Origin of the sequence: Nostoc flagelliforme FACHB-838 (assembly GCF_014698065.1) — a bacterium.
In the GTDB taxonomy this organism is placed as follows: Bacteria; Cyanobacteriota; Cyanobacteriia; order Cyanobacteriales; family Nostocaceae; genus Nostoc; species Nostoc flagelliforme_B.
Genome location: NZ_JACJSI010000050.1, coordinates 1 through 50,495 on the forward strand (window position 1 = coordinate 1; position 50,495 = coordinate 50,495).

Annotated in this window: 41 protein-coding genes and 3 pseudogenes; 23 read left to right on the forward strand and 21 right to left on the reverse strand. The window is 41.3% G+C overall.

All coding sequences use genetic code 11. The annotated features are described in order from the left end of the window. Positions 1–202: 202 nt before the first annotated feature. The 4 genes and pseudogenes from H6G97_RS21905 to H6G97_RS21920 all read left to right on the forward strand — a co-directional run. Positions 203–1,123, forward strand: a pseudogene (locus tag H6G97_RS21905) (dynamin family protein); the annotation flags it as partial. 122 nt (positions 1,124–1,245) lie between these two features. Then, positions 1,246–3,462: pseudogene (locus tag H6G97_RS21910) on the forward strand (dynamin family protein). A gap of 118 nt (positions 3,463–3,580) precedes the next feature. After that, positions 3,581–4,276, forward strand: coding sequence for a DUF305 domain-containing protein (locus tag H6G97_RS21915; RefSeq protein WP_190942786.1), 696 nt, complete (start codon positions 3,581–3,583; stop codon positions 4,274–4,276). 530 nt (positions 4,277–4,806) lie between these two features. After that, positions 4,807–5,256: pseudogene (locus tag H6G97_RS21920) on the forward strand (rhodanese-like domain-containing protein); the annotation flags it as partial. 386 nt (positions 5,257–5,642) lie between these two features. Here H6G97_RS21920 and H6G97_RS21925 read toward each other — a convergent pair. From H6G97_RS21925 to trpB, 4 genes are all read right to left on the reverse strand, one after another. After that, positions 5,643–6,272, reverse strand: coding sequence for a ribonuclease H-like domain-containing protein (locus H6G97_RS21925; protein ID WP_190942787.1), 630 nt, complete (start codon positions 6,270–6,272; stop codon positions 5,643–5,645). 89 nt (positions 6,273–6,361) lie between these two features. Beyond that, on the reverse strand, positions 6,362–6,919 hold the full coding sequence (locus tag H6G97_RS21930; protein ID WP_190942788.1) for a CAP domain-containing protein: 558 nt from the start codon (positions 6,917–6,919) through the stop codon (positions 6,362–6,364). A gap of 303 nt (positions 6,920–7,222) precedes the next feature. Further along, positions 7,223–7,750 carry a CAP domain-containing protein gene (locus H6G97_RS21935; protein WP_190942789.1) on the reverse strand — a complete coding sequence of 176 codons (528 nt, stop codon included), beginning with the start codon at positions 7,748–7,750 and terminating at the stop codon, positions 7,223–7,225. An 815-nt stretch (positions 7,751–8,565) separates the two neighbouring features. Then, entirely contained in the window at positions 8,566–9,801 is a 1,236-nt protein-coding gene (trpB, locus tag H6G97_RS21940; RefSeq protein ID WP_190942790.1) for a tryptophan synthase subunit beta, read from the reverse strand. Positions 9,802–10,136: 335 nt separating this feature from the next. Here trpB and H6G97_RS21945 point away from each other — a divergent pair, with 335 nt between their 5' ends. Beyond that, positions 10,137–10,484: a translation initiation factor gene (locus H6G97_RS21945; protein WP_190942791.1), complete on the forward strand. Its 348-nt coding sequence runs from the start codon at positions 10,137–10,139 to the stop codon at positions 10,482–10,484. A gap of 141 nt (positions 10,485–10,625) precedes the next feature. Then, the gene (locus H6G97_RS21950; protein WP_190942792.1) at positions 10,626–10,784 is read left to right on the forward strand and encodes a YqaE/Pmp3 family membrane protein; all 159 of its coding nucleotides are present in this window, start codon (positions 10,626–10,628) and stop codon (positions 10,782–10,784) included. A 228-nt stretch (positions 10,785–11,012) separates the two neighbouring features. Here H6G97_RS21950 and H6G97_RS21955 read toward each other — a convergent pair whose 3' ends face one another. The 4 genes from H6G97_RS21955 to lpdA all read right to left on the reverse strand — a co-directional run bounded on the left by H6G97_RS21955 (position 11,013) and on the right by lpdA (position 15,184). Further along, positions 11,013–11,681 (reverse strand): carbonic anhydrase, encoded by a 669-nt coding sequence (locus H6G97_RS21955; protein ID WP_190942793.1) that lies wholly within the window; start codon positions 11,679–11,681, stop codon positions 11,013–11,015. 591 nt (positions 11,682–12,272) lie between these two features. After that, complete coding sequence (locus tag H6G97_RS21960) at positions 12,273–12,524, reverse strand: DUF5340 domain-containing protein (protein ID WP_104907996.1); 252 nt, start codon at positions 12,522–12,524, stop codon at positions 12,273–12,275. 244 nt (positions 12,525–12,768) lie between these two features. After that, positions 12,769–13,659 (reverse strand): indole-3-glycerol phosphate synthase TrpC, encoded by an 891-nt coding sequence (trpC, locus tag H6G97_RS21965; protein ID WP_190942794.1) that lies wholly within the window; start codon positions 13,657–13,659, stop codon positions 12,769–12,771. A 97-nt stretch (positions 13,660–13,756) separates the two neighbouring features. After that, complete coding sequence (gene lpdA / locus H6G97_RS21970; RefSeq protein ID WP_190942795.1) at positions 13,757–15,184, reverse strand: dihydrolipoyl dehydrogenase; 1,428 nt, start codon at positions 15,182–15,184, stop codon at positions 13,757–13,759. Positions 15,185–15,516: 332 nt separating this feature from the next. On the opposite strand from lpdA, the gene H6G97_RS21975 reads away from it, so the two are divergent. The 5 genes from H6G97_RS21975 (at position 15,517) to H6G97_RS21995 (ending at position 23,717) form a co-directional block, all read left to right on the forward strand. Next, positions 15,517–17,292, forward strand: coding sequence for an SWIM zinc finger family protein (locus tag H6G97_RS21975; RefSeq protein ID WP_190942796.1), 1,776 nt, complete (start codon positions 15,517–15,519; stop codon positions 17,290–17,292). A gap of 427 nt (positions 17,293–17,719) precedes the next feature. After that, positions 17,720–19,507, forward strand: coding sequence for a ShlB/FhaC/HecB family hemolysin secretion/activation protein (locus H6G97_RS21980; protein ID WP_190942797.1), 1,788 nt, complete (start codon positions 17,720–17,722; stop codon positions 19,505–19,507). A 229-nt stretch (positions 19,508–19,736) separates the two neighbouring features. Next, positions 19,737–19,895, forward strand: a complete 159-nt coding sequence (locus tag H6G97_RS21985) for a hypothetical protein (protein WP_190942798.1) — start codon at positions 19,737–19,739, stop codon at positions 19,893–19,895. A gap of 96 nt (positions 19,896–19,991) precedes the next feature. Then, entirely contained in the window at positions 19,992–22,628 is a 2,637-nt protein-coding gene (locus H6G97_RS21990) for an EAL domain-containing protein (RefSeq protein ID WP_190942799.1), read from the forward strand. Positions 22,629–22,796: 168 nt separating this feature from the next. Then, on the forward strand, positions 22,797–23,717 hold the full coding sequence (locus H6G97_RS21995; RefSeq protein ID WP_190942800.1) for a histone deacetylase family protein: 921 nt from the start codon (positions 22,797–22,799) through the stop codon (positions 23,715–23,717). A 113-nt stretch (positions 23,718–23,830) separates the two neighbouring features. Here H6G97_RS21995 and H6G97_RS22000 read toward each other — a convergent pair whose 3' ends face one another. Then, the gene (locus H6G97_RS22000; RefSeq protein ID WP_190942801.1) at positions 23,831–24,220 is read right to left on the reverse strand and encodes a hypothetical protein; all 390 of its coding nucleotides are present in this window, start codon (positions 24,218–24,220) and stop codon (positions 23,831–23,833) included. 648 nt (positions 24,221–24,868) lie between these two features. Between H6G97_RS22000 and H6G97_RS22005 the strand changes: the two genes are divergently transcribed. Then, a complete protein-coding gene (locus tag H6G97_RS22005) occupies positions 24,869–25,654 on the forward strand; it encodes a superoxide dismutase (protein ID WP_190942802.1) in 786 nt (261 codons plus the stop codon). Positions 25,655–25,887: 233 nt separating this feature from the next. Here H6G97_RS22005 and H6G97_RS22010 read toward each other — a convergent pair whose 3' ends face one another. Together H6G97_RS22010 and H6G97_RS22015 are read right to left on the reverse strand one after the other, a co-directional pair. Then, entirely contained in the window at positions 25,888–27,216 is a 1,329-nt protein-coding gene (locus tag H6G97_RS22010) for a hypothetical protein (protein ID WP_190942803.1), read from the reverse strand. A 443-nt stretch (positions 27,217–27,659) separates the two neighbouring features. Next, positions 27,660–28,301 (reverse strand): hypothetical protein, encoded by a 642-nt coding sequence (locus H6G97_RS22015; RefSeq protein WP_190942804.1) that lies wholly within the window; start codon positions 28,299–28,301, stop codon positions 27,660–27,662. Positions 28,302–29,278: 977 nt separating this feature from the next. On the opposite strand from H6G97_RS22015, the gene H6G97_RS22020 reads away from it, so the two are divergent. The 7 genes from H6G97_RS22020 (at position 29,279) to H6G97_RS22050 (ending at position 36,614) form a co-directional block, all read left to right on the forward strand. Continuing rightward, positions 29,279–29,707, forward strand: coding sequence for a hypothetical protein (locus H6G97_RS22020; RefSeq protein WP_190942805.1), 429 nt, complete (start codon positions 29,279–29,281; stop codon positions 29,705–29,707). Between the two features lie 515 nt (positions 29,708–30,222). Further along, the gene (locus H6G97_RS22025) at positions 30,223–31,581 is read left to right on the forward strand and encodes an amino acid permease (RefSeq protein WP_190942806.1); all 1,359 of its coding nucleotides are present in this window, start codon (positions 30,223–30,225) and stop codon (positions 31,579–31,581) included. 147 nt (positions 31,582–31,728) lie between these two features. Then, the gene (locus H6G97_RS22030; RefSeq protein ID WP_190942807.1) at positions 31,729–32,388 is read left to right on the forward strand and encodes a class I SAM-dependent methyltransferase; all 660 of its coding nucleotides are present in this window, start codon (positions 31,729–31,731) and stop codon (positions 32,386–32,388) included. A gap of 441 nt (positions 32,389–32,829) precedes the next feature. Continuing rightward, the gene (locus tag H6G97_RS22035) at positions 32,830–33,639 is read left to right on the forward strand and encodes a glucose 1-dehydrogenase (protein ID WP_190942808.1); all 810 of its coding nucleotides are present in this window, start codon (positions 32,830–32,832) and stop codon (positions 33,637–33,639) included. Positions 33,640–33,987: 348 nt separating this feature from the next. Continuing rightward, a complete protein-coding gene (locus H6G97_RS22040; RefSeq protein ID WP_190942809.1) occupies positions 33,988–35,391 on the forward strand; it encodes a glycoside hydrolase 100 family protein in 1,404 nt (467 codons plus the stop codon). Between the two features lie 349 nt (positions 35,392–35,740). After that, complete coding sequence (locus H6G97_RS22045; RefSeq protein ID WP_190942810.1) at positions 35,741–36,043, forward strand: hypothetical protein; 303 nt, start codon at positions 35,741–35,743, stop codon at positions 36,041–36,043. 103 nt (positions 36,044–36,146) lie between these two features. Then, the gene (locus tag H6G97_RS22050) at positions 36,147–36,614 is read left to right on the forward strand and encodes a hypothetical protein (RefSeq protein WP_190942811.1); all 468 of its coding nucleotides are present in this window, start codon (positions 36,147–36,149) and stop codon (positions 36,612–36,614) included. Between the two features lie 57 nt (positions 36,615–36,671). On the opposite strand, the gene H6G97_RS22055 is transcribed toward H6G97_RS22050, so the two are convergent. From H6G97_RS22055 to H6G97_RS22080, 6 genes are all read right to left on the reverse strand, one after another. Then, the gene (locus H6G97_RS22055; RefSeq protein ID WP_199349538.1) at positions 36,672–36,848 is read right to left on the reverse strand and encodes a hypothetical protein; all 177 of its coding nucleotides are present in this window, start codon (positions 36,846–36,848) and stop codon (positions 36,672–36,674) included. A 230-nt stretch (positions 36,849–37,078) separates the two neighbouring features. After that, entirely contained in the window at positions 37,079–40,087 is a 3,009-nt protein-coding gene (locus H6G97_RS22060; RefSeq protein WP_190942812.1) for a UPF0182 family protein, read from the reverse strand. A 331-nt stretch (positions 40,088–40,418) separates the two neighbouring features. Beyond that, positions 40,419–40,667 (reverse strand): DUF1902 domain-containing protein, encoded by a 249-nt coding sequence (locus tag H6G97_RS22065; RefSeq protein WP_338421819.1) that lies wholly within the window; start codon positions 40,665–40,667, stop codon positions 40,419–40,421. Between the two features lie 438 nt (positions 40,668–41,105). Beyond that, on the reverse strand, positions 41,106–41,255 hold the full coding sequence (locus H6G97_RS55445; protein ID WP_338421820.1) for a hypothetical protein: 150 nt from the start codon (positions 41,253–41,255) through the stop codon (positions 41,106–41,108). A gap of 463 nt (positions 41,256–41,718) precedes the next feature. Then, entirely contained in the window at positions 41,719–42,342 is a 624-nt protein-coding gene (locus tag H6G97_RS22075; RefSeq protein ID WP_190942813.1) for a WD40 repeat domain-containing protein, read from the reverse strand. Then, complete coding sequence (locus H6G97_RS22080) at positions 42,320–43,735, reverse strand: caspase family protein (protein WP_190942814.1); 1,416 nt, start codon at positions 43,733–43,735, stop codon at positions 42,320–42,322. Before H6G97_RS22080 ends, H6G97_RS22075 begins: the two co-directional genes overlap by 23 nt. A gap of 67 nt (positions 43,736–43,802) precedes the next feature. Between H6G97_RS22080 and H6G97_RS22085 the strand changes: the two genes are divergently transcribed. After that, a complete protein-coding gene (locus H6G97_RS22085; protein WP_094349282.1) occupies positions 43,803–44,180 on the forward strand; it encodes a CU044_2847 family protein in 378 nt (125 codons plus the stop codon). Positions 44,181–44,841: 661 nt separating this feature from the next. On the opposite strand, the gene H6G97_RS22090 is transcribed toward H6G97_RS22085, so the two are convergent. Together H6G97_RS22090 and H6G97_RS22095 are read right to left on the reverse strand one after the other, a co-directional pair. Then, a complete protein-coding gene (locus tag H6G97_RS22090; RefSeq protein ID WP_190942815.1) occupies positions 44,842–45,315 on the reverse strand; it encodes a hypothetical protein in 474 nt (157 codons plus the stop codon). Positions 45,316–45,869: 554 nt separating this feature from the next. Beyond that, a complete protein-coding gene (locus H6G97_RS22095; protein WP_190942816.1) occupies positions 45,870–46,862 on the reverse strand; it encodes a LysR substrate-binding domain-containing protein in 993 nt (330 codons plus the stop codon). 674 nt (positions 46,863–47,536) lie between these two features. Between H6G97_RS22095 and H6G97_RS22100 the strand changes: the two genes are divergently transcribed. After that, positions 47,537–47,965, forward strand: coding sequence for a YidH family protein (locus tag H6G97_RS22100; RefSeq protein ID WP_190942817.1), 429 nt, complete (start codon positions 47,537–47,539; stop codon positions 47,963–47,965). Positions 47,966–47,973: 8 nt separating this feature from the next. Here the strand turns inward: H6G97_RS22100 and H6G97_RS22105 are convergent, their stop codons facing one another. Then, on the reverse strand, positions 47,974–48,696 hold the full coding sequence (locus H6G97_RS22105; RefSeq protein WP_190942823.1) for a class I SAM-dependent methyltransferase: 723 nt from the start codon (positions 48,694–48,696) through the stop codon (positions 47,974–47,976). 86 nt (positions 48,697–48,782) lie between these two features. Then, on the reverse strand, positions 48,783–48,935 hold the full coding sequence (locus H6G97_RS22110) for a hypothetical protein (protein WP_190942818.1): 153 nt from the start codon (positions 48,933–48,935) through the stop codon (positions 48,783–48,785). Between the two features lie 294 nt (positions 48,936–49,229). Between H6G97_RS22110 and H6G97_RS22115 the strand changes: the two genes are divergently transcribed. Next, positions 49,230–49,802, forward strand: coding sequence for an ATP-dependent zinc protease family protein (locus H6G97_RS22115; protein ID WP_190942819.1), 573 nt, complete (start codon positions 49,230–49,232; stop codon positions 49,800–49,802). Continuing rightward, positions 49,802–50,431: a UUP1 family membrane protein gene (locus tag H6G97_RS22120; protein WP_190942820.1), complete on the forward strand. Its 630-nt coding sequence runs from the start codon at positions 49,802–49,804 to the stop codon at positions 50,429–50,431. Before H6G97_RS22115 ends, H6G97_RS22120 begins: the two co-directional genes overlap by 1 nt. Positions 50,432–50,495 lie beyond the last annotated feature (64 nt).

The window sequence follows — 50,495 nt, forward strand, 5'->3', positions numbered from 1 at the left end:
CGCTCTAGTCAACCAACTCCATCCTTACTCCCCAAAGTTCCTACTACTGATTAAGTAATAAATGCTTCCTATACATTATGTGTCTTCCGAGATGATTTAGTCTTAATTTTCATCGATGAGCTTGTGTGTTTAGTCGCTGTAGCTTCTTCAATCATTATATTTTGCTCGATTTCAGCAATAAATTACCCCCATGAACGATTACGAAATTATCAATACTAGAGACACTCAAGCAAGAACGATTTCCGAATCTTTTCGCGGCTACGTTTTAAATTTAGGTAATACTTTTGAAACCGATTTCTTGCGCTATCAACCGGAATTAAATTTGTTTGATTTTCTCAGTAGTGGTAAACGAGAAGCATTTAACACCGCACTGCAAAAAGCCTTTGAGCAATATATCACTGACAAATCTGCTGCTTGGACATTAACTGCTGAAAAAGATATCAATGCAGCTTTTAAAGAACTTTCTCGCAGTGCTGCACAATATGGTGCCTCTTACAGTCAAGTCACAGATCAAATCACAGAAAAGCTCACCGGACAAAATGTCAAAGTAAATACTAGTACTACACCTGAAGAAGATAACTCTCCCGGCTGGGCAAAATGGGCAATGGGATTGTTATAACTGTCTAAGGGAAATCTTGCTGGTTTTGCACTAGCAGGAGCCGGATTTGACTGGAAAAATATCTTGTTAAACTACTTTACTGTAATTGGTATTGGCGGGATAATTACAGCAGTAACAGGTATTTTTCTTGGCCCCATCGGGTTTGCACTGTTAGGTTTAGGAGTCGGATTTTTGCAAGCAGATCAAGCACGTAAAGAGCTAGTTAAAACAGCGAAGAAGGAGTTAGTTAAACATCTCCCACAAGTCGCACATGAACAATCTCAGGTTGTATACAATGCCGTCAAAGAGTGTTTTGACTCTTACGAAAGAGAAGTGGGTAAGCGGATTAACGATGATATAGTATCTCGGAAATCTGAATTAGATAATTTAGTCAAGCAGAAACAAACCCGTGAAATAAACCGTGAGGGTGAGTTCAATCGCTTAAAAAACTTACAGGAAGATGTAATAGCTCAGTTGCAAAAAATCGAGGCAGCGTATAGCAATTTATTAGCTTATTATAGTTGATAAATCTCATTACTCTCGTTCCCAGCTAGAAGCTGGGAATACCTACTGGGAGGCGGAGCCTCCCATAACTATAAGAATGTGAGGTAATTGCATTACCAGGCGGAGACTGGGAACGAGGAATTATGCAACAACAGTATGAAGGTTATAAAGATTTAGCAGATTCTCTCAAATCTGCATCTGCATTACTGAATTTAGAACACAAATCGCAATTGCATCAAGATATAATTACCATCTGCAATCATCTCGTTAATCCTAGCTTTCGGATTGCAGTCTTTGGCCCCTTTAATCATGGCAAATCTACCTTACTGAATGCCATGTTAGGGAATCGCACCTTACCAATTGATTTAATCCCCACTACAGGCGCAGCGATTACTGTCAAGTATGGTTCTGATGTGCGAACTCGCATCATGTTGGTAGATGCTACAGAAGTCTATCGTAGTGGCACAGAAGTTTTACAACAATTTGCAATTCTTGATGGCAATAGGCAGATGCGAAAAGATGTAGCATCTGTAGAAATTTTTTGTCCGCATCCCTTCTTAGAAACAGGTGTAGAATTTTTAGATTTACCGGGAACCAATGATAAAGATGAACAAGATAATTTAGTCAGAGAACAACTTTTAGGTGCAGATTTAGTTATACAATTATTAGATGCACGTAAGTTAATGACTTTAGGTGAGCGGGAAAACTTACGAGATTGGCTATTAGATCGCGGTATTAAAACTGTTATATTTGTTGCTAATTTTCTTAACTTACTCGAACCCGACGAGCAAAAACAAGTCCAAAATCGCTTGCTGTTTGTTGCAGAGAGCTTTCGAGCCGAATTACCTCCAGGTTTTAGTAATTTATATCGCGTTGATGCTTTACCTGCTTTAAGAGCTAGATTAAAAGGCGATGTTGCTGCTGCTAATAGTAGCGGGTTAGCGGCTTTTGAAACAGCTTTACAAAATATTGTGGGGATTTTGCAACCAGATCGTGGTAGTGTGCGTTTGCCAAGAGTGCAAGCGATCGCTTCTCAAATCCAATACTCATTAAAAGCTAAAATTGACCCGATTGCTCTTGAAATAAAATCCTTTGATGATAAAGAAAATAGCAAAATTGAAATTAAACGAAAAGCAGCTAACTTAATCTATAAAGGTTTTTCTACTAGCGTGGGAGAGTTACGTGATTGGCTAGCATTACCCAATCTACTCACAAAATATCAAGCTGATGCGGCAATTGCATTGGCAGAAAATAACTTTAAAGCTTGGCAAACAAATACTCTTAAAAAAGACCTGAACCAATTGCAATTAGCTGTGGTAAAATGGCTTTATCAAGCTTACGAATTTTTCCAAGAAGAACGACCGCAAGATTTAATAATTCCTTTTCCTAGCGAACCACAAATTATATTACCATCAAAGCCAAGCAATACTGATGATTTGAGTGAACCAGGTTCTATCGCTGTTGGTGGTGGTATTGGTTGGTTGTTAGGCGGCCCAGTGGGTGCTGCTGTCGTTGGGAGTATTTCTTATTTGCTAAACAAGAATATTCAAAAACAAGACGATCAATTAGCAAAGGAATCTTATCATCAGGAAGTTGCTAAACTTTGTATAACTGCAATTTAAGATTATTTATCTGGCTTCAGTAGTCAAGGGTTATCTATTTTAACTGAATATGAACAAAAAGCCGAAAAAATAATTTGTTTTGAAATTAGTCAAGAACCGCTAGAAATTACTAAAAAACGTGAAAGTTGGCAACAGTTACAAAACGGTTTTAATCAGTTATTGCAAGAGTTAGAGAAAGTAAAAATATCCTCAAATCATCAACCTTATAAAGAAATACCTAAGTACAGTAATACTAATAAAAAATATTCACCACAGCCAGAGAGAGTTCAAAGTTCTCCTAAAAAAGATCCTTGTGTTAAGCAACAACAGGAAAATACTGCTAAGAATACTCAGACAAAGGTAAAACCTGTTTCTCCACCGCCAAAAGCTTCTCCTTCTCCGCGTCCCGAAGAAGTGGAGGCGAAATTTCGTGATTGGGAACTCAATGAAGAAATAGCGCGAATGAAAGCAGAGATGCAATCGCCTGGTTCTCAAACTGGCAAACAGCAAAATACAACTCAAAGCAACAAAGCACCTAATCAACCAAAAACCCAGACGCAAAAAGATAAGATTACTCGCGCCTATAGTATTTTAGGATTGCAAACAAATGCTTCTCAAGCTGAGGTAAAGCAGGCTTATCGAACTTTAGTAAAAAAATGGCATCCAGATTTGTTTGTGAATCAACCACAACTGCAAAAACAAGCACAAGAGAAAATGCACTTAGTTAATGAAGCTTACACAACTTTGAGTGATAAATAAACAACAAGAACCCCTACTTATCAAGGAAGTTGGGGCTCTTTAGATTTCATCCTAATTTCATTTCTGGCTGCCAAGCTAATAAGTAAATATAGAATTAGGAAACTATGAGGTAAGGCTTATGCAACTGCTATCTTTGAGGAATGGGTTTTTGGCGTTAACTTTTACTGCGATCGCTTCTGCTGGTGGGTTAATCACAGGATGTACCAATACTGCTTCTCAGAACCAAAGCCAAACCCTAAAGGAAACCGCCACCAATGCTAATGACAAGCAGATGATGAATCACGGTGGTGGCATGAATCACAGTATGGGAATGGATTTAGGCCCAGCCGATGCTAATTTTGATTTACGATTTATCGACGCTATGGCACCGCACCATCAAGGGGCTGTGGAAATGGCTAAAGAAGCGGAGCAGAAATCAAAACGTCCTGAAATCAAAAAGCTAGCAGACAATATTATCAAATCGCAAAACCAAGAAATCACTCAGATGAAGCAGTGGCGACAAGCTTGGTATCCCAAGGCGGGAGATAAACCAATGGCTTATAACAGTCAAATGGGCCACATGATGGAAATGTCTTCTGATCAAATGAAAACTATGATGATGAGTCAGGATTTAGGTGCAGCTGATGCGGAATTTGATCTGCGGTTTATCAATGCGATGATTCCTCACCATGAAGGGGCTGTAACTATGGCAAAAGATGTATTGAATAAGTCTAAGCGCCCTGAAACCAAGCAATTAGCCCAAGAAATTATTAAAGCACAAAATACAGAGATTAAGCAAATGCAGGAGTGGCGAAAAACCTGGTATAACAAGTGATCGTCTTGCCAAAAATCTTTCACTAATATTCAATATTGAGGCTCAGAACTTCAACATCCGAGAGCCAAGGGTGAACTATGGTCAACTAAGCCACTAAGTTATCTGCAACCCTTTATATACAGTCTCCTTTACGAAAACAATCAAGAGATATTGCTTATGTAATTCTAAGAGTGCGACAGGAAATTGAGAATACATTATTATTAGCGCTCACAGATATTGAAAAGGTATCTAATTCTTGTACTAATAGCTTAAATCTTTTTAATTTTTATACTATCTTAAATAATAAATTTAATAACTTTAAATTTATTCACAATCCGTTAGAATAATTAAAGACTAAAAATATAAAATTAATAAAAAAATCCTTTCTATAGTCTAATTTGGCTATATTTGCAATGGATTAAATGGTAGAAGATATTTTAATTAGCTACTCTATCTCAGGAGATATTTTGAGTAAATTCAGCCCAGAGAAAGAGCAATTAAATATATTGAGTCCGTTAAATTGCTATTAATATCGTCAGTCAGGAACAATTATGGTTAACAATTTAGTAGGCGGCATCATTCCCCCAGAACCACCAATAGAACCACAATCTGATGTTCATGTGCTGAAGTCTCGTCTAGAATGGGGCGAACCAGCTTTTACAATACTGGATGTGCGCGATCGCAATGCCTTCAACGAAGGTCACATTATGGGATCAATGCCAATGCCAATAAATGAATTGGTAGAGCGTGCAGTACCTTCTTTGGATAAAAGCCGTGATATTTATGTTTACGGTGCTAACGAAGAAGAAAGCGCCCAAGCTGCACAACAACTGCGTTCTAATGGATTTGTGCATGTCTCTCAACTCAAAGGTGGCCTTGCCGCATGGAAGGCGATCGGTGGCCAAACAGAAGGTATTGTTGAATCCAAAACTCCACCAGGTGCAGATGAATACAATGTAGTAGATCGACTAAAAGCTCACCAAGAACATCAGCCAAAGGAAGGAACAGGCACTAGCGCGACGGAAGCCATTAAAAAAGGAGCTAGTAACCTTAAAGAAGGCATTCAAGAAGGAGCCAGTAATCTCAAAGAAGGCATTCAAGAGGGAGCCAGTAATCTCAAAGAAGGTATTCAAGAGGGAGCCAGCAACCTTAAAGAAGGTGTTAATGAATCTCAAACTCCTAGAAATACTGATGATTCCAATATTGGATCTTAGGCAAAAATAATTTACTATCAGAGATTGTAGTAAGGGCTTTAGTGCTTAGAAAATAAGGAAGAAAGTCCTCACTACAACTTGCTTTGCTATGAATTTCAACTTGACAGATCGCTAGGGTGGATCGAGCAGGAATGAAAATTTATTTTCCCTACTCTTTAAGGTTTACTGATTGATCAGTGTTCAAACAAATCTTTAAATTGCAACAAATCTAAGGAAACTATCGTTGGTAAGAATTCAAAACATTCTTGAGCAATTTGCCAACGTTCTTCGCGTTTGAGCATTTCTATGAGCTTTTGCTGCACACTAATTAAGTAGCGCACATCATTGGCAGCATAACTTAGTTGAGCTTCAGATAAACTAGCGGCATTACCCCAATCAGAACTTTGAGAACTTTTATCTAGTTCCACTTGCTCTAATTCTTGCACCACATCTTTGAGTCCGTGGCGATTTGTGTAAGTACGGGCTAATTTACTAGCAATTTTAGTACAAAAAACAGGCTTAACCTGAATCCCTAGATTGGCTCGCAAAGTGGCAAGGTCAAAGCGAGCAAAGTGAAACACTTTTACGACATTGGTCGCTTCTAAGAGTTTTTTTAAGTTTGGGGCATCAGCTTGTCCTTTAGCTATGCGGATTGCAGTCACTTTCCCTTCAAGGTTGCACAACTGGACGAGACACAAGCGATCGCGCAGTGGCAATAATCCCATCGTTTCTGTATCAACTGCGATCGCTGTAGATGCTAAATACTGGCTTAGGGCTGCGTCACTAAGGTCGCGATCACTCACCTGAAAATCTTGTAATGTCATCAATCCTTCAAAAATAATAGCAGTGTCCACCAAACAAAAGTATTGTCAGACACTACATTATTATTGTGCAAAATAATCAGAAATTAAATCTACCTAGTACGACTAGTGCGAAAAAAGATTTGTGTCAGGTAGACTTCGCCTTGATTATTAGTAGCAACGCCAATTCCAGTAAGGTTGTAATTTCCTTTAAGATTCTTTAGATGTCCCGGACTCTTGATCCAACCAGTAACAGCTTCCTCCACGGGGTTGCTATATCCGCGATTGAAAGCAACATTTTCCGCGGCACTGTTGTAGCGAATAGGGACAGCTTTGACTCGCCCTTCAAATCCCTGATGGCTAAATGGAGTTTTACCTTTAGCCATATTTTGACTATGAATTCTTGCCTGTCTAGTCATATTTGCATTTAGGGTCAACTTTGGTAGCCCTTTAGAAGCCCGATATCGATTAATTTGCTCAAATACTGATTTTTCTAACTCAGTAGTTTTAAAACTAGGAGTCGATATTGCAACCTGACTAGAAAAAAGCGACAACAGCTTATTACGGGTGGATGTATTCGTAGAAGTATGATTTGGTATCGGAACAGTCGTTAATCCACTAGCAAGGACAAGCGCACTTAAAGCGATGCCAAAAGCAGTTTGTCGGAACATGGAGAATTGCGTAATGTGTAGAGATATAAGACTTATACTCTACCTCATTGTTCCGAAAATATATACTACAATACTATTAAGTAATGATGAATTTCGGCAATTTGGCTATATCCTTTACAAAGAACACAAATAATCGTGACTTCAATAGGTCAGCTTCATAAAAATCACGGTTAATTTTGCTAAAAATTTAGGATTTTCGTGAATTCATAAAAAAATAATTTAGTAGGGGCGCATGGTTATACACCCTACTAATAAGCCACTAATAAGGAATTTGAGAAAAAAGCCTAAATTTCACTAAACCGATTATCGAAGAAAAATTTGTGTTAAGAAGACTTTGCCTGTACTAGTGGTAGCAACACCAATTCCTGTCTTCTCATAATTGCCTTTGATATTGGTAAGATGCCCTGGACTCTTGAGCCAGCCTTGAACATCTGTCGTCGCCGGATCAGTATATCCCTGGTTGTAAGCGACATTTTCGGCAGCTGCATTGTATGGAATACCGATTGCTTTAACACGTTCTGTAAATCCAGTATGTCCAAAGGCAACTGTACCATTAGCCATATTCTTACTGTGAATTCTGGCTTGAGTATCGATGTCAGAATTGCGAGTTAGCTTTGCTAGCCCTTGGGAAACTCTGTAGTTATTAATTTGCGTGAAAACCGATTGTTCTATAGCAGTACTGTCGATACTAGATGCTGCAATTTCAACAGTAGTATTTGATAGATGTGAAGATATTGGCGTAAAAGTCGAATTTGTTACAGGAGTAGCGATCGCACCGCTACTGAGAACAATGGTGCCTAAAGCAACACCAAAGACTGTTGTTTTTATCATCTTATTAACGTAATCTTTTTGACAATCTAACTATACTGATGTCAATGTGACAAATTGCTTGTAGGTCTATATATTTCTATTTATGCCGTTTTTTATGCAAAAACTACTAATAAGCTTTTAAATGCTCGATATTACGAAAAAATTCCCCCGTTGATAAAATATCGCCCTCTCAGTAAGTAGGCGTGAATAAATCAAAGCTTTGTAATAAGCGGTTCAGCCGTTAAAATAAGACTGAAACTGTTTACCAAAAGGTAGTTTAATTACCTTTACATTGCGTAACATAGTTTTATTTATTCTTGCGCACTTAATTAGAACTAGGATTATTATTTCCAGATAAATGGTATCAATTTCTTCAATAAAGCCTCTGAATGACTAGCTTTAGTTAAGGGTTTTTACTTACTCACACATCAATATTTAGACAAACTTTTGTAAAAAACTATACTATTATTAGCGATAAAAAGATAAAGCTTTTGCGTAATTCTACGTGATCTTTTTGGGGGATTTCATGCAGCAAAATGTGAAAAACTACTAAGTCAAATAGACATGGTAGTGAAAATGAATGTCGAGACGTAGTATTGCTACGTCTCTACAAGAGTTTCAGCTAACAAATAATTAATTTTGGAGATGTCTAATGATTTATCGGCAAAGTTAGTGTGTTCGGCATTTTGCTGAGGGAAGTATACCCCTTTTACCAAAATTTCGGCTCTTGCATGAGCCTAACGTAGCCAGCATAGATGTAGCTACATCTCTGACATGGACTTTTGCATTTGGGAAATCATTTATATATTACTTTTTCCCCAATATTTTACGTAGATTTATGCAGGATCTAATAACTTGGCTACCGTTTGTACATCCTTATCACCACGTCCAGAGCAGTTAATTACAATCCGAGGACTGTCGGTTAGTTGAGGACAGAGAGTTTCAAGGTAGGCGATCGCATGGGCTGTTTCCAATGCCGGGATAATTCCCTCCAACTTCGACAATCGCTGGAATGCAGCCATTGCCTCTGCATCGGTCACACTATAATATTCAGCGCGACCAGTATCTTTTAAATAGCTATGTTCTGGGCCTACACCAGGATAATCTAACCCGGCACTAATTGAGTGTGCCTCAATAATTTGCCCATCTTCATCTTGCAGGAGATAGCTCATTGCTCCGTGCAATACACCAATTCGTCCTTTTGTCAAGGTTGCTGCGTGTTTTTCGGTATTGACACCTTCTCCAGCTGCCTCAATCCCAATGAACCGTATAGAAGACTCATTTATAAACTCATAAAATAGTCCCATCGCATTGGAACCACCACCGACACAAGCCAAGAGGATATCAGGCAATACACCCCACTTTTCCATTGCTTGGGCACGAGTTTCTTGACCGATTACTGCATGAAAATCACGTACCATCATCGGGTAAGGATGGGGCCCTGCTACCGAACCTAGGATGTAGTGAGTCGTTTCCACATTTGTCACCCAATCCCGGATTGCTTCAGAAGTGGCATCCTTCAAAGTTCCCGTTCCCGCCTCTACCGGACGCACTTCTGCGCCCATCAGCCGCATTCTGAACACATTTAAAGATTGGCGCTCCATATCATGAACGCCCATGTAAATTACGCATTCCAACCCAAAACGAGCGCAAACTGTAGCTGTGGCAACTCCGTGTTGTCCAGCACCCGTTTCGGCAATAATCCGCTGTTTACCCATGCGTTTCGCTAGCAATACCTGACCAAGGGCATTATTGATTTTGTGAGCGCCAGTATGATTTAAATCCTCACGTTTTAAGTAAATTTGCGGCCCCGTGCGATCGGGTCGGGCATAATGAGCAGTCAGGCGTTCAGCGAAATACAATGGTGTAGCACGTCCCACATAATCCCGTAACAACTGCTGTAATTCTGCTTGAAAACCAGGGTCATTGCGGTATTGCTGATAAGCTGTTTCTAATTCAGCAAGGGCAGGCATGAGCGTTTCTGGTACATACTTACCGCCAAAGCGTCCAAAGCGACCTAGGGTATCTGGAACCTGAGCAGTTGAACTTGGAGAGAGGGGAGTGGTAGTCACAGGCTGTTTTCGATGAGGAGAAGGATTTAATTATTATAGAAAGTCTGGGGCATATCTGGGGACTGGGGAAGAAACAAGGGAGCAGGCAGTAAGGGAGAAAAGTTTTTCCCTCTGTACAGTCCCTCATTTCTAAAAATGGCGTGTTTCAGTCGGGGTCAAATTTCCTTTCTGTTAACGTGATAATTGTTCACTGTTCACTGAATTTAATGCCCAATCCCCAATAATTTTGAATCCCTTGTAATGGATTTGTGATGTTAGCCTAGAAATTGATATCCCAGCAGAATGGTTGCGTAGAAGTTTCCACTGCCTTTGAAATTTTTATTAACAGACATTTTATGCCTTCTTCCAATCCCAAATCTTCCGACAAAAGCTTTGTCTACCGCGAATTTGGCAACGACAACTCTGCTGCCATAGAAAGACCAGTTCCAGAACTGCCTCCACAACAACAAAATCTCAAAGTACAAGCTTCCCGTAAAGGACGCAAAGGCAAAACCGTCACTGTGATTAGCGGTTTTCAAGCCAAACCCGAAACCTTGGGAGATTTGGTAAAACAGTTAAAAAGTCAGTGCGGCACAGGCGGGACAATTAAAGATAACGAAATTGAAATTCAGGGCGAACACAAGCAGAAAATTGTTGATATTTTGACCAAGCTAGGTTACAAAGCTAAAATTAGCGGGGGCTAATGTTAAGTGCGGTTTACCGCATCTCAACTGTTATCTAGATTGAGCAAGAAAATGTTATCTTTGAGAAGTACAAATATGCTTGAACAGTGGTGAATAAATTCGCCAGCAAGCTGTATTTTGTGAGATGAACAGGAGGTTCAAATGGATTTAGTTCGGATTCTGTGTGCCGTTTTCGTGCCGCCTTTAGGAGTTTTTTTACAAGTAGGTTTTGGTATAGACTTTTGGATTAACATAGTTTTGACGCTTTTCGGTTATATTCCTGGGATTATTCATGCAGTGTGGATAATTGCTAAGAAGTAATTTTCGTAGGGGTAGGTTAGAGGCTCTGCATCCAGTAATAAATCGAGCCAGAGCCTCTATGAATGCCTTACGAAGAATTATTAAACCAAGCATATTGGTTGATAAGTTTGACTTAGGAATTACAATATTTTTGGGAAAATAACTAATTATTTTATTCTAAATAAAAATTGTCAAGACGAAATTTATAAAGTCTCTAATGCAGGCTTTTGTGTGGCGCTAAATACCCGATTAACTCTCATTTTTTAACATGGCATAGAGTCTAAACTCTAAAAGCAAGGGACAGATATGCAATTGCCATTGTACAGTTGATACCTTCAAATCTTTAATTAATCCAGTGCGTATATCTAGTACCCAGCCATGAACCATAGGTGCTTTTCGCTCATGGAGTACTTGACGCATGATAGAAGTTTGGTAAAGATTTTTCACTTGAGCCACAACATTGATTTCCGATAAACGATTCAAACGTTCTTCTCTTGTTGGTAAAACATCAATTTCTTCTTGTTTCTCCAGATACAGTTCCCGAATCGGATTTACCCAGTTATCAAGGATTCCGATAGTTCTCCCTTCTAAGGCGGCCTTAATTCCTCCGCAATCGTAGTGACCGCAAACAATAATATGTTCTACTTTTAGATGTAAAATTGCGTATTCTAAAACGGCTAAAAAGTTTATATCCGTTAAAGAAACTTGATTGGCAATATTACGATGTACAAATAACTCTCCTGGTTCTGTACGGGTAAAGCTTGTTAATGCTAAACGACTATCAGAACACCCAATATATAAGAAAGGTGGTGTTTGTCCGGCAGATAATTCTTCAAAGTAAGTTGGGTCTATAGCTAGTTTTTCGGCAACCCAAGCTTGATTATTTTTGAAGAGTTCATAAATGCTGTTATATTTCATCTTTCGTCAAATTGGAGAGGGAATATCGCAGTTACCGTTTAAATGCAACGCACTCTGACCTCTTTCCCTTGTAGAGAAGGAACTGGGTGTTAGGTCTGTATTCAGTTAAACTGAGAACCGCTATATCATCAATATTTTAGCTGATCTAAAATTTCCCCTCAATCAAGATGAACTTTTTCCCATCTAAATTTTTATAAAAATGACATTTTTTATACAACATTGATAAAATTTTTGTATAAGTTGTAAAAGACTAAGTTAGAAGTGAAATAAAAATAACTATATATACCTTGAGAAAACAAGTTAAATCAAGTAAAATGTTTATAAACTAAAATCTGAGCCTTAAAACTGCCGATTTTAAATCTTCATTTAGCATTTCATAGATATTTTTGCAAAACAGAGAAAGTTTTGTAACCATGATTTATGTAGATACTTGCAAATCACACCCCAAACCATGCATTGGAGTTAAGCAAAAGCAAGTGCGGCAGAACTTTTAAGTGCTGGGCGCTTAAATACAGCTAGGCACTTTCTGATGATGGTAAGCTAACTTAACAAAGATGCTAAATCTGAGGTTGAGATATTAAGTTATCAGCTTCAATCGGGGGCAACAACTTTGCTACCATTATGATGGTTGATTGACCAGCGGTGATCAATAGTCACAGAAGAAAACTCGCAAATTTCTTCTAGTCGCTTTTGCTGTACAGCAGCTTTACGGAGAGTAATAATTAGCTGATTCACCTGATGCCGTAAATCTGGATTATCATTTACTGCTAACATGGTTTGCCTCTCTAAAAGTTGAAGTATAAGTTCGTAGTGGATAGGTGAAGGTAGAGGAATTTGCTCCATGAAGTTAAGTTTTGATTTCATATTTGGGATTTTGTATTAGTCAAAGTTTTTCTCTTGTTAATGAATTGTTACATAAGAAATAACTAGTTGCTTATGGCTTTTATTTGATTAGCAATGAAGATTTGGCAAAGATATTGATGATATTTGACGGCAAAGTGCTGCGTATCTACGCATAGTGTGCCCGATTACCCAACTTATTGTGTGCAGTTGCCCTGCGCGAAGGGGCGCAGGGGAGGTGTTTCTTTCAGGAATCCTTCGGTAATAGATGGGCGATCGCAGCGCCGGGATCTGGTTGTTTTACCAAAGATTCTCCAATGAGTACAGCAGAAGCACCTGCTGTCAGCACCAAGCTCAAATCATCAGGGTTATGTAGTCCTGACTCGCTGACAACAAGGATGTTTTTCTCCTGCAATTGGCTACCCCTTGCAGCTAAAAGTTGGCAAGTAGTTTGCAGGTTAACCGAGAAATCTTCCAAATTGCGATTATTGATTCCGACTAAGCAGACCCCATCTAAGGCTAACACACGGTCAAGTTCTGCCAAGCTATGGACTTCAATCAAGACCGCCATTTTCAGGTTGTTAGCAATTTTGAGGAAGTATTGCAAATCTTGATCGCTCAAGATAGCTGCAATCAACAAAATAGCATCTGCACCCCGAACACGCGCCAAGTACATTTGGTAAGGGTAGATGATAAATTCTTTGCATAGTAGGGGCAAATCTACGGCAACCCGAACTTTGGCTAAGTTGTCAAAACTACCTTGAAAGAACTTGACATCTGTTAGCACAGAAAGACAGGTAGCACCACCTTGCTGATAAGATAGGGCGATCGCTACTGGGTCAAAATCTTCTCGGAAAACGCCTTTGCTTGGTGAAGCTTTTTTAACTTCGGCAATCAACGCTGGCTTTGTCTTGCCTTGGCGCAAGGCGGCGACAAAATCACGGGTTGGCGGTGCGGAAAGTGCTTGATGTTGCAATTCCCGTAAAGGCATCTTTTCCCGCATCTGCTCAACTTCTACTTCTTTCTGCCAGACAATTTCCTCCAAAATGTTGTTTGGTGCTGAATCAGGTATGGCAGACTGGTAACGCAATATCGATACATCAATAGCTGGGTTAGGTGAACGACGGCGGATTTGCATAATTTGTCATTGGGCATTTGTCATTGGTCATTTGTCATTTGTCATTGGTCATTTGCCCTTGTTTATTAACAAAGGACAAATGACAGAGAACAAATGACTAAATTGCGGCTCGTTTATAAGCTTCATCCAAGACTTCTGAGAGTGTCGGGTGAGCGTGAACTAGATGTGCGAGGCTGTGGACAGATTGACGGTTTGCGATCGCAGCTGACGCTTCATGAATTAAGTCTGAGGCGTGCAGTCCAAAAATGTGAGTGCCTAAGACTTCTCCGGTATCCTTGCGATATATTACTTTGGCGATACCGTCAGCTTCATTTTCTGCCAACGCTTTGGAATTTCCTTTGAAGTAACTCCTACTTGTGGCGATTTCAAACCCTTCGGTTTGTCCCAACTCCTTAGCTGCTGTTTCTGTTAAACCCACATAGCTGACTTCCGGGTGAGTAAACGCCGCTGCCGGGATGCTGCGATAGTCTACTATTCTTTCCCTGCCAACTATATTTTCTACCGCGATGATGCCTTGAGCAGAAGCCGCGTGTGCCAACATCATTTTCCCATTAGCGTCCCCAATTGCCCACAGATGTGGTACTACTTCACCAGCTGATAGCACTGCCATGCGATCGTCAACGGGGATAAAATTCCGCCGATCAACTTCCACACCCACAGACTCTAAACCGAGATTTTTGGTCGCCGGGATGCGTCCTGTAGCTACCAAGCAAGCATCTACTTCGATGACATCTACATCTTCTTTGGTTTTGAAATTCGCTAACTCAATCACCACAGGCGAACCTGGGATGACTTTTTTGGCGTATATCCCCACTTTGGTTTCAATATCGCGGGGAGTAATCAACACGCGTTCGGCAAGTTTGGCAATATCGCGGTCAAATCCTGGCATTAACTGATCTAGGGCTTCAATCATGGTGATTTCACAACCCAAAGCTGAGTAAATATCAGAAAATTCCAGGCCGATGTAACCACTGCCAATAATTGCCACCCAATCTGGTAGCGACTCTAACTTGACACCTTGATCGCTGGTAAAGACAGTTTTGCCATCTACTTCAATTCCGGGAGGGACAAAAGGAATTGAACCAGGGGAAAGGATGATGTCTTTGGCTGTGATGGTTTTTTCACCACCATCTCCAGTAACAGAGACTTTTTGCGCCCCAGCGATTTTTCCCCAACCTCCGATGATATCGACTCCTAGACGTTTAAGGCTGTTGGTTAAGTCGCCTTGAATTTTTGAGACGAGATTATCAGCATGATTAGCGATCGCTTGGCGATCAAATTCCACGCTACCAATTTGAATTCCCAGTGACTTGAGGTGGTGGGCATTGCGTAACTCCCGCACACGTCCAGATGCCGCCAGCAGAGCTTTAGAAGGAATACAGCCCCGATTAACACAGGTTCCTCCCATATCAGCAGCTTCAATAATCGCTGTTTTCAGACCGCAACTTACGGCGTGTAAGGCTGCACCATGTCCGCCTACACCAGCGCCGATAATTACTAAATCGTAATCAAATCCTTGACTCACGTTAGTTTCCCCGTGTGCTTCGCCTATTTATTCTCAACTTGACCGACAATCAGCGCAACCCCTTTAAGGTTCCGGTATTGCTAACTGAAATTATGATTCACGCACGAATGGCGGAAAGATGGACATTTTCAGTAATTATAGTCAAATCTATATACTTATTTTTTTTTATACTCAAAAATTTTGGGGATTGGAGGGGGCAGAAAGAAGAGTTTTCCCTTTGCCTGTTTTCAATGCTCAATGTCCCAAAAATTTAAATTTCTTTACAGCGCGTCAGACTAACACCTAAGCTGGATTTAGGATTCATCCAGAGGATTTACACAGGCGATCGCTCGATGTCTATTCCCCAAATTAGTGAATTTACTATCCGCCGTCATGCTAACGCCAAATCTTTCCAGCGGGGCGAGGCATACTATAAGGCTGGTGCTGTCAATGGTGTTACCCAACGCGGTAATGTGCTTCAGGCAGATGTTGCAGGCACTCAAGCTAGACCTTATCATGTCAATCTGAGTTTTGATAGCAGTGGGTTAACCTCAGTCAACTGCACCTGTGCTTACGACTTGGAAGGGTGGTGCAAACACATTGTCGCAACGATGCTTGTCTGTGCCCGTAATCCAGAAAGTATTGAGCAGCGCCCCCCCCTAGAACAACTGCTAAATCGCCTAGACTATATCGAAACTCAAAAGCTGCTGCAAGAGTTGGTAGCAGAATACCCGCCACTAATTGAGGCGATTGACCGTCATGTAAGCTGGCTGACGAATCCTGCTGACAGCCTAACAATCATAAAATCTGTGCGCCGCAGTACTCTTGATCCGGCTCCCTTCCGGCGGCAAGTACGGCAGATTCTCAAGGATACCGTGCGTTACTTTGAGGAGGGGTACGAAGAAGACCCGATTGGCGAAGATTTGCTAAGTGTGGTGCAAACTGCGGTAGATTTTAGCGAACGGGGAGAGGGTGAAAATGCGATCGCTATTTTGGAAGCGATTACCTCTACCTGTGCGGAAAATTGGGATGATGTTGCCGAATACGGCGCTGAAAATGATGAAATTGTCGGGGAATTAAATAATGCTTGGTGTGAAGCAATTCTCACTACCGAACTCACCCCAGAAGAAAAAGTTGATATCCAAATAAATTTAGAAGCTTGGCAAGATGAGTGGAATGTTGATTTTGGCCTAATTATGGAGGCTTTACGCCAAGGTTGGGATTATCCACCATTGTTACAAGTTCTCCAAGGTAATATCACAGAAAGGGGAGCTTGGGAAGAAGATGTGCCAGATTATGCAGATGATTTGGCATTAATTCGCCTGAAAATTCTCGAACGTCAAGAACGTTATCAAGAATACCTTTATTTAGCAGAAGCAGAAGGGCAAACCCAGCAATATCTCACAATGTTAGGGCGTTTGGGCAGAGTGGAAGAAGCAATTGATGCTGCTCAAACTCAGATGAACTCAATGGAAGAAGCCTTTGCCCTAGCAAAAACACTAAGCATTCAAGGGGCATTACAGCAAGCGGTAGATATAGCCCAGAGTGGATTAAATTTACCTGGTAATTGTCAGTACGAATTGGGAATTTGGACAAGTGATTTGGCTGTTGAGTTGGGTAATAGTGAAGCTGCTTTATTAGCAATCAAGGCAGCTTTTCAAGCCAAGCCCTCTTTTGTTGACTACGAAAAAATGGCAGAATTAGCTGGGGAAAACTGGGAAAGTGTAAAAACAGACCTGCTGAGAACTATCCGTACTTCTAGTGGTTGGGGAACAGAATCAACCAAGGTGGATATATTTTTGCATGAGAAGCTAATTGATGATGCAATTGCGATCGCAAGTGAACTCAGTTCTTATCATTCAGAGTTGATTCACCGAGTCATGGATGCTGCTATCCCTCACAATCCTGGTTGGGTAATTGCAAATGCTTGTCGCCGTGCCGAAAAGATTATGGATGCAGGTAAAGCCGAATACTACTACTACGCTGTTGAATGGTTGAAAAAGGCGCGTAATGCTTACTTAGAATCTGGTAAGAAAGCTGACTGGTTAAGTTATCGGGGAAACTTGATGCAAACCCACGCTCGTAAACGTAAATTGATGGGAATGTTTAAGCAAAGGGGTATGGACTAAACCAGATCCCAAAGGATTAGAAGCTGAAGAAACTCGATAATGCGTGATTTGGCATTCACAAGAGAGGGAGGAGGCAAATCGCGTAGCGTGTCGTAAAACAGGGGAGGAGGCAGGAGAAATACTGACCTCGGTTTTCTGCCGCTATTGGAGGTAGCAAGGGTTTAATTCCCCTACCAAAATCTCCCATTTGCTGGATTGGATTTAGTTGGGACTGAAGCCTTATCTAAATTCCACCTGCGGTCTCTTCACAACACTTTCTTTGCCTCAAATACCATCCATGCTTTCAAGTCTGCATAACCCAATCATCTAGCTTTTAAATTGATATTTACCCAAAATATCAACTTTAGCGACAAAAGATGAAGTAAGATTCACATCTGAAGCATTTCTCATATAATCCCATATCTACTGACAAAAATAGTCCAGTGCGATGATTGATAAATATCCTCAGAATCTTATAGTGTCCTGCTTACCACTGAGTATGCTTCTATTACTCAGCAGCATATCTTCTAGTTCAGTGAAAGCTCAGGCTGTTGAAACTACACAATTACCAACCAGTAATTTCATCCTGTCACAACAACAACTCCCACCACCACAGGATGTCCAACCCCCCTTACCTTCGCCACGTCCCTCACCTGAGCTGCCACAGCCACTCCCGCCACCAGAAGAACTATTGCCACCCTCTGCCCCAACTCTTACACCTGAAGAACCCCTGCCTGGCAACTTTCCTCAAACTATTGTTGTTCAACGGTTTGAAGTTGTTGGTAGCACAGTCTTCAGTCCTGAACAGTTAGCCCAAGCCACTGCTGAATTTACCAAACGACCGATCTCGTTAGCTGAGGTGTATCAAGCACGTTCTAAAATCACTGATCTATACGTCAAAAATGGTTATATTACCTCTGGTGCTTATATTCCACCTCAAACAATCCGATCCGGTGTTCTCAAAATTCAGGTGGTCGAAGGTAGACTAGAAGGCATCCAGATAACTGGAACTCGGCGGTTGAATCCAAATTATGTCCGCAGCCGACTAGCAATAGCAACTTCAGCGCCTCTCAATCGCCAGCGTCTACTAGAGGCATTACAACTTTTGCAACTTAATCCTTTAATTCAAAACGTGACTGCGGAACTCTCAGCCGGATCGCAAACTGGCGCGAGTCTCTTAGAAGTTCAAGTCAGCGAGGCAAAAACTTTTAGTAGCGAAATAGTTCTTGATAATGGGCGATCACCTAGTGTTGGTAGTTTCCGACGCGGATTACGATTGAATGAAGCCAACTTACTCGGATTGGGAGATGGTCTGAGTCTAGGCTACATTAACACTGATGGTAGCAACTCTTTTGACGCTCGTTATACATTGCCTCTTAATCCCCGCAACGGAACGCTTACTTTTAACTATGGCACTACGTCTAGTAATGTCATTGAACCTGATTTCAAAGTTTTAGATATCGAATCGGCATCTCGCTACTACGAATTGACATTCCGCCAGCCCATAGTTCAAACTCCTACACAAGAATTCGCCCTTGGGTTGACAGCTTCCCAACGGGAAAGTGAAGCCTCCTTTTTCAACCCGGGACTAGAGCAACGAGAACCTTTCTTGGGTGATGAAGAGGGACGCACCAGGGTATCTGCGCTGCGATTTTTTCAAGAATGGACGAGTCGTAATAGCCGTGAAGTCATCGCCCTACGCTCTCAATTCAGCTTGGGCATAGATGTGTTAAATGCCACGATTAATCAAATTCCTCCCGATAGCCGTTTTTTTGCTTGGCAAGGGCAAGCGCAGTGGGCACGCCTTTTAGCTCCTGAAACATTACTGTTGCTGCGTTTAAATACGCAACTAGCATCTAGAACACTTGTGGCTATAGAGCAAATTGGCTTAGGTGGGCAGGATAGTGTTCGAGGCTACCGTCAAGATTATCTGTTGACAGATAATGCCACTTTTGTTTCTGCGGAAGTTCAAGTACCGATTCTGCGCTTCCCACAGATAGATAGCACTTTACAGGTTATCCCCTTTGTGGATTTTGGTGTTGGCTGGAATAGTTCTGGTACAGTAGATCCCGATCCTAATACTCTAGCTGCTGTTGGTCTGGGGTTGCGTTGGTCACAAGGCGATCGCTTCACCATTCGTCTTGACTGGGGCATTCCCTTAGTATCTGTTAACTCAAGTGACAGAACACTACAAGAAAACGGACTCTATTTTAGTTTACTCTATAATCCTTTTTAAAATTTATAGCTAACGCTAACATCTACACGTACCTTTGGTGGTTCAAGTCTTTTGGCAATAGGTTGAATTTTGAATTCTTAATCTGGGTATCCTAAAAAAGACAAGGTTAGATGATATGGACGAAAGGACAAAGTTTATAAATTATATATGAGTGGAGGAAACAGCTAGAGATTTTATGGCAAAAACTGATTGAACAATTAGCCAGCCATCTCATTCCAGAAGGTCAATCATGAAGAGAAGGGTTGGTATACAACCTTATATAGTGTGGTACAACATTATATCGCGTGGTGTAGGGGCACGGCACTGCCGTGCCCCTACGGGTGTACCTCACATAAGCGAGAAGCGCTATAGCAATTTTGCGATCGCAGACAAAGAGAAATTTGATTAACTAAATTCTCCTAAAAGTGCAGCCGGAAACTCTGAACTTTAAGGAGTAATATTTTTCAGACTAAAACATAAAAATATGAAAAATTGAGGAACAGCCATGCTAGGAAATGAGCGGGAAAAAATACGCCATCTGTTGGTCATTCAAGACCTGGAAGGGCGGCGAACTGTCCCTTTGCGAGAGACTACTTATTCTCTGGGGCGGCATCCCGCAAACACTATTGTTTTGGCTTCCCGCTCAGTATCAATGCAACATGCAATTTTATTGCGAGTAACTGTTCCTGAGACAGACCAATACGGTTTTCAGATAATTGATGGCAACTACAAGGGAAAAGGAAGTACTAATGGCTTATTTGTAAATGGTAATAAATGCTATTCTCATAATCTCAGGCATGGAGATGTTATTGCTTTTGGTAGTAATAAAGCTCAGGCTAAATATTATGCTATTTCTAACATCTCAGAACAAGTATTTTCTGAATCTTTCGATGTTGAAGACTTATCTGGTTTCTTCTCAGAGCAAGCCAGTCCTGCCAATCCTTTTCAAACTTTAGCTATCGATCCCAGCTTTGAAGCCGCTAGTGAATCTGCCTTAGCTCGCCTAGCATCTTTCCCTGAACTCATCCCCAATCCAATTATTGAAATGGATTTTGGGGGAACAGTTACTTATCTCAATCCAGCCGCAGCCCTCAAGTTTCCCAAACTTCGGGAAGTTGGTATACAGCATCCTATATTAACAGGACTTTTGAGTGGAGTTAACAATGTAGAAAAAAGTTCTTTTGTGCGGGAAGTGGAAGTAGGCACAGAAGTTTTTGAACAATCCGTTCTCTACCTTCCTCAAAGTGATTTAATTAGAACTTTTATTATTAGGGATATTACAGAGCAAAAACAAGCCACAGCTGAACTGCGCCAGCGCGATCGCTTGCTACAGGCAGTTGCAGAAGCTGCCAATTACTTGCTAAGAGAAATGAATTTTGAAACTGGTATTGATCTAGCTCTAGCTGTATTAGGTGAAGCTGCACAGGCAGATCGTGCCTATCTTTTTCAGAACCATCTCCACCCTGTTACAGAGGAAATAGCAGTCAGCCTAAGGTTTGAATGGACGCGCTCTTTTATTAAATCTACCCACCACCATTGGCAAAATCTGCCTTATCAAACTTCTGGATTAGCCCGTTGGTACACTGCTCTCTCTAGCGGCAATTCAATTAGCGAACTCACCCAAAAATTTCCCATCGCCGAACAAGAATTTCTGATTCGAGATGGCATTCAATCTCTTCTTTTAGTGCCTCTCCGCTTGGAAAATGAGTTTTGGGGGTATCTTGGCTTGGCGGACTGCACCTTTGAGCGTCATTGGTCAAAGCACGAAGAATCTACCCTTTTGACCATGGCCGCTAGTATCATTAGTACAGAGCAGCGTCAACAAGTAGAAGAAAAGATTCGCTATCAAGCCCTCCATGACGTGCTGACGGGGTTACCCAATCGCCTACTATTCAATGAACTGCTCAGTAAAACTCTGCCCAACGCCACTCGCAATGGCGAAAGTTTAGCTGTGATCTTCCTCGACCTGGATCGCTTTAAGGTCATTAATGATACTCTAGGGCACACTCTGGGAGATCAATTGTTACAAAACGTCGCTCAAAGATTAAAAGATTCACTCCGAGGCGGAGACACCATAGCCCGCTGGGGAGGCGATGAATTCACTATTTTACTCCCGCGAGTCAATGATATTCAAGAGGTAACACAAGTAGCACAGAGAATGTTACAAGCCTTAGAGGATGCTTTTCATCTCCAGGGGCATGAACTTTATGTGACTGCTAGCCTTGGTATTGCCTTGCTTGATCAGAACAGTCCTGATGCTGAAACCCTAATTCAGCATGCAGATGCCGCTTTATACTACGCCAAAGATAAAGGGCGGAATAACTACCAATACTACAGTGTTTCCCTGAGCGCCAAAAATCCTGAACTCCTGACTTTAGAGAAAAGCTTGCGCTATGCCTTAGAACGAGATGAATTTACTGTGTACTATCAGCCTCGTGTGAATATTGCCACAGGAGAAATTACTGGTATGGAGGCTCTGTTGCGTTGGCAGCACCCAGAGATGGGATTAGTTGCACCCAGTGTCTTTATTCCCCTTGCCGAAGAGAGCGGATTAATTATCCCCATTGGCGAATGGGTGCTGCAGACTGCCTGTAGCCAAAATAAAACTTGGCAAGATGCGGGATTGCAACCGATGACGATCGCTGTCAATCTTTCTCTTAAGCAGTTCCGTCAACCTAAATTGGTGGAGACTATAGCCGAAGTTTTAGCACAAACGGGGCTGGAGGCGCACTTTTTAGAATTAGAAATTACCGAAACCACAGCGATTGAGGATTTGGATTTTACCACAACAGTGTTAGAAAATTTACAACAGATGGGTATTCATATCTCCATTGATGACTTTGGCACAGGTCATTCCTCGCTCTCCCGCTTACAGCTTTTGCCATTACACAATCTGAAAATAGATAAGTCTTTTATTCAAGATTTGACGCGCGATGTCAAAGTAGCTCATATTATCAAGGCTATAGTTGGCTTGGGACAAAGCTTGGGATTGAAGTTAACAGCTGAAGGGGTAGAGAATGAGGAAGAATTGGAGTTCTTGAGATCCATAAACTGTGAGGATGTACAGGGCTTTTTATTCTATCGGCCCCTTTCTGCCCAAAAAGCAACAGAAATTCTCGAAAGTAAACAACCAACCCGCTAATACAAAAGATAGATATTTTCAAAAAAGAATGTAGAGACGTAGCAGTGCTACGCCTCTACAAGGATTCTGGATAAAGCATAAATTTCACCAGATGTCAAAGGAAAAACTGTTTGTACCAGTGAAGATACAATAACATTCAGTATCCCTGCTGCTAACCTTTTTCGTTCTATGCTACCAGTCATCTATTCCGACGAATTTTTAGATCACAAGACTGGAAAATACCATCCTGAAAAACCAGAACGCTTGATAGCGATCGCAACTGCTCTAAAAGCAGCTACATTCGCAGATAAAATCACCTGGCGATCGCCTACACCAGCATCAGAACAGCCATCACTGATGTCTATGTTGGTTAAAGCTCATAGCCCAGCTTACATCAAAAAACTTTGGCAAATTGCTTCTAGTGGCGGTGGCCCTTTGGATGGAGATACGCCAGTTTCCCCTCGGAGTTATGATGTGGCATTATTGGCAGTCAGTGCATGGTTGGATGGAGTTGAAGCTGTGTTAAAGTCGGCTAATCCGGCCTTTGTGCTAGCGCGTCCCCCAGGACACCACGCAGAAAGTGATGCGGGGATGGGCTTTTGCCTCTTTTCTAATGCTGCGATCGCAGCATTATTTGCCCTCGAACAACCCGGAGTTAACCGTGTGGCCATCCTAGATTGGGATGTGCATCATGGTAATGGTACTCAGGCGATCGTTGAAACTGAAGCACGCATCGCCTACTGTTCCCTACATCAATACCCATGCTATCCGGGTACTGGAAGAGCAACAGAACGCGGTTTTCATAAAAATGTATTAAATTTACCTGTACCCCCTGGTAGTGATATTGCAGTATATCAGCCCCTATTTGAAACAAGTGTCGTACCGTTTTTAGCTAGCTTTCAGGCAGATTTATTGATTGTAAGTGCTGGTTATGATGGCAATGCCGCAGATCCTTTGGCAAGTATCAATTTGCAGCCAGAAGACTATGCTTTATTTACTGATTATTGTCTAGGAGTAACTCGTAAAATTATCTTTGGTTTAGAAGGTGGTTACGACTTTGAGACTCTTTCTCAATCAGTTCTAGCGACGATTGAACGTTGTTTAGTTTAAGCTTTTTATGTATACCATTTCACGAAATACCTGATACAGATACATAGGCAAGGGCGTACATAAATTCCGATGGATAAATTTTTTACTGAACATCACCTTGATCGTTATCATTTTTAGTCAAGAGGATTTTTAGAAGAGAAATTTTTCTTGTTGGGTGAGTACTCAGAGCAATTTTTCGCTTCTTCAGTAAGAACGACAGAAGGGTTTACTGCACATTTAAGATAATAATTACTGGAATAAAAGCGACAATTTTTACAGGGTACTTTGTGTAAGTGGCTGATGGAAAAAATTATTTTCTCATCTAACAATGCCCGGATTTTTCGCAATATCAGAAAAAAAAATATCCAACCAACCATAAAGCCAACAGGATATAAAAATATCGCTAGATCAGGGATAGCTAATTCATGTGTTTGTGTTTGCTCATTTTTAGCTTCACTTTGGGTTACTTGATCCCAATTATTATTGGCTGCTACAGTTTTTTGCAAGATTTGATTATAATGCATATCTCAGTAGATTGAATTTTAATAGTTACAAGCTTTTAATTATAGGTTTAGCAAAATAAAACTTCGGTTATATCTATCAAGAGTTTTGCTTGTTATTTATAGTTATGTACCCAAGGGAATAAATTAAATAATAGACTTATAAATAATTATTTTTATGGTAAAATGCACGTAAATCTATAACTCAAATTTTTTTGGGCATTAAAGCTATGTCAATATTGAGTTAAATTTATTCCTAAAACTAGTAGTCTGTCAAGCCCTTTTTGATGGTTTTTAGTAAGCAGTTTAGTGCTTAGAAAATCTCTAAGAGTTGCGGCTTGCCGCAGGTTACCGCAGAGGTGCAGAGAAAACACAGAGAAGAGAAAAATACTTAACCCAAGCGTATTGAAGCTTATTTTTCTTTGTTTTGAATGCAATTATTTTTGCATTGCTAAATCATTTAATAGAGGGTTTTTGCTAAAGATACAGATTTTTGAGTGTGTGAAGTAGCCTCATATATTGGCAGTTATTAATTCTATAATATTGAGTGTTTTTGCTCGAATTAGTTGAAAACTAAGGTAAGATATATATTTGGCTGGCATGATTGGGCTGCAAAACAACAGTTTATGATCAGCTTACAAGCCAATAATATTGATTTTGAGGCTACAATTTATGATAAAATTTTGCCGAAGAAAAATAGTTTTTTTCTTCACAACAATTGTGTTGACAATTGTGCTAATTTCTCATGAACCAGTACTAGTAGCTGAGGCACAATCTTCTACACCAACACCAACGGCTGCTAGGTCGTTTCCCCCTGTAGCTTATCCTAATAGGTCACTAAGCGCTTTTCCTGCACAGCTACCACCATTACCTTATGCTTATGGAGCTTTAGGAAAAGCTATTGATGCTGAAACAATGAAATTGCATTATGAAGCACACCATGCTAGCTATGTCAAGAACTTAAATGATGCATTGAAGCAGTATCCAAATTTGCAAAAAAGGAGTGTTGAAGCTTTACTATCGGACTTAAAAAGCGTACCTGAAAATATCCGCACAAAAGTACGTAATAACGCTGGTGGTCATCTCAACCACACGATTTTTTGGCAACTGATGAGTCCCCAAGGTGGTGGACAACCATCAGGAGCGATCGCTCAAGAAATTAACAAGACTTTTGGCAGTTTTGATGCCTTTAAACAACAGTTTAATGCAGCAGGTGCCGCTCGTTTCGGTAGTGGCTGGGTTTGGCTAGTACGTAATCCTCAAAATCAACTCCAGATTGTCACCACAGCAAATCAAGATAACCCAATTATGGACGGTTCATATCCGATTATGGGTAATGATTTATGGGAACACGCCTATTACTTAAAATATCGCAACCGTCGGGCTGAGTATTTGAATAATTGGTGGAATGTAGTGAATTGGCCACAGGTTAACAGGCGATCGCAACAGCCTGGTTAGCAATACTATCAAATCATTCATATAAATCTGTATAAAGCTACCTCTATAGGTAGCTTTGTCTTACGTGCGTCTAAATTGAATGGCACTAAAATAAGTCCAAAGTCTTGTGTTGCCTCGTAAAGAGCCTCCTCTTTCTTGACAAGAGGCAGCAGCCCATTTGAAATACATTCCCAGTCTGAAGACTGGGGACGAGGTTACACAAGCCTTTCGGCTTTTATTAGTGCTATTCGGGTCTAAATTCCCTTATGTAATATAGGACTTAGTCCCACTCTACGTATTTTTAAAGACCGCTGTTTGGAACGGACTATACATATTAGAACAATTAGCAATAAAAGCGCTTTGATCATTGATGGCTCCACTACCTTCTTGACTTCCGTAGGGGTTTTAGGAGTAACATTACACGGAATCTCAATGATCTGTGTGTGATCAGAACCATTACCGTTGGGAGTCAGATCGCATTCACCTTTGCTGTTGAGAGACAAAGGCGTAGGCGTATCTCTTGAAGAAACAGATGGTTGATCTGAAGAACTATCGCCGCTCAATAGTAAGAGCAGAATTAAACCAATACTCCCAACTACCATCATTGGCCAGAGTGGAGATGAATCAGGACTGCCTTGTAGCAAAACATCTCCTACAGAGCCAGGGAAAGTATCAAAAGCAATTGTTTCTCCATCCAACGGTACTGGATTGTCACTCAGCAAAATATCTCCAGGGATATCTTCTCCCACCAGATGATTGAATTCTTGTGGAATCGCGTTGTTAGGCCGTCCGAGTTCCCCACCATCTTCGGAGTATGGAAAAGATAGTAGTTCAAAAATCCTCTGTTGAAGTTGGTTCCGATCTCCAGAACTCAATGCATTCAAGCCTGTAGAGATTTTATCTAAATAAAAGTTCGTCATCTCTGGCGACAGACCTAGAGACTCAATTTGCTCCTTAATATTGGAAATTTTTGAGGCTTCTTCAAACAACAATCGTCCGTATGAGAATTTCAAGTTTAGTAATCCATTACGGAGACTGACCGAGTTATTGACTCCTGAGTACGGTGCCCAGTAAAACTGCTTGGTTACAAGCCCCAAACCTTCTACTGGATTGCGACCAAAATTTTGTCCAAGAAGGTATTGAGAGCTATCCATAATTGCATGGGATTGGTTTCTCCAAAAAGAGGCGTAAGGCACCGCAGAGAGGTTGGGGTTGTTACCATAAAACCCAGCGAAATTCTGGAAGTTTCTTTCCCCACCTGCTGCTTTTATCAGGAGATTTTGATAGTTAGTCCCACCGTTTAACTCTACTAATCGTTGGATTACCGTTCCAGTTTTATTGCAACTCAGACCAAACCCCACATTACAGCCAGGAATGACTCGCATCTGGCTTAAATTCTGGTTATTGATTTGGTACTGGAGATACTCATACTCCAGTCCTTGCTGGATACCGTAGTGCCCAATATTGAGTTGTGCAAAAGCAGACTGATATGTAGTGATTACTACTGTAATAGACGAGAATGCGATCGCCGCCAAGCGAACCGCCTTCAGTGCTGCAATTCTTTGAACAATTGATTTAGACAAGATGCACCTCCACTAAACGACAGCAATTTAATTGGGCATTGGGGATTATTCTCCCTCTGCTTTGAATAGCACTAAGATAAGTCCAAAGTCTTGTGTTACCTCGTTTCCAGCCTCCAGGCTAGGAAACCATTCTCGGAGGCTCCGCCTCCTCTTTCTTAACGAGAGGCAGCAGCCGATTTGGAGTACATACCCAGTTTTCAGACTAGTAGTTCGCTTTCGTGACTTGGCGGGGTAAAGGGTAAAGGGGAAGGTGGGGCCCCCTCTGGGGATAAGGGGCGGGGGGAAAGGTTTTGAATCCCTTACCCCTTCCCCTTTCCCCAGCCCTCACAAGCACATTTTTGGGTTGGCAGACTACTAGGAACGAGGTTACATAAGTCTTTCGGTTTTTCTTAGTGCCATTCCCCTCTGCTCCCTTGTTTCTCCTGCCTTCCCTACCCCACAATTCAACTCTTAGGTAAATAAATGTTGATCGTGATTCCAGTACCTTTAAGATTTCCTGATGAGAGTGTGTGATATAAGACCATAGCCCGGTTTGGTTGGTCAAACAGAAACCCACGACGTGTAGGTTTGACCTTCCCTTCTTTAACTAAGGAAACGAAGGCTTCTAAATATCTACGTATACCTTGATGGTTCTCTTGACTAGTATTGATATGATGCTCAACCAGCATCATGAAGAAGTCCAAGCTACGACTTTCTTGCCCTTGAATCAGACTGCCCTCATCTAAGAAAGAACTTGCTATAAGCCTGTTATCAACTTGTTTAACCTTAAACAGAGTAAAGTAACGCCCTTCTTTTTTCGGATCGTTCGCATAACAGACCCAAGAACCCTCTTGATTCTGTGTAAAACCCTGTTCAGCAAGGTAAGAAAGCAAAGAGTTACTTGCTTTGGTTTGTGGCGGAGGTAATAAATCCTCAATGGGATCTAAAGAGCAAATCCTCTGTGTTATTTTTCGTTGAGGAACAGCAGGAGTCTCCTGGGTATTGACGCGCAAGGGCTTGTCATCAGAAATTGCCGTGCTAGACATCGCAGCTAACACAGACACTTGGAGAAAGATCACTCCAAGTAAACGAACAATGATATTCATGTTTTTCCTATTGCTCTTGCTTACATTGTCAATAATCGAGTTGTTACTAAATCAGGATTGATCTAGCAGTCCTAAACCAGTTGTTAAATCTAAGTGCTTGCCTCATTTGGTTGAGGGTAACTTAAGTTTTCAGCAATCAAATAGGACTTTATATATATAGCTAACTAAGCACGAAGAGAATCAATATCTAAATAAAACACACAATATTAATGTCTTATTGACAAGACGAATTGGGCTTTTTGATATTTTTAAATATACAAAAAACTATTGACATTGTGTCAAAACTTTTCTATTTGCTCTTGTCTATTTTTTTTGCTATTTTTAAGAAAGCTTTACGCCTTCATAGCTGGTTATGATAATTCCTAAAAAAGGTTTTTTTAGCTCTTTAGTACCTTATATAAACAGATTTTCAAAAGCTCTGTACTTTGCACATTAATGCTTTTGGTGATTTCCTGGGCGGATAAAATAACTTTTTGTTTTTTTGAGGTAGCACACCTAACTAACTGTTTCAGCATGGTTACAATTTGATGTATAAAATAATATCTCCTGACAGTAAAATAATATTACCATGAGCTTGAGGCATGCAACAGTATTGTGGACAGTTATCAAAGTTGTACACGCTGAAGTGTAACTACCTATTCATAAAATTTCATCCCCAATAGCTGAGAGCCAAGGTCGATCTATTTAGACATCACAAACTAATACTATTGTTCTTAAATTAATAGATTTTTGTCTTAAATCTAACTTACTAAAGAGCTAAAACACGTATAACAATATACTCTGATCGTTAACCTAAGTTACTAGTTATGCTGCCGAGCTAGAGCTATATATTGTCACGACAAAAGAGTATGTCCTTCAATTTGCTCTGTAGATAGAGAAATATCCTGAGTAAAGCTGATATTTTTACAAGTTAGAGTGGTAACAATTTCTGAATAAACTTAAAAGATTAACTTGATATTTTTACAAGCTTTGGCAGTATGAACGTGGAATTTTTTAACAGGATTCCTTTGATGCCTTTAGTACTACTCTGGCTGGCTTATACCCTCTTGGGATGGTATCTTGCAGCTAATCATATTATTTGGTTAGTGGGAGCTTTTGTAGCTGCTATGGTTGTAGCTGTAGTGCGAAAAAGTATTTTTTGGTTAGAGCGTTTAGTTGAATTTGGCTCTAGAACTTTAGTTGTTATCTTATTTTTAAGTATATCCATTGCGTTAATAGCAACTTGGTCAATATTATTAAGGCTCTTTCTCATACCCTTAGCTACTACGCTTTTAGCTGATTTGGAAATGCGTTTTTATGGCTTCAATAAGCTAGATTCATTTTGGATTTTAACAGTCGTAGCTGTATTGGGTTTGGTACTAGGTGAAGTAATAGATATTCTACTTTTTCCTAGCATCAGATATTAAAGAAGGCAGCAATCTTTGAATTGAATGCCCAAAGTTAATCTAAAGTTTTGCTTTTGAGCGATCGCTGTCTTTTGTTTCCAAATTAAAGTAAGCATGATTACCCGTTATTAGTCAATCACTCTTTAGATGATTATAAATCTCACTTGTGGGAGAAGTTTTTTTAAATCATATCTTTTATCCTGCTTGCAGAACGATGTTGTCAAAGAAGAGAATTTTGTTTGAGCGATCATAACGGAGGCCAATCTTAATCTAACCAGATGAATATTACGGTTTGAAGACATATAACTGGTAACTGTCATTTTTCCGTCACATTTATTTTTAACCATAGAACATAGGTAAAACAGTGATTCAAATTCGCCCTCCCCAAGGGCTAACTTTTGGTTGGTAGTCTTCAATCCAAAAAGTTTTGCTAGATGGTGGGTTCAAAAACCTGGAGTACATAGATAATACCTCTGTTGAACAAAGACTATGAAACAAAGCCAAAAGTCCCAACTCAACACTAATAAGGAAGTAATGTGAGTAGACGTAAAGACTACACTTTGCTTGAACAGACAACATCAACTAAAGTAGCAGCACCCAAGCCATCTCTGACATTATCAGACGCAGTGGCTCTGATTGTCGGTATTGTCATCGGGGCAGGGATTTTCCAAACCCCGGCTCTAGTGGCAAGTCAAGCAGGCAGTGATATTGCTGTAATGTTTCTTTGGCTAATGGGTGGTGTTATATCTCTGGTAGGAGCGCTGTGCTATGCAGAGTTGGCGACTGTCTATCCCGATGTCGGTGGTGTTTACTATTATTTGAAACGTGCATTCGGGCGGGGAGTAGCTTTTTTATTTGCCTGGGCGCGGATGACGGTGATTCAAACTGGTTCCATTGCCCTTTTGGCATTTGTTTTTGGCGATTATGTTTCTCAGATATGGCGGCTAGGCACATTTTCGTCTTCTATCTATGCAGCCATAGCGATCGCACTTTTAACTGCTTTGAACATCATCGGTTTACAGCAGGGAAAGTGGACGCAAAACTTGCTGAGTGCTGCAAAAGTTCTAGGTTTATTGCTGGTAGTAATTCTTGGGCTTACGGCCATTCCTAATTCTGCTGTCCCTGTAGAATCTGCATCATCAGGAACCTGGGGACTGGCGATGGTTTTTGTGTTGCTCTCTTACGGCGGTTGGAATGAAGCAGCTTACATCTCCGCAGAAATTCAAGATGGACGACGTAACATTGTGCGATCGCTAATGTGGAGTATTGGCATCATCACTGCCATTTACTTACTCATCAATCTAGCTTATCTACGAGGGCTGGGATTAGCAAACATGGCTCAGTCAGAAGCAGTAGCCGCAGATTTGATGCGCTCTCTTTGGGGCGAACCGGGAGCCTTGTTCATCAGTATACTGATTGCGATCGCTACTTTGGGAGCAACCAACGCCACAATCTTTACCGGAGCGCGTACCAACTACGCACTGGGACAGGATTTTTCGCTATTTGGTTTTATGGGGCGCTGGCAGCAACGTCCTAGTAGTCCTATCTATGCCTTATTCTTGCAAGCCGCGATCGCCTTAGCACTGGTTTTTTTAGGAACGCTCACCCGCAAAGGCTTTCAAACAATGGTGGATTACACCGCCCCCATATTCTGGTTCTTCTTCTTGCTTTCCGGCATATCGCTGCTCGTATTGCGAATCCGCGAACCCCACATAGTGCGTCCATTCCGCGTGCCATTTTATCCTTTAACACCATTACTCTTTTGTGCAGTCTGCGGTTACTTGCTTTATTCCAGCTTGGCTTATACAGGTGTAGGAGCAGTTGCAGGTGTTTTAGTTGTCGCAGCAGGCATCCCTGTGTTGTTCTGGAATAACTATCGCCAACGTAGGGCTTAATATAATTTTGGACTTTCGGCTACGCTCAGTCGAACGATTTTGGATTGTGCAGCCCAAACCTCACACTGTAAGCAATTCAAAATTCTATGACTATCAGTTGTTTTTCTAACTACTGGCCACAACCTACTGAATCAAGGAGAAAAATTCATGAACTTCAAAAAAACTCTGTTTTTACTAGTTACAGGCCTTAGTATTACCAGCTTGGGAATTGCTGGATGTGCGCCGCAGCAGCAAGATTTGGAAGCTGGGATACAACCTTCTACTTTGACGGGTCAGACCGAAACCGAAACACCATCTGCAACAACTCCCACAACTCAACCACAAGAACGCCCCGGCGATGTTCCTTATGTGCCTACACCACAACCAGTTGTAGATGCAATGTTGAAAGTGGCAAAAGTGAATAAAGATGATGTGCTTTACGACCTTGGAAGTGGTAATGGCATAATTGTCAATACTGCGGCCCAGAAGTTTGGTACGCGCGGTGTCGGCATAGATATTAATCCCGAACGCATCCAAGAAGCTAATGAAAATGCTAAAAAGGCAGGTGTAACCGATCGCGTTAAGTTTGTCCAACAAGATTTGTTCAACGCTGATTTTAGTGAAGCAACAGTAGTTACACTTTACTTATTGCCAGAGGTCAACCTCAAACTCCGTCCCAAGCTATTGAGTCAACTCAAACCTGGTACTCGCATTGTCTCCCACGCCTTCGATATGGGCGATTGGAAACCAGACCAGACGGTGAATGTAGACGGTAAAACTGTTTACTATTGGGTAGTCCCTGAACAAGTGCCAGCGAATTTACGCTAGGACTAAGGGACTTGCAAAAAATAAATTATCCCAAATTATTTCTAGATTTGTAGGGGCGCAAGGCCTTGCGCCCTTACGTACCCTGCGGGACGCTTTGCGTTCACATAAGCGTCTCGCAGGGATGGGATATTTTTTTAACTGGAAATCCTTAATACCAATTCGTCATGACTCTCACGGACTAGCTACCGCTACGCTAACGTAATTCGTAATTAAGAGGCATCAGATTCAAGTTGAGTTTCCATCTCTTGGGGATGTAGCCTGGTTTTAAAGAATTAGTTTAAGAAATTTAAAATTCAAAAGAAAGTCCTATTTTTTAATTTTGAACTCCCTCTCTTGGGGGTTGACAGTATTAATTTTAAATTTGGAATTGAAAGAATAATCTAAAATCCAAAATTGTCTGACTGATTGCAAATTCAAGCAAAGGCAGCTTAGGGAGAAAATATGATAGGCTTAAAAGGAAAGAATGCTTTAATTACGGGTGCAACTTCAGGTATTGGTCAGGCGATCGCAATCAGACTCGCTCAAGAAGGGTGCAACATTGCCATCAATTACCGCAAAGACCCCAAAGATGCGGCAGACACGGAAGAGATGGCATTGCAAAAAGCCTGCGGAAATATCGAAACCTGTGGTGTTAAGTCGCTATCGGTTCACGGAGATGTCTCCCAAGAATCAGACATTGTAGAGATGGTCAACACCGTAGTAAAGGAATTTGGCAGTTTAGATATTCTAGTTAACAATGCTGGCATTCAAAAAGAAAGTCCATCCCACGAAGTCACCACAACAGACTTTGACCGGGTAATTGCAGTCAATCTCCGGGGTGCTTATCTCTGCGCCCGTGAAACTATTAAACACCTCCTGTCTAAAAATCGTCCGGGAGTGATTATTAATATTTCCAGCGTTCACGAAATTATTCCGCGACCGATGTATATCAGTTATTCCATTAGCAAAGGTGGTATGGAAAACCTGACCAAAACTTTAGCATTGGAATATGCCAGCCAGGGTATTCGTGTCAACGCCATTGCCCCCGGAGCAACAGTCACGCCAATAAATCAAGCCTGGACAGATGACGCCGAAAAAAAGGCGATCGTGGAAAGTCACATCCCAATGGGGCGTGCTGGCTCCTCAGAGGAGATGGCAGCCGCAGTAGCTTTTTTAGCTTCGGATGAAGCCGCCTACATCACCGGACAAACATTGTTTGTAGATGGTGGATTAACTTTGTATGCTGACTTCCGAGAAAGCTGGTCAGCTTGAACAAGAGGCAAAGGATCAGAGAGCAGGGAGCAAGGAGGATAGAACAGAAAGGGGATTCGACAGTTGACCCAACTTTTGGAGAGTCTGTGCCCTAAGCGTAGCTCTGCCGCAGGCTTTACGGCAGACCTGCGTGAACACCCCGCCTGTTGCGTTAGCTTCCCGTAGGGTACGAGAACTACGCTTGGTTGTTGTAGGAGATTCAGACCTATATTCTGCTCTGCTCCACAAGAGGAGGAAGAGGTCATCTCCCCCTGCTTCCTACCCCCTGCCCCCCGCCTCTTCATTAAGGTAGGCTTGCGTACTTTCCACAATTAAGCCGATACATATTATTAGTGGAATTAAACGCCCATGACTAGCGCGATCGATAAGAACAGTCTGCTGGAAGCAGAAGCCTGGGAATTGTTGGAAGAGTCGATAATTTATTACCAGGGAAAACCCATTGGTACTGTAGCCGCCAGAGATGCGGAGTCAGATGCACTCAATTACGATCAGTGCTTCCTCCGCGATTTTGTCCCTTCTGCCTTAGTGTTTCTCATGCACGGCAAAGCAGAGATTGTGCGTAACTTCTTAGTAGAAACACTGAAATTACAAAGTCATGAAAAGCAGATAGACTGCTTTGAACCGGGAGCGGGATTAATGCCTGCAAGTTTCAAAGTACACTCCAATGGGAATGAGGAATTTTTGGTCGCTGATTTTGGTGAACTGGCGATCGCTCGTGTTCCCCCAATTGATTCTTGTATGTGGTGGATTCTCTTGCTACGCGCCTATGAAAAAGGTACAGACGATTTAACTCTAGCGCGTCAGCCAGATTTTCAAGCAGGAATCAAATTAATTTTAGATCTTTGCCTGGTACATCGCTTTTCCATGTACCCAACAATGTTAGTTCCCGATGGCGCGTTTATGATTGACCGTCGCATGGGAGTCTACGAACATCCTCTAGAAATTCAAGTGTTATTCTATGCGTCTCTCAGGGCTGCTAGCGAACTGCTTTTACCAGATGGGGATGGTGATACCTACCTTGGCAAAGTCAATAGACGATTGGGATCTTTGAAATATCATATCCGCAATTATTACTGGCTAGACCTGAAGCGATTGGGGGAAATTTATCGTTACAAAGATAACGAATTTGGTAAAGAAATTGTTAATAAATTCAACATCAACTCAGAATCAATCCCCACTTGGTTGACCGAGTGGTTGCCCGAAACTGGAGGATATTTAGCGGGAAATCTGGGGCCGGGACGGATAGATTTTCGCTTTTTTGCTCTGGGAAATCTGATGGCAATCTTAGCTTCCTTAGCAAGCGAAAAAGAATCTCAAAGCATTATGAATTTATTTGCCCAACGTTGGCAAGACTTGATCGGCTATATGCCTGTTAAAATCTGCTTTCCAGCAATGGATGGTTTAGAGTGGAGAATTGTTACAGGATGTGATTCTAAGAACAGGGCTTGGTCTTATCACAACGGCGGTAACTGGCCCGTTTTACTATGGTTATTTACCGCAGCAGCCCATAAAGCAGGTCGAACAGAGCTTGCCCAAGCAGCGATCGCTATTGCCGAAAGACGTTTATTTAAAGATAAATTCCCGGAATACTACGATGGCAACAATGGTCGTTTAATTGGCAAAGAAGCCAGAATTTATCAAACTTGGAGCATTGCCGGCTTGCTAGCTGCTAAAAAGTTTGTAGAAAATCCAGAGTACTTAGAATTAATCAGTTTTGCAGAAGGTCTCGAAGTCGCAGGCTGTAGCCTGTAGGTACTAAATACCGCAATGGCTTTCCTATCCTATGGGAAACTAACATAACAGAAGGGGTGGTCACTGAGTTTACCGTGAGCGTAGTCGAACAGCGTAGCCAAAGTGTCAAATCCCCTTTCTGTTCTGTCTTCTTTGCTCCCAGCTAAGAGTTCCCCTGCCTCTTATTGACTGCGATCGCACAGCTTCTTCTCTAAGAGAGACTACGCCAACGAGCTACCCTGCCTCTAAATCCTCTTCTCAAATACCCGATAACTGATACACTATATAGTAAGAGGTATCTGAAGTGTCATACTTAGTAATATCACCAGATAATCTTTGCATAATTAACACGTTTTAACGTGTATAAACCATGAAAAATACTTCAGATTTAATTTCAGAATTTGAACAATTATTCAGACAAAAATTGCAACTAAATAATTGTAAACTTAGAAAGAAAAGACAAGAGAATAATTATGAAATTATTACTCCAGCTAAAGACATTTTTTTGATGTATTGGTCTGAATTCCCAGATGTTAACTTAATATATCAAGCTGTAGGGGTACGCACTCAGCAGACTAGTGTTTATGAACGAGCTATCCGCTCCCACATTAGTTCTAGTCTGAGTAGTATCCAACAGAATCCTAGCTCTGAATCACCATTATTGGTGAACTAACTAATACTCAGATAATACACGGAATATTTACTAAGCTCTCGTCAGTTTTGTTATATAACTGACGAGAGTTAATCAGCGAAAATCTGTTGATCAAGAGATAAAAATGCAATCCGAAAAAAATCAAGATCAGCTAGATTATAAAACTTTGTTAGCCAATGCAAAGCAAGCCTTAAAACTTGAATACCATAAATCAGCCGCTTTAGCGTCCCAGCTGCAAGCCATCAAAACTCAGTTACAGCAAGTCCAGGCTGAAAACAAAACTCTCAGGGAGAGTGCCTATGAGGATGTAATTAAGCACTTTGAGGCACGCACCCAAGCAGCAGAAGCACTAGCACTAAAAACAGAAGTACGCCAAAGATTCCTTGAAGCTAATGGTTGCCAGGATGATGAGAGCTTCGATAATCTATGGGACAGTATTAAAAATAAGATTCAGATCCAAGACGGTGAAGTGAGAATCGTTGCTCAAAATGGTACTCCTAAGTTCACCTTAACGGGTAGTATGATGACTTTAAGGGATTTTATTCAATCCCTCAAACAAGACCCAATCTCTGGAAAATTTTTCTTGAACTAGAGAGCCAAATTAATGAAAACTTCTGGTTAGAAGTGGACTAAATCTTGTACGAAAAAACTATTCATCTTCATCTCCTGGCGGTCGTTCGCTCTCGCTTTGTTGGGCGTTCCACTCCAAAACCATGCGTTCCAACATCTCAGACTGCGTACAGTTATTAACATCGGCGTAAGTTTTAATCAACTGCCTCACTTTAGGACTAATGTGGCGAATCTCTAGTTGGTTACTTTGTACCATGTCGATTAACTTTTAGTGTCTATTACTTATACTGAACTATTAAACTATGTCTGTTGCAATAAATTTTGTTAATGGCAATCCCTTATTGTCGCTTGCTATGTAACTATTTAACCTTAAATGGACTTGCAAAAAATAAATTATCCCAAATTATTTTTAGATTTGTAGTAGAGGCGCAAGTCGTTGCGCCCCTAAGATGGGATATTTTTTTAACTGAAAGTCTCTAAAATCGCTTAACCTGGTGGGGCTGCTTCTTCAAAGGGGCGGATGATCGGCGGGGCTGGTGTAACCTCTGGTTTAAAAATTGCCTGCAATGCTTGTTCTAATGTTTGTGCCATGACAATCCGGTTTTCGTAAGCCACAACTACCCGCACCAAAGTTGGCAGACTATTCTGTGTGGCTTCTAGATAGATTGGCTCGACATACAGCAGCGATTGCTCAATGGGAATTACTAGTAGATTGCCTTGAATGGCTCTTGAACCCTGGCGATTCCACAGGGAAATTTGCTGAGAAATTACTGGATCTTGGTTGATCCGCGCTTCGATTTGCTCTGTTCCGTAGATCAGCCTTTCTTTAGGAAAAGTATATAACAATAACTTACCGTAGTTTTCGCCGTCCGATCGCGCCGCTAACCAAGCGATTAAATTAGTCCGTTGTCTGGGAGTGTAGGGTAAAAGCAGGATAAATTCTTCAAAAGGTACGGTGGGTAGACTAGTAATCAAATAATACGGCTCTACCGGACGAGCTTCACTTCCATAGATTTCATTAGGAATCTGCCACTGGTCTTCACGATTGTAAAATACCTGGGGATCAGTCATGTGGTAGGTCATCAACCGCTCAGATTGAATTTTGAAAAAGTCCACAGGATACCGGATATGACTGCGGAGAGTAATCGGCATGGCACTGAGTGGTTTGAAAGTGTTGGGAAATATCCTTGACCAAGTGGCAATTATCGGATCGCTGGGATCGGCAATATAAAAATTAATACTGCCGTTGTAGGCATCAATCACTACCTTGATTGAGTTACGCATGTAGTTGATGCCATCGCTACTAGTGTCTGAGTAAGGATAGCGATCGCTCGTTGTGTAGGCATCAACAATCCAGTAAAGATAACTGGGATTACTTGGTAAATCTTGATTAGCAACAGCAGCTACTAAATAAGGGTCGCTGTCAAATTTGAGGAAAGGTGCGATCGCTTGAATACGTTGCTTCACATTTCGCCGGAACAACACCCTTGTCTCAGGCAAAAAGTCCCGTGTGAATAACATTTGCCAATCCTTCAAATACATGGCAAATAGCCCGCGTCGCCATGCTGAACCGATTTGAACACCACCCAGACCATCATAAGAGTTGTAAACATTGTCACTACCACTGGGGTAGTCTAGCTCTCTAACTCTTGTGCCAGTCATTACATAGGTATTGGCTATTTCACCGTAATAAATTCGGGGTTGCCCAATGGGAATACTGTCACGAATGGCTTCACTGGAAGTTGTGAGAGCGCTACTATCACCGCTAATATCTTTGACAAAATATTCTGGTAGCCCACCCGCCCCAACTGTATTAACTGGGCTAACAGTGAACCCAAAACCGTGGGTATAAATTAAATGGCGGTTAACCCATGTTTGAGCTTCCTGTGGTACTGCACTATAGTTTAGTTCTCGTCCAGCAATCAGTACCTGCCGCCGTTCTGTTGCTTCAGCTGCTTGCTGCTCCGGTTCTGGCGGTTTTTGGGGGGCTGATGGTCGGCGTGAAGTTACATCTGTTTTCAGAGTATACCGATCAATATCGGCATCGGGGAACCGATAATACGGTCGGATTTGTTGCAGCTGACGGTTAGTTTGTAACAGTGGCAGCTGATCCCAAAGGCGAATATTCCGAATTGTCAAGTCATTATTTTGAATATCAGCTTCAATTAGTGTTCCTTGGGGGTTGAAGGTTCTGGCATCGATCGCCTCTAGATCGAATGCTTGGCGAGTTAAAGCTATAGTTCGCTGAATGTAGGGTTGCTCTCGTTGCAACTCATTAGGTTGAACAATTAAATATTGCACCACAGTAGGTATAACAACATCAGCTGCTACAACTAGTACTAGATAAACCCCTAATCCGTAAAATACTAAACGACGATACTGAGATTTGGGTTTCCAGAAAAATGTTCGCCAAAGTAGGTAACTTGCGATCGCAACTGCCACAATGCACAAGACGGTGTAAGCTGGCAACTGGGCTGTCACATCGGTATAACTAGCACCATAACTGACTCCACGGGTAGAATACACCAGTTCATAGCGACTCAGCCAATAACTAAAAGCCACTACCAGCATCAACAAGCCACCCATACCGTATAAATGACGCTGCTGCTGGGGTGAAAAACCAGGGAAAATCCCCTGACTCAAACTGTCAGCCGACAAGAGATAAGTGAGAGTAACGGCGACAAAGCCATACAAACATAATCCCATCAGCCAGAGTTCTAGCAGCTCCCAAAAGGGTAAGGAAAAGACGTAAAAGCTGATATCTCGACCAAATAAAGGCTCAGTGCTGTTGAAAAGGGTAGGCTGAAAATATTGCAGCACCTTTGCCCAGTTTTGGAATAGGATCAACCCAAAAATGGGGCTGAAGAGAATTGCGATCGCAGTTAGTAAAAATTGGGGATAAATTAAGATTGCGATCGCTACTCCCCCAATTAAACCGAGATACCATACTTGAAAGGAAATCTGCCTCAAGAGTTGCCAGATTGTCTCTGGTCGAAATAGGGCAAGAATGGGTTGACTAACTTTATTAACTGGAGGATGCCAGTAAGAAAGAGCAATTTGACCATAGTGAGCCAGCATTAACCCGATCAACAAGCTTAGTACGAAAGCTAGGGGTAATAACCAGCGCAATCTGAATGGTTTAAAGCGTTGCGGTGTAAGTGTTCGGGTTTCGTTGTGTGTTTGATAATGAGGACTGAGAAAGTTTTTTAATTCACTGCTCAGTTCTGCTTCTTCACGCCTGACTTCCTCAATCTTCAGCGACTGGGGATATTTTAGCCGTTGTGCGAGAGCCAGGTTTAGCAGTAGATAAGCAGCAGTTATCCCAGCCACGACTACCCACAAGACACCACGAGTTACCACCCTCAACAGAAATACTTGGAGGTAGCCGACTTCCTGAAACCAAAAAATCTCTGCTCCCATGCGGGAACCCAGATCCAGGAGTAGCCACAGCCCGAAGAATACAATTAATAGTCTAAAGCCCCATTTCCAATACATTTGATTCACCATCATTGATCCTTAGAACTCGGATATTGCAGTTCAAAGCACGAAGTTCCGAGTTCCCAGCCTTAAGCTTGCTGATTAGAAGTTTTTTCTGTTCTACTGTCCTTACTTGCTACTTGCTACCTCCCTAAAAGGCTTTGGGAATTCCAGCTTGTTTCAAAACTCCGTTGGCGGTATGGCGTGACTTGATGATTCCGTCTACAACAAACCGACGATCTGTAATTGGACTGTACCAGATTTCATGATCTCCTTTGCCTTACCGTTCAAAGTAGCACCCAATTTCTGAAAGCATCTTTTTCAACTCAGGAGTAAACGACGCACCCATCTATGAAGCCACCTTAATCAACTCTTGTCGATGGCTGGTTAACTCAAAGGTGATAGAACCCACATAGTCAAGAGGGACAATTTTGTTGATAACGATAAGTTCTGGAATTATTTCTCGCAGCTTTTGCGTCAGAACCTCAATCGTAGAAGCTTCTGTTACCAATCCAGATACGTCATCACTAGTTGCTACCCAAAATTCTGCATCTGAATCCCAAAATGCTTCAACCTTAAATGTGATTTGTGCCATCATTGAGTGCTTACAACGTAGTTCCAGTTTAGAACATCCGAGTCATTGTAGGGGCACGGCATTGCCCGTGCCCTGATCATGTGTTGCATCCCAACGCGAATTGATATTTATGACGTAACACAGGGTTTGAAATCAAAAAGGGATGTCAAACAGGAAATCTCGATCGTCAAAATTATGTTGCGGGTTTTCTGGATCGTCTGCCCAACGCTGGGGATTATTTAAAATATATTCTTGGATATTATCTATAGATTTTTGTTCTCTTCCAATGTGTTCATAAAAATTGCGTTGCCAGATTGATTGTCCTTTGGTCTGCCAAATTATATTAATGCGTTTGGTGACAACACCTTTATAGCTACGAATAACTGTAGAGATAGAGCCATGTACAGGTTTACCGAATTTTTCTGTGTTGCAGTCAAGATGTTGATTGAGGGCACAACATTGTTATGCCGCTACAGGTTTATCGGTGATGATTAAGATACCGTGTAGATGGTTAGGCATGACTACAAAGGTATCTAATTCAATATGGGGAAAATGATCGGGTATTGTTTGCCAGTAGTTGAAGGCAATATGACCTAAATAATTTAATTGCATTTCGCTCTTAACTACATTACCAAATAAACATTGCCGCGCTTTGGTGCAAATGGTGATGAAATATGCGCCAGGTTAGGTGTAATCGTACCCTTTCAAGCGAATAGAATGGCGATGATGTATTTGTGGATCATAAGCCATGAATTTTTATATTTAGTTATTAGCAATATGTGTTTATTTTAATCGATGATTTTTATTTTCACCCATATACACAACGTAGGGGCACGGCATTGCCGTGCCCTCCAATCCGTTTACCATCTCAACGATAAATAATATTGTTTTGCAAGATGCATATTAAATTTGAATGATACTAATTCTTTTACGGAAAATCACAAATAAATTCTTGACTGGGGTGAACAGTTTTATTAGGGCACAACATTGTTGTGCCCCTACGCAAGATATTTGTGGTAGCTTTAGTTTGCAGGTTTGTGAAGATGGAATAATAAGGAAAATATTCGCTCTTGAATCACCATGATTCAGCTTTGGATCTCGGATGTTGCAGTTCTGAGCATGAAGTTCCGAGTTCAGAGGTTGAAGTTTCGAGTTCAAAGGTCGAAGTTCCGAGTTCAGAGGTTGAAGTTTTGAGTTCAGAGGGCAAAGTTTTGAGTTCAGAGGTTGAAGTTTTGAGTTCAGAGGGCGAAGTTCCGAGTTCAGAGGTTAAAAACCGTACTGTGCCATCATCACCACCACTGACAATCGTTTGCCCCTCAGTGCTGATGGCAATAGACCTGACCCAATTCTCATGGCCACGCAATGGTTCAGCTAAAGAAAGACCTTGGCGGTTCCACAACCGTAATGTGCCGTCATCACCACCACTGACAATGGTATGCCCATCTGCGCTGATGGCGATAGAAATGACTTCACCCTCATGACCACGCAATGGTTCAGCTAAGGAAAGACCTTGGCGGTTCCACAACCCCACTGTTGGGGCAAAACCACCACTGACAATAGTCTGCCCATCGGCGCTGATGGCGACAGAATTGATAGCACGCTCATGACCACGCAATGGTTCAGCTAAGGGAAGACCTTGGCGGTTCCACAACCGCACTGTCCGGTCACTACCACCACTACAGCAATAGTCCTTCTTCAACACTATGACCTTGAAGTTTAGCTGGTTCGGTTATTGTTTCTTTTAAATCAACTCCAGTGATACGCGGCATCAAAACAAGCTGATTTTCAATTAATTTATTTAAAGACGGATAATCTGAACATGGTTCGAGAAAATCTGATCGCATGATAATCACAACTGACAACCGCGAATCGGTCATCTCTACTACCTGAGTCAGCAATTCAATAAATCTCTGTTTTTCTTCAGCAACAGAGACAGTAAATAGTTCCTCAAACTGATCTACTACCAATAAAAATTTTTCTGTACCTGTGAGATGCTCCAAAATTACAGGTAAAGGATTCGGTTCATTAGTAATCAACTCCCAAAGTAATCTTTCTTCTTTCGCTCCTGGAAAAAATGCTTTCAGAACTCCTCTCAATTCCTGCAAAGGCTGAAATCCTGGCTTGATTGGCGGTAAAATTTGCCAGACACTATTATCTAATTCTGGAATCAAACCCGCCTGAACGACAGAAGATTTACCACTCCCGGAAGCGCCAATAATGGGAACAAAGGGATTTTGTGCCAGTTTCTCCAGAATCTTCCTCACAACCTGCTGGCGTCCAAAGAAAAACTGTTTTTGTTGCGCTTCAAAGGCTTTTAAACCTTGGTAAGGACATTCTTCGTTTACCTCAAAGGTTTCAGCTTGTGTTTGATGCTTGTAGCTAACTAAAGTAATCGAACTTCCCCAACCCATTTGAATCGGTTGTTGACCACTCCCTTTAAGTTCGGCGCTAATACAACCAAACAGATCAGCACTTGTCACCTGTCCATGCTGATTAGCCTTCTCTGCTGACAACCCAGCCAGCAAAACAGTTGTAAAAATGCTGTGTTGGGCGCTTTTTTTGGCATAAGCTTGTTCAAAACCTCTGCAAGCAGCAATAAAGTAATAATCGCGCTGTGAACTAAAAGCAGTAAGACTTTTTTCGATAAGATTGCGTTCTAGAAAATCGCCACTGTGACAGCAATCTAACAGCACTACTAGACTACTCAAGTCGGATTCTTTAATTAGTTCGTTCAGTTCAGCAAGACTAATCCCGCCTTTTTGTCCAACAATTTTTGTGTCTTCTGTAAAAATTGTCAAATCAGAAGTTGCCAGATATGCTTGTGGTCTTCCCAAGGAGCTAGATACAGGAATACCATGACCTGTAAAGTAAATTAGCGCTTCATTTTTAACTGCTTGTTGTTGCAAAAGTGTTTTGAAAGCTTCAGCCAACTTAGTTGTACTAACTTTCCCTTTGAGAACAGCGATATTCTCAAAATCACCATGCGCTTTTAGTACCTGTGCGACTGCTTCGGCATCCGTAGCTGGTTTTGTGAGGTTGGAAAGCTGATTTGTATAATCTGTAATGCCAACTACAAGCGCGTAACGAGCCATCTATACATATTTGAGTTGTCGGTTACAGAATAAGATAACTTAAATACACCTAAAATCTGAGGGCTTGATGTCGAACATAGAACGTTTAGTCTTTGAAGAAGACGGGGAAATTTATACAATTCTGTTCGAGTCAAAGGAAACGCCAAGTGTTCCAGAAATAGTCACACCGGAGGTTGATGAGGAGAAAGAATCCTACGGCTTTCGGGAAGAGGCATTTGTCAAGATTGAGGAAGTTCACCATCAAATTCGAGCTTATACCAAATATGCCATTGGCGCTTTTAAAAATTTAGGTGCTGCTGAAGTCGAAGAGGTAACTCTGAAGTTTGGCTTGAAGATAGGCGGAAAAACTGGTATCCCCTTCGTAACTGAAGGTTCGGCGGAGAGTAATTTTGAAATTGAGGTGAAGTGTAAGTTTCCTGAAAATAAGCAAAATTCCAGCACTTGAGGTTCTGCTTTAGTACGGATAAGCTTTATACCTTAAGCTATGCGAAACATTATGGAAGCGATGTCTACGACGGGCTTTGCCTACGCCTTTTGTAATTGAATGAAATACAGTTCTTCGTAGGGGCACGGCATTGCCGTGCCCGCAACCCATCTGGCATCTCAACGAGAAACAATATTGTTTTGCACAGTGCGTATTCCATTTGAATGGTACTAATTACTCTACGGGAAATTACAAATAAAATATTGGTTGGGGTGAACAGTTATACCAGGGCACAACATTGTTGTGCCCCTACGCAAGATATTGGTGATAAGTTTAGTAGGTAATTTGTGTTTTTTGAGGTTGCAGGTTTGTAAAGATGGGATGATAACGAAAGCGATCGCTCCTGACTCACCATAATTCACCCTTGAATCTCGAATGTTGCAGTTCAAAGCACGAAGTTCCGAGTTCAAAGAGTAAACTATCGCCCTCCACTTTCCATCATTTACTCTTGGATCTCGGACGTTGCTGTTCAAAGCTCCAAGTTTCGTGTTCTCATCTCGAAATTCCATGTTCTGAGGTTGAAGCTTCGAGTTCAGAACTCGGAACGCCGAGCAATTTACTCCAACATCCGAGTTCTGAACCTCAACATTGCACCTCAGAAGTGCAATCGCCGAGCTATTTTCTACAACGCTGCTGCTTGAGGCTTAGATTTCCGAGATTTACGGGCGAACCTTTGCCCCATTTCCTCAACTACTCCATCTAAACCAGCGCCTTGTCCACTAGCTTTGGCATAGTTATACACCTGCAACGCGGCTGCATAAGCTTCACTACCCACTGCTAGCGAAGTGTCATCCAGCAACTCTTGTAATTGCGACAAAGACAGCAATACTGGATACAAAGCTTCAAATAATTGTACGTCTTTCCGCATCTCATTGAGGTCAAACGATCGCGGTAAAAACTCTGGGTTCTGTGTCGCTACTTCCAATGCTTTGCTGACAAAGGCGCGGCTTTTATCTCCCATCTTAGGTAAAGCTTTCCGCTCTTCGTTACTTAAATCAATCAAAAATGGTAGCTTTTCTTTAATGGTGGCGATCGCTTGCAAGACGGCATCTCTCTCAGATTGCACTAGTGTTGCACTAATTGGGGCTGTGGACATAGAAATTAGTCTCCAGTATGTGGGTTAACTTTAGTGTGCCCACATATACAATTTAAATTTCAATCACACCAATAAAAATTCCCAGTTAAAAGGGTGAGCGATTGCCACCCTTTTAACAATCAAAATCCTTACCTATATATATATTTAATCAGCAACACCAAAAAATCGTGTTCATTTATACAACAGAATAGTAACGATTGTTATAGTCTTGAAAAGCCCTTTACTTTTATACTTTTGGCGAAACTTCACCGCCAAAAAAGCACCAGAGCAATAGGAAATTACTTGTGACCAAATGTGATTGATATTTATCAAATGCAAACTTGGTTAAGTTGAAAATATCCTTTTCAGCGCTATAGGTGATTTCCTACGCTCTGGTTATTTTTTTCCAAAGAGTTTTTGTTAGATTTGTAGTTAAAACGTTGATTATAGAACGCAAACAGTCTGTATAGCTAGTAGACAACGAACCTAATTCTATCTTCACCCTATCTCAGCTTTTTTAGCCCAAAATTAAATTTGAGCTAAACAAGCGATGAGGAAAACTGGAAAGTATTACTTTAAATAACTGGTTTTGATATATGTTGAGGTGAGCCATCTAGCATAGATGATACCAACATTTGTTCAAAGACTTTAGAAAGAGCAGTTTGAAAACGTTGACGATGTTTGAGTTTGAAAAAAGGTCTAACTATTTCTACGTAGGTGTAGCCAGCCGTAGGCATCGCACCGTTGCCATCTCTGTTATCAATAACTCGAATTGCCCGCAGTGTTCCTAACTGTATTTCTTTTTTTACCATCAACTCAGAAATTCCAATTGCACCGACACCATCTTCAATCGCTGCCTTTGTCATCTCCCCACTGTTGAATACTAAAATTACATTCAGTTCATTGAGATTAATTCCCCAATTTTGTAAGGCTTCCTCAAACCTTTGTTGGGTTCCAGAACCTGGTTCTCGCATTACCCAAAGGGTCTGAGTCAATTGGGTTAAGTCAATTTCTCCCCACTCAAACCAAGGGTGTTTTTGACCTACTACAATTTGTAAGCGATCGCTCCCCACTATTTCGTACTCCAGAGTACTCTGAAGCGCTGGTTTCACATCTCCTTCTACCAAACCCAAATCAAACTGTCCTGTCGCAGTTCCGACACAAATCTCTTCTGTATTGGCAAGGCTACAGTCAATCTGAATACCGGGATATCGGCTTTTAAACTCACTAATCTTACTTGGTAGCCAGTAATTACCAATTGTCAGACTCGACCCTAATTTCAATTCACCCCGTTGCAGATTGTTCAATTCTCGCAATCCCCTTTCAGTCAAGGAAACTTGATCGAGAATTTTTTGCGCTTCCACTTGCAATAATTTACCCGCCTCAGCAATCTCAATATGGCGACCAATCCGATGGAATAGTTTAACTCCGTATTCTTGCTCTAAGTTGTGGATCGCTGCACTGACGGCAGGTTGTGTAATATAAAGCTCCTCTGCTGCGCGAGTAAAGTGTAAGTTCTGCGCCACAGCCAGAAATATTTTTAGCTGCTCAAGCGTCATTCCTGCCATTTATCGTATCCCTACAACTCGGTGTCAAAATTTTAATCACTTTCATTTATCATTCTGACAAACAAAAGCATTTGATTCTATCGATTAGTTTGACTAAAGTATAAACCAAGGCTTCGGCACGCACTCAAACGACCAACTAGAGGGGGGAACAGGCAGGGAAAGCAGGAGAAGCAGAGGAAGCAGGGGAAAATAACCAATGCCTAAATGCCCAATGCCCAATACTCAATAATTCCCAAGCATGAAAATAAGGAAATTCACAAATGAACGATTTAGTAACTGCAATTATGCCTTGTATCTTGATTAGACTAGGTGTATTTATTGTCATAGAAAATAGTATTTTGACTCTTCTATCTGTAGGTTCTAGTTATATATTTGAACATTGTTCTCAATTGTAAATAGGGTAACAGCCAAAATCAGAGGATAAACAGGACAAATACTGGTGAAAAACCTCTCCGATCTTGGCTGTTTTCTTGAATTTATCTATCTTAAATCTCAGGCTTGTTTTATTTAGATATCTGCATTAAAATAAATTTTGAATTTGAAAAATGTACAATCATAACAAGTATATTTCAATAGCGCAAATATTGCGCTGGGTGCAAGTCATCTGGAAAGAGATTTACTATTACCTCCGCATTTTTTTCAGAAGAGCCTCTTTGGGGATAAGGGTGTTATTGATGCAGTTAAAATTGCAACCTACAGAAGAAGACAAAGATAAAAAAAAGCCAGGACGACTGAATCCGTCCCGAATTCGAGATCACTTGGCAAATGAGCGTACTTACCTCGCTTGGATGCGGACAGCGATCGCTCTTTTAGGTTTCGGTGTCGTCATCGTGCGTTTGCGTGCCTTCCAAGTACCTTTGATACCTCGTCCTGGCACAGGCTGGAAGTTAGGTTTAGTCTTCTCGCTGGTGGGTTTGATTACCGTGTGGCTATCAACGGCACACTATTTCGCAGTCCGCCGTGATATCGAAGAAGATACTTATGAACCAACAGATCGTTGGGTGTTGCTGTTCAGTCTTGCTATCATGATTCTCGGCGCTGGAGTAATTTATTTTGTTTTTACAACTTCTTTAGATCCATCAAGTCCACTTATGCCTGAGTAATAGTATTTTTAAAACCGCACTTTGTATAACTCGAATAATTCCCCTGATTTGTGAGTTACAACTTTAGCACCAGCCGCTTTAATGGTTTTTTCCCACTTAGCCAAAGGCTCTAAAAACACCTCAGCCCCCAAATAGGTTTCCAAAACTGCCCAATCTTGTGCTAAAGGCTGTTCTGAATTGAGAACGTCAAACACAAAATGTCCACCTGGTTTTAATACGCGCTTGACTTCTGCTAGTACAGCATTCCAGTATTCGAGTGGAAAATAGCAGCTAAATCCTGTGGCGATCGCTAAATCAAACTGCTCTGATGAGTAGTTTAACTGATGGGCTGCTCCCAACTCAACACCTTTGAACAGCTTAGAATTCAACTGCGGGCCACGAGAATTAAGGGTATCCCGTGCCACATTACTGATTTCTTGCCCATGAAAAAATGCTTGCCAATCCCGCCAAGGATAGATTAAAAAGCTGATACCACAGCCTATATCTAAACAGTGCTGGTTCTTTTTAGGTTCAGCAACTTCCCAGAAAGGGGAAGCAATTCTCCCTGAGAAATTGCCAGCAATCCACTCTCGAAATATCGGCATTTCCTGTACTTCTGTGGGAACTTCAAAGGGTTGACCTTGATATTCTTGGTTAAAGCGATAGGCTACTGGCGCTAATCTTTCCTGCCAGTCGGTTGATTTGTGTGCAGCAAAAAGATTTTGGAACTGAGAATCGGAATTTTTAGACATTAGATTATTGCTACTCTTTCTAAGGATTGTAGTCAAATTCGCTTTGCGATCGCCTACGACGGGCGGGTATGCCATCGCACCCCTAGCTAATCTCCTGCTGGAGTTTGTCCAACTTCGTAGCTGTAGCCAACATTGTGCTTGGTGATGCGTTCAGAAAAAAATTGATGATTTGGTTCTTGTTTACGATGATAATTTTGAGTTTTTTGATGAAAATTGGTTTTTAGATATCGATTCTCCAATGCTTAATATCAAACATATCTGCACTTGAATATATAAATGTATTTATGGACTACCCTTTACTTAATCTGGGCAAAGTTAAATCTGAAAAAAGAAGTTTGCAAACCCCCAGCAACAAAAAGTGAGTAGTAAGGGTAAATATAACAAACATTAATTTTTGTCTTCTAAGCAACAATTTCAGATTGTTTTTCCAAAAAACTCGTCAAATCAACCTTTGGAATGATTTTGTTATAAATGTAACGAAATATATTATTTAAGGGCTATAGAGTCCGGCCTATAGTAGGAATTTGTTACCTATGAGGATTGGATTCGCTTGGTTTACACCAAGTACAGTTAAAAAAATTTGGGTGGTAATTTCCATCAGCCTGTTATCTGGGGCGGGATGCACTTTACAAGAAACTAAAGCTACTGACTCGGCGCAACAACAGACTCAAACTGTCGGCTGGATAGAGAAAGGAAAAATTGCTGGTGTTGAAAAAGAGGTGAAAGTTAAGCTTGATACAGGTGCGACGACTACCTCGATTAATGCCGAGATTTTAGAACAGCCAAATAAAGAAACTGAATCCGGCGGCATGATTAAGTTCCGCTTTAGTGATGGAGATGGAGTTAAACAGACTTTTGAACTGCCGATTGTGCGGTGGGTTCGCATTGAAAGTCGCAAAGCCGACTATATCCGTCGGCCAGTGGTGCGAATGAAAATCTGTGTTGCGGGTCAGTGGATTGAGGAAGAGGTAAACCTTGCTGATCGTGACGATTTCAACTATCCGGTCTTAATCGGACGCAATATGCTCGAAAAAGCCAAATTAGTTGTTGATTCATCCCAGACATTTACTAAAGATCCATCCTGTCCAACCCAGGAGGCGCAATAGTGAAGCGTACTTTTTATGCCTTACTTCTGTCCTTGTTTTTAGCGGCGATCGGTTTAGCCATTTTTGTCCACAAGTTGACTGCTTCCGATGTGCCGTTTTTACCCAATCAAGCTTTCAATAGTTGGTACGTTGAAGCAAAGCTATCGCTAAATTCGCAATCCTCACCGTTTTCAGATGACGAAGATTTACCTACTAATATTAAGTTTCATCTTCCTCAAGACTCTCAACGCTACGAAATTGTTAAGGAAGATTTTCTGAATAGAGGATTTACTCGCCAAGTCCAGACGCTAAAAGATTCAGCAAACCGAGTGGCAGTCTTTACTAAAGAAGACTCAGCTGACAGTAGCAAAACTCTCTTTTATCGAGCCATCATTCGCCGGCAAAATAACGTTGATCCTGGCAGTGAGAAAGTACCAATTTCAGGACGACGATTGGTAGACAAAGAACTGGTTAGGTTTGGCAAAAATATCGAGAGAGTTCAAGACAATTTGGCAGAAAATTTGCCTACTGCTGAGATTGACTCACTTTTGAGAGAAGCTAAAAAGCAGTCAAGCGATCGCCTCTCCTTTGCCCAACGAATCAGGACTTACGCAACTGGCACAATGCGAGCGCCAATTACTAGTACATAAGTATTATTTGAATCTGATTCCGAATGCCTTGTATTTGTAATAAAAGCTGGTGTATTGGAAGCAA

What these genes read in the sequence shown, in the direction of transcription:
- H6G97_RS21915 (WP_190942786.1), top strand. Translation starts at nt 3,581, where the DNA reads ATGCAACTGCTATCTTTGAGGAATGGGTTTTTGGCGTTAACTTTTACT.
- H6G97_RS21925 (WP_190942787.1), bottom strand. Translation starts at nt 6,272, where the DNA reads ATGACATTACAAGATTTTCAGGTGAGTGATCGCGACCTTAGTGACGCA.
- H6G97_RS21930 (WP_190942788.1), bottom strand. Translation starts at nt 6,919, where the DNA reads ATGTTCCGACAAACTGCTTTTGGCATCGCTTTAAGTGCGCTTGTCCTT.
- H6G97_RS21935 (WP_190942789.1), bottom strand. Translation starts at nt 7,750, where the DNA reads ATGATAAAAACAACAGTCTTTGGTGTTGCTTTAGGCACCATTGTTCTC.
- H6G97_RS21945 (WP_190942791.1), top strand. Translation starts at nt 10,137, where the DNA reads ATGCCTTCTTCCAATCCCAAATCTTCCGACAAAAGCTTTGTCTACCGC.
- H6G97_RS21950 (WP_190942792.1), top strand. Translation starts at nt 10,626, where the DNA reads ATGGATTTAGTTCGGATTCTGTGTGCCGTTTTCGTGCCGCCTTTAGGA.
- H6G97_RS21955 (WP_190942793.1), bottom strand. Translation starts at nt 11,681, where the DNA reads ATGAAATATAACAGCATTTATGAACTCTTCAAAAATAATCAAGCTTGG.
- H6G97_RS21960 (WP_104907996.1), bottom strand. Translation starts at nt 12,524, where the DNA reads ATGGAGCAAATTCCTCTACCTTCACCTATCCACTACGAACTTATACTT.
- trpC (WP_190942794.1), bottom strand. Translation starts at nt 13,659, where the DNA reads ATGCAAATCCGCCGTCGTTCACCTAACCCAGCTATTGATGTATCGATA.
- H6G97_RS21975 (WP_190942796.1), top strand. Translation starts at nt 15,517, where the DNA reads ATGTCTATTCCCCAAATTAGTGAATTTACTATCCGCCGTCATGCTAAC.
- H6G97_RS21980 (WP_190942797.1), top strand. Translation starts at nt 17,720, where the DNA reads ATGATTGATAAATATCCTCAGAATCTTATAGTGTCCTGCTTACCACTG.
- H6G97_RS21985 (WP_190942798.1), top strand. Translation starts at nt 19,737, where the DNA reads ATGAAGAGAAGGGTTGGTATACAACCTTATATAGTGTGGTACAACATT.
- H6G97_RS21990 (WP_190942799.1), top strand. Translation starts at nt 19,992, where the DNA reads ATGCTAGGAAATGAGCGGGAAAAAATACGCCATCTGTTGGTCATTCAA.
- H6G97_RS21995 (WP_190942800.1), top strand. Translation starts at nt 22,797, where the DNA reads ATGCTACCAGTCATCTATTCCGACGAATTTTTAGATCACAAGACTGGA.
- H6G97_RS22000 (WP_190942801.1), bottom strand. Translation starts at nt 24,220, where the DNA reads ATGCATTATAATCAAATCTTGCAAAAAACTGTAGCAGCCAATAATAAT.
- H6G97_RS22005 (WP_190942802.1), top strand. Translation starts at nt 24,869, where the DNA reads ATGATAAAATTTTGCCGAAGAAAAATAGTTTTTTTCTTCACAACAATT.
- H6G97_RS22015 (WP_190942804.1), bottom strand. Translation starts at nt 28,301, where the DNA reads ATGAATATCATTGTTCGTTTACTTGGAGTGATCTTTCTCCAAGTGTCT.
- H6G97_RS22020 (WP_190942805.1), top strand. Translation starts at nt 29,279, where the DNA reads ATGAACGTGGAATTTTTTAACAGGATTCCTTTGATGCCTTTAGTACTA.
- H6G97_RS22030 (WP_190942807.1), top strand. Translation starts at nt 31,729, where the DNA reads ATGAACTTCAAAAAAACTCTGTTTTTACTAGTTACAGGCCTTAGTATT.
- H6G97_RS22035 (WP_190942808.1), top strand. Translation starts at nt 32,830, where the DNA reads ATGATAGGCTTAAAAGGAAAGAATGCTTTAATTACGGGTGCAACTTCA.
- H6G97_RS22040 (WP_190942809.1), top strand. Translation starts at nt 33,988, where the DNA reads ATGACTAGCGCGATCGATAAGAACAGTCTGCTGGAAGCAGAAGCCTGG.
- H6G97_RS22045 (WP_190942810.1), top strand. Translation starts at nt 35,741, where the DNA reads ATGAAAAATACTTCAGATTTAATTTCAGAATTTGAACAATTATTCAGA.
- H6G97_RS22050 (WP_190942811.1), top strand. Translation starts at nt 36,147, where the DNA reads ATGCAATCCGAAAAAAATCAAGATCAGCTAGATTATAAAACTTTGTTA.
- H6G97_RS22055 (WP_199349538.1), bottom strand. Translation starts at nt 36,848, where the DNA reads ATGGTACAAAGTAACCAACTAGAGATTCGCCACATTAGTCCTAAAGTG.
- H6G97_RS22060 (WP_190942812.1), bottom strand. Translation starts at nt 40,087, where the DNA reads ATGTATTGGAAATGGGGCTTTAGACTATTAATTGTATTCTTCGGGCTG.
- H6G97_RS22065 (WP_338421819.1), bottom strand. Translation starts at nt 40,667, where the DNA reads ATGATGGCACAAATCACATTTAAGGTTGAAGCATTTTGGGATTCAGAT.
- H6G97_RS55445 (WP_338421820.1), bottom strand. Translation starts at nt 41,255, where the DNA reads ATGCAATTAAATTATTTAGGTCATATTGCCTTCAACTACTGGCAAACA.
- H6G97_RS22080 (WP_190942814.1), bottom strand. Translation starts at nt 43,735, where the DNA reads ATGGCTCGTTACGCGCTTGTAGTTGGCATTACAGATTATACAAATCAG.
- H6G97_RS22085 (WP_094349282.1), top strand. Translation starts at nt 43,803, where the DNA reads ATGTCGAACATAGAACGTTTAGTCTTTGAAGAAGACGGGGAAATTTAT.
- H6G97_RS22090 (WP_190942815.1), bottom strand. Translation starts at nt 45,315, where the DNA reads ATGTCCACAGCCCCAATTAGTGCAACACTAGTGCAATCTGAGAGAGAT.
- H6G97_RS22095 (WP_190942816.1), bottom strand. Translation starts at nt 46,862, where the DNA reads ATGGCAGGAATGACGCTTGAGCAGCTAAAAATATTTCTGGCTGTGGCG.
- H6G97_RS22100 (WP_190942817.1), top strand. Translation starts at nt 47,537, where the DNA reads ATGCAGTTAAAATTGCAACCTACAGAAGAAGACAAAGATAAAAAAAAG.
- H6G97_RS22105 (WP_190942823.1), bottom strand. Translation starts at nt 48,696, where the DNA reads ATGTCTAAAAATTCCGATTCTCAGTTCCAAAATCTTTTTGCTGCACAC.
- H6G97_RS22115 (WP_190942819.1), top strand. Translation starts at nt 49,230, where the DNA reads ATGAGGATTGGATTCGCTTGGTTTACACCAAGTACAGTTAAAAAAATT.